Consider the following 56183-nt stretch of genomic DNA (forward strand, 5'->3'; position numbering starts at 1 on the left):
TATCCAGACATTCGCGATGCCTTAGGATCCTCCCTAAACCGGACGCTCGTTCATCTTTATCACAACGCGATCGCAGCCCGGTTATCAAGAACGCCTAGCCGTTGATCTGCTGCCAGCTGGTCCAGCGCGTCTGCATCGTCGCGTCCCCAGGCGCAGAGCAACTCTACGGGCTCCACAAAGTGCTCCCCGAGCGGCGTCAGCCGGTACTCGACCGCCGGTGGGATCGCGCTCTGCACATGGCGAGTGACGAGCCCCACCTCCTCCATCTCGCGCAGCGTTTAAATCAGCATCTTCTTGGATCCGCCGGGCAGGCTACGCTGTAGCGCGCCAGTCCGGCATGCGCTTTGGTGACGCACGTGTAGCGTATGCAGGACCATGCTTGTCCACTTGGTCGCGAACAGCGCCAGCAAGCGCCGCGGTGCGCAGTCCTCGCGCCACTCATCCTCGATCGATCCCGGCTGCATAGGTGGTTACCTCTTGGTGCCTGGCACCCTGTTTGGTGCCGTCTAGAACCCGGCCGCGACGCTGCCTAGCTCTGCATGCTCAAGATCAAGAGAAAGATCAGTATGACGAAGACGGCATTGGTAGTGGGCGCGAGCGGTATCGTCGGCAGCGCAACCGCAGCGCTTCTTGTCGAGCAGGGATGGAGGGTGCACGGACTTGCCCGCCGGCCGACCAAACAGGCGAACGTGCATCAGGTCGCGGCCGATCTGCAGGATGCCGAGGCGACGAAGACGGCGCTTTCCGGCATCGAACCCGACGCGGTGTTCATCACAACCTCGCTGCGTCAGGACAGTGAGGCCGAGAACATCCGTGTTAATGCGGCGATGGTGCGCAACCTCCTCGACGGATTGCCTAAGCCGACGGGTCCGAGACACGTTGCGCTCGTCACCGGGCTCAAGCATTATCTCGGACCGTTCGAAGCCTATGGTAAGGGCACGCTGCCGCAGACGCCGTTCCGGGAGGAACAGGGCCGACTCGACATCGAGAACTTCTATTATGCGCAGGAGGACGAGGTGTTCGCGGCCGCCGAGCGCGACGGCTTCACTTGGAGCGTTCACCGTCCGCATACCGTGATCGGCAAGGCGGTAGGCAACGCGATGAACATGGGGACAACCCTCGCTGTCTATGCCACCCTCTGCCGCGAGACCGGCCGCCCGTTCGCCTTTCCCGGCTCGGCTGCGCAATGGTCGGGGCTCACCGACATGACCGATGCCGGACAGCTCGCCCGGCAGCTTCTATGGGCCGCAGAAACCGAAGCGGCGCACGATCAGGCGTTCAACATCGTCAACGGCGACGTCTTCCGCTGGCAGTGGATGTGGGACCGCATCGCCGAATGGTTTGGGTTGGAGGCAGGGCCATTCGAAGGCACGCCGCAGTCGCTCGAGCAGCAAATGGAGGACGACGCAGAGTTGTGGCGCCGCATCGCCGAGCGGGACGCGCTGGTCGAACCCGACCTCACCCGGCTCGCATCGCCGTGGCACACCGATGCCGATCTCGGCCGGCCGATCGAAGTGGTGACCGACATGTCAAAGAGCCGCCGGCTCGGCTTCACGGGCTACCAACCCACCGACGACGCGTTCTTTGCGCTGTTCGAGCAGTTGCGCGCCGATCGCCTGATCCCCTGACCCGACAGACACGAGACCTGCCATGACCCATGAACATCGCCCCGACGCCAACTACGCAGATCGCGACGCCGCCATCGCGATTAACACTTACACGACCGTCCTGAAGCGCCCCCAGGTTCCACACGAGGTATTCGCGACCTACTGGCGCGACGTCCATGGCCCGCTTTGCTCGCGGGTGCCGGGGCTGGCCTGGTACGTCCAGTATCATCTCGACCGCGAACAGGATGCGCACCTCTGGCCTGCGCAGGAGGGAATCGTGCCGTTCCCCAACTATGTACTTGATGGCGGGGTGGAGATCGGCTTCGCCGACGCTGCCGATCAAGCCGTCTTCAACGAGGCGTCCACCATCCTGTTCTCCGACGAACAGAATATGTTCGCCGCAACGGTCGCCTATGCGCTTCCACAAGGCTCGCGGACGCTGGTGGATCGGATTGCAGACCCGAGCCCCAACGGCAACGACGCGCTCGACAGGATGCACGTGCATTTCGGTCCGGGAGCGAAAAATCCGGAAGCGTTCGCGGCCTTCATGGCGTCCTTCGCCGAGACGCTCGCGACCGACCCGGCGCTACTGCGCGTTCGGCTGCACCTGCCGGAAGCCTATGACAATGCCGCTCCCGCACCGCCCGCGCCGGACGTGGCCCACACCGTCCCGCCAGAACGCGAACGCTTGGCGGTCCTGGACCTGACCTTCGCCACGCCGCTCACCCGGCGGCGCTTCTTCGCCTCCAACGAGTTCGCCCGCACGATCGACGAGCAGAAGCAGCGTATTGGCCATGTCACCGCCTTCGCGGTCAGCGGGATGTACACCTACGTCCGCGACAAGGGGTTGACGCTTGCGGGCCTGAGGGGAAGTCGGCCGGCGCAACTCATCGAGCGACTGGGGGCGGTCAATCAGACAGCGGAGGATGTTCGCCGTCTGATGCTGACAGGCACGCTCGATTAGGAGCCCGAGGGTCGGCAGCAATCCTGGAAGATCGCTGCCGGCACCCCATGCGTAAATGATCCAGTTGCAGTCGTTCAGACCGCTCGGCGGGCCTCCCGAAATCTGCCGTACATTCATGTAAGCCAATGACAGCCTTTCGGGCGGCGCTTCGCCGACCTTCAAGCGAGAATATGGCTATACCCAGGTTCCTGCCGGCTCGATGGTGAGTCGCAAGCTCTGGTAAGTGGCTGCGATTGCGATCTGCTGCTACAAGTCCACTCGCAGCCGTTTGGCGCGCTCCTTGAAGGCTTCCTCACCGCCTTCAAGGATGTTGCACACGCTTTCTCGGATGGTTAAATCTTCCAAACCGCCCGCCAAGTAGCGTATTTCGGGCAGTTGCCCCGGGCGGTGCGGTCCACAGGTCGCCACTATAACCTGATCGGCGTCGGTGTTGACGATCAGGTTGGCGTTATGCGTGACGATGATGATCTGTCGCCGCTGCTTGGCTGATCGGAAGCGCTCCATCCTCTTCCTCTCGTCCATGACGCCAAGTCTTGCATTCAAGCGCCATCGTCGGAACAGCATCGGATTTGCCGTCACGCCAATAAAAAGCATCATCGTCCCGCCGCAAATTTGCTATCGAGGAGAAGACGGGCGCGCGCAGCAGGCTTGCGAGCGGATCACGATCGAATAATCCTGTTGCCATGAGGATTTCGGCCCGGGATCTACGGCGCGGCGGTTCGGGAGGGAACGCTAGCTCCAGCCATCGCGCGCCTTTGTCGCGGCGCTCGCTGTTGCCCTTCGCTAACCCGCTCAGCTTACAACTACCTGAAGCGTTCATCTCAACAAGCACGTCCGCAGCGGGCCGTGAGCCCGTGTTCTGCACGCAGAAAACTGCCTGCGGCCAGTCGCGTCGGCGGTTCCATTCCGCATGGAACCCGGCGATATTTGAACGAACGCCCGACACCCATTTCCGATAGTCATCCTCATACTTATCGATAGCGATCTGGGTCAGAGGCATCATGCTATCATCAGGGTAGGCGATGCTTGAGATGTCGAACCCCTTGCCCGGGCTTTGTGGCTTGGAAGCTTCCTTCAGTTGCGTGGGCGTCAGCTCGGCCATCGGGGCAAGCGCGGTAACCCGCTCCACAAGCCGATCGACTTTATCAGATGGAACCGAAAGATAGCGCTTCATTGTCACGTCGAGACGCTCAATCTTAGTGCCAGCTTGATCAGTAAAGCGAAGCTGAAGCATCGGCTCTGCTGCCTTCAGCCGAGCAATCTCGGCGTCCTTGCGGGCAAGCTCCTTTACGCTGTCATCAGCCTCGGGCTCTTTCAGCCAGTGAGTGGGCAACACCCGCACCGGCAGCCCGAAATGCTCTGCCGTCACTGCCGCGAAATTATCGTCGGTCAGGAGGACGACATCATACCCCTTATCTAGGCTTGCGAGCGCCTGATTCATGATAGCCTGATCGTCATGGGTAAGGTCGATTTCCTCGCGCATCTTGGCTTGGTTCGGCGCGCCGGGCGCGAGACGCAGCATGACCCTGGGCCCGGTTTCGCGTAGCAGCTCCCCCAGGGCTTTGGTCGCCATCAGCTCGCGCACCTTCGTGCTGACCGAGCGCGCAACCTTCCCAACTCTCCCGGGCCGGTTTTTCCAGTCGATCAAGCTCGCGGATCACTGGCCCGCAAAGCACGACGTCAATGTCGTCGCGGCCCAATTCTCCCCAGGGCTGATCCTTGAGCGCGCGTCCCTGGATGAAGACGTTTGTGTCAGGAAAAACGATGAGGGGGGATTGGTCGATGATACGGCCGCTATCCTGTCGGAGCGGCAGCTCACCTTCTAGCGCCGACCATGCTTAGATGTGCAAAGGGCGGAAGATCGCTCTTCCGCCCCCTACTGGTGACGTCGGCGCAACTGCGCCGATGGTGCGAGGCCGGCCGCACCAGCAGACCAGCCAACGATCAGTGCCCAGACGGTCTCAAAACAAACAGAGCAGAGCTTCATCACGTTAGTTACTGGGTTCAGGTTGGTGTTCTTGACCTTGTGCGTCTTGCGAGCGCGAGATTTTGAACGTGTAATCATAGGCAATCCCTCCACAAAAAGGACGCTCGCGAAGCGAAGCGCCAGAGCCAAAAAGAGGACACCGATAATTAGCCAGCCTGCAGGAGTTGCCCCCCCCAGCACCCCGAAGCCACGAAGGCCACTGTTCATGCAGGTTCGGCGGTTTGCGTGTTCAATTCCCGGGCAGGTTTGCCACGTGGCACACCCTCTACCACTAGGGCCGAACGCGCTTCAAACGACGCGAACAGGTAATGCCAGGCGCGGCGATGGAAGGCGTTCAGCCATCGTCTCCGACGATGCTCAGCCGCATCATGGATCATGTAGCAGCGCTGACAGAGCGCCGCCAGATTGCGCCATCCCCTTCAACTCTCACCGGAGGTTATTTGGCTGGTGGTGCTAATGTACGTGCGCTTCCCGCTCAGCTTGCGGAACGTCGAGGATCTGCTGTTCGAGCGCGGCTTCGACGTCTGTCATGAGACCGTGCGAATCGACATTGCCAGTCCCGGCGTCGACCGGCAGGCACGACCCAAAAGAGGACGTTCAGGCAACTAGGAGCACCATCCAGAAACGGCCGTTCGTTCATCGGCCTGTGCGGGGACGTATTACGCTCCGCAATGCCGTTCAATTTCGTCCAGTCGGAGCGTGATTGCTCTGCTAGGCAGATGGATAGTGAGCCTCTGCCGTTCCTGTTCGTTGAAACGAGCGGCCTTGATCAGCAGGTCACGGATGGCTGCGCGACCGACGACACTTTCACTCCCGAGCCATCCACTGGCAAGAGCGATCTCAGGCGCTAGGATGAGGAGGCCATAAGCGTCAGGGGAAAATGCTCGGCTATGACGGTGGTGCCCTTCTCGCCCCGATCTCAGTTCCTTCTAACCTGACGACCTCGACTTGGCGAACGGCGGGCGTTTGGAGCCATTAACAGCCTCTCAGCCCGCCCTTCGACTTCCTCAAACTCCTGCTACTCGTTCATGTCGCTATCTACTTAAGGGCGCCAAGAGGAACAATCGCGGTCTTATTTTGGCAGCCTTTATCGGATTAGCGGTGGTGACTGCCGCGGCTAAGCGCCAGCACGGATCGCCCGCTGGTCCAGGACAATGCGAAGCGCTCCTTTAGGCGCGCTGCCGGTGACGATCGCCTGCCCAACAAAGCCGGTAGTGTCATAGCTTCCTACGCGGACAACACGCATTGGCGTGCCCTTCTTCTGCGGGCAGGTTAGCGTTTGCGTGTAGCGCCCGTTTGCAACGGTCTGGCTTTCGATCCGGCATTGCGCCTTTGGGTCCGGCGCGAGCAGCGCTTCGATGCCCTGACCCGCCGAAATCTGTTTGCGCTCGACCTTGGTTTTCCCACGTGCCATGCGAACAAAGAAGCTGGGCACACCTGGTATCGTAAGGACTATGAGTTTCGACTTTACCTGCCAAGTGCCGGGCTGCACCATTGGCCCAACCGTTACAACGGGCGGCATAGCGAGAGCGAGGGCGATAAGGCTTATCATCGCCTGATCGTGTACCGCCCGCCGGCACATCGCAACCGTGAATGATCATATACTGAAGTCGCGACGTGAAGACGGTCATGAACTTGGCGCGGCTGCCGATCGCTTCAAGTACTATCGGACCGCCTGCCAAGCCGTTATCAAAGGTGATCGGCTCTACCATTCACGGCAGGCGAGACCCAATCCCGGTCGTTCAGGCCGCCATCCCGGTTCCCCGACTTCTGCGATTCATTTAGGTTTTGGATTGGGTTCGAAGGCCCAAGCCGCTCCCAATGCTAAACGGCGAAATTTGGGATCAAGCCGCCATTCCGAACCGGCTTCTAAACGGCGGTATCTGTCAAATGCCGACGTTCAGCGTTTGCTCCTCTGATCTCATTGGCCGACTGAGATAGGGCCGGCTTCGGTCTTTCCGGGTTAAGACTGGGAATTGGGAAAGCCGAGTTCTAGGCACGCCAATGGTTGGGTCAGTGCTCTGCCACCGAAAAACTGGACCGCTTTTATCTTAGATCTGCCGTTGCAGCTGACGGGTTCGGGCTACATGCATCCCCTGATCCAGGGGATGCATGTAGCCGCAGAGAATTCGACTAGATCGGCACGCAATCCTGTCCGGGATCAAAACGAATTTCCGACGCCACGCCGATCAAATTGAACCCCGTCATCGACGAGCCGCATCACTGCGCGATGGTCGCTCAAAGGTGGTGCAGAATTCACATGGAGAGCGACCTACCGCTTCAAGGTATCTGCTCTGCTCAAGCCCAGTGGCAACGACGTTACGGTACAACTGCCGACCTATAAGTTTACCGGCTGATCGACGACGTGCAGCCTGACGCGGGGGAGGTCGCGCAGACGGCCGGGTTGACCTATACCACTACGCTCCACCCCGCCCTTCCGGCTCGGCTTGCCCGATGCGATTATAGCATATGGTTGGCGGGACTACGCCCTGACCGGGTCGAAAAGCAATCTGATCGGTAGATCATCCGCCGCAAAGCCTACCGACAACCCAATGTTTGTCAGGCTCTGCCAACCATCAGCCCAACTGCGGAGAGCGCGGGGCTCCAGCGCGACTTCCACGTTCCCAGTGGCTTCCCCCGCCAAAAATGCCTTGGCGAACCCGACCAATGCGAATTCGGGGCTGTGGCGATAGACCTGCACGACGACATGACCGGCGCGTGCCGAGCGATTGGTCACGCACGCGTGAACGACAAAATCGCCGATCCGTGCTGCATCAAGCGTGAAGCGCGTATAACCGAAGCCGCTGCCGAACCCGTGCAGCGGGGCGATGCCGCGCATCGCGAGTCCGCGATAGCCGATGCGAACACCGTCCTCGTAGACGAGCTTGCCGGACGCATCCGGTGCCAGCGCCAGTGCGGGGTAGTCAGCCTCATCGCGCGCGAGGGTTACCGGCAAGCGCCCGCCCGGCTCGCGGTCGCCAGCGAGAACCTCGGCAAGCGCGCGGCCGAACTCCTGACCGGGATACCATGCCACCAGAAAAGCGGGCGCGGTCTCGGCGAAGGTGGCGTCGAACGCGTGGCCGACGTTGGTGACGATCACCACGCGCGGATTGGCCGCAAGCACCGCGTGGGCGAGCGCGAGCTGCGCTTCCGGCAGTCGGGTGTCGGCACGATCCTTGCTCTCGACGCTGGCGTCGGAGGTTTCGCCGAGGATCAGGAACACGGTGTCCGCCGCTTCCGCCGCCGCCACGGCGCGCACCAGCATCTCCTCGGGCGTTATTGGCACGCGTACGCCGAACCACAGTCCTTGCACGCGGGCGGGCTGATGGCGGAACTCCACCTCGACCAGCACGGATCGGCCGGCTTCGAGCGTGACGGCGACACTGTCGGCCTCGCCACTCTTGAGGCGCCCCATCACATCGGACGCGGCGACGGTCTCGTCATGGCGCAGCACCTCGCCGCCATCGACGCGCATACGCACCGCGCCGGTCGCGCCGAGGTAGAAGATATGCTCGCCATCTCTCTCGGGGCGATACCAGCCAGATGCGCGGATGCCGGCGGGGCGATCCCACGCGCCCTGATCGTGTACGCCGACGAACCAAACCAGCGAATTGGTCGCGCGGGTTTCGCTGTGGCGCGGCGTGCCGGTGAAGCTGTCGTCGTCGAAATAGTCGAGCGTCATGCCGACGGCGCCGTCGCCGAGGTCGCGCGCCGGTGTCACCGGCATGGCGGGCAAGCGCGGCTGCGGATCAACGCCGGGTTCGTAGAGGATCGTCGCACCAGCGAAGCGCGCGTGGATCGCGTCAAGTGGGCGCAGCGCGTCGGGCTTGACCGCGATCTTGGCGAAGGTGCCGCCCTGGTAGCACGGTGCAGCGGCGTTGGGGCCGATCACCGCGATCGTGCCGGCGCGGGCAGGATCGAGCGGCAGAAGATCGTCATCGTTGCGCAGCAGCACGAAGCCGGCCGCTGCGGCCTCGACGAGCAGAGCCTCGGCATCTTCGACATCGGTCGTATCTCCGGCGGAGGCAAACCGCGCCGCGAAGGTGGCTACGCGCGCCGCGGCATCGGCTACGCGCGCCCGCGGCACGTCGCCACTCGCGACCGCGGCATCGGCGTGCGCGCCGAGGAAGCGCGCAGGGCCGGGCATCTCAAGATCGAGGCCGGCGTTGAGCGTCGGCGCGGTGGTGTGCGTGCCGAACCAGTCGCTCATCAGGACGCCGGCAAAGCCCCACTCGCCTTTCACGATGTCGGTGATGACATGGTGCTGCTCGGCGCACCACGATCCGTTGACGCGGTTGTACGCGGTCAGCATCCCGCCAGCGCCCGCCGCCGCGGCATATTCAAACGGCAGCAGATACACTTCGCGCAAGGCCCGCTCGTCCACCACGATGTCAATCGTGTCGCGCTGGGTTTCGCTATCGTTGCAGACGAGATGCTTGGTCACCGAGGCTACGCCGGTGGACTGCAGCCCAGTCGCCCAGGCCGCGCCCGCCACGCCGGTGAGCATCGGGTCTTCCGAGAAATATTCGAAGGCACGGCCGGCGAGCGGACTGCGCGCGAGGTTGACGTTGGGCGCGAGCACTGCCTGCACGCCGCGCGCCACCGCATCGCCGCCGACCAGCGCGCCAACCCGCGCGATCAGGCCGAGATCCCAGCTCGCGCCGAGCGCAATTGGGCATGGCGTCAGCAGCGATACGTCGCGCTCGTCCACGCGGCCGCTGGCGATCCCCATCGGGCCATCCGCCATGGTGATCGATCGCACGCCAAGGGCGGGCACTTCGTGCGTCGACCACATCGATGCGCCAGCGGTGAACAATGCCTGTTCGTCCAGCGGCAGCGTGGTGATGTCGGGTGCGTTCATGCCGCCGTCTCCAGTGCAAAGGCCATCAGGTGCGCGGCCTGAAGTTCGATCTGCGCGGCGACGCCTGCGTCGGCGACCGATCCATTCGCCGCGAACGGCTTCTGCTCGACAGAGTTGATCGCGATCCCCGCTGGCGTCGGCCAGCCGCGCATCGCGTGGACGATGCCGCGCAAAGCGGCGAGCGTTACCCCGCCCGCCTGCCAGCCCGCCGCCGAGACGATCAGCCCGACCGGACGGCCATCGAAATAGGGCCGTGCATCGCCGCGAATATCCTCAAGCAGGTCGATCGCGTTCTTGACCAGCCCCGACACGCCGCCGTGATAGCCGGGCGAGCCGATCACGATCGCATCCGCAGCCCGCACCGCCTCGACCAGCGCGCGTTCGGCATCATTGCGCTCCGGGCTTTCCGCGTTGAAGTGCGGCAGCGCGGCCAGCGCGGGGCCATCGAACATCCGCGTCTCCGCGCCGCGCCGCGCGCAGGCGGCGAGCACGGCGCGCACCAGCAATTCGCTCGACGATCCGCTGCGCAGCGTGCCGCCGATGCCGACCACCCGCTTCGCCATTACGCACCCCCGCGCAGTTCGGGCATCACCCGCGTGGAGAGCAGATCGACCGTCTGGTTGCCGAGCCGCAACCGTTCGTCGGTCAACGGCCCGGTAAGCGTGCCGCACAGGATGTTGCCGATGCCCAGCTCCGCATAGGGCCGCAGATGTTCGACCACCGTCTCGGGCGAACCGTACAGGCACCAGGTGCCGATCCAGTCCTCGGTCAGCGCATCGGGCGTGCGGTCGGTCTTCTTGTTGGCGCCGTCGCTCTCGGCCTGCGCGTTGAACGCGGCCTCGCGCTCGACCGCGTCCTGATAGGCGCGCAGGATCGTCATCATCTCGTCGCGCGCCTGCTCGTCGGTTTCGGCGACGTGAACGAGCTGGTAGGTGTGCGTCGACCACGACAGCGCATCGCGCACCACGTCGGCGGAATGGCCGGCGGCCTCCAGCATGTCGCGGTAGATTTTGAAGTATTTGCTGACATGCTCCATCGGCGCAGTGCCGCCGATCTTGGGCGGCGTGAAGGCGGGGATGAACGCGGGCCAGCCGTTCTCCGCGGCGCGGCGTGCGCTGGTTTCCTTCATCGCCACCGGCATCAACCGCGCGTGGCCGGGCGTGTACGCAGCCGGCGCAATGCGTTGCAGAACGCGGCCCTTGTGCGGGCCGTTGTCGATCTCGACCGCCGGATCCTCCATCTGCTTCGCCCACAGCTGTTCGGCGATTGCGAGGTTGCGCTCGGAAACTGCCGACGCTTCCTTGTACGTGACGCCGAAGCCGATCATCTCCTCGGGCGTGGTGCCTGAGCCGATGCCGACCAGCAGCTTGCCGTCGGTCAACTGGTCGAGAATGTTGATCCGCTCGACAAAGCGCACCGGGTGGTGGAGCGGCACCGACGTCACCGAGAAGCCGAAATGCATGTGTGGCAGCTTGGCGGCGAGGTACGCCGCGAACATGTAGCTGTCGCTGGCGATCGGCATATAGCCGTTAAAATGATGGTCCGGCATGAAGATTGCCTCGAAACCGCGTTCGGCCGCGTACAGCGCGTGTGCTTCGAGATTGCGGATCAGCGCGCGATCCTCGTCGGGCGCCATCGAGCGACCGTTCAAAAAGACTGAAAAACGCATCTTGTCCTCCCCGCACCATTCGTGCTTCAGTGCCGTGCCATAACTAGAACCATAATTCTGCTTTGTGCAATGCCTTTCTGGCGTGGGATTGTAAAACGGCATCGCGGGAGAGGCGACATGCGACGATTGCGGATGGCGATGGTGGGCGGTGGTCCCGGTTCCTTCATCGGGCCGGTGCACCGCATCGCCGCCGAACTCGACCGGGAGATCGAGCTGGTCGCGGGCGCGTTCAGTAGCGACGCGGCGCGGTCGGCGGAGGCCGGGCGGCACTACCGGATCGACCCCGCCCGCGCCTACGCGTCAGTGGATGCGATGCTGGCGGGTGAACGCGGCCGCGAGGACGGTGCCGATTTCGTCGCGATCACCTCGCCCAACCACCATCATCTGCCGGCGGCGCGTGCCGCGCTGGCGGCGGGGCTGCCGGTGTTGAGCGACAAGCCCGCCACCGCTACGCTCGCCGAGGCGCAGGCGCTGGTCGAGGATGTCGCACAGGCCGCCGTGCCTTACGGCCTGACCTACACCTATTCGGGCTACCCGCTGGTGCGAGAGGCACGGACGCGTGTCGCGGCGGGGGCGCTTGGCACGATCCGCAAGGTAATGGTCGAATATCCGCAAGGCTGGCTCGCCGAAGCGGCGACCGGCAAGCAGGCGGAATGGCGGCTCGACCCGACCCGCGCCGGGCTGGGCGGCTGCATCGCCGACATCGGCAGCCACGCCTTTCACCTCGCCGAGTTCGTGACCGGGCAGCGGGTGACGCGGCTGCTGGCCGATCTCGGCACGGTGGTGGCGGGCCGCACGCTCGACGACGATTGCCAGGTGCTGTTACGCTTCGAGGGCGGTGCGCGCGGGTGCCTGCTCGCCTCGCAGATCATGCTGGGCGAACGCAACGGCCTGCGGCTGCGGGTTTACGGCGATGCGGGGGCGCTCGACTGGCGCCAGGAAGACCCGAACCGGCTGACGCTGCATCACCTCGACGGCCGCACGGAGATCGTGCAGGCCGGCGATGCTGCCCTGGGGCCGGCGGCGAAGGCGGCGAGCCGCACGCCGGGCGGTCACCCGGAGGGCTATTTGGAGGCATTCGCCAACCTGTACCGCGATTTCGCGCGGCAGTTGCGCGGTGAGCCCGGTTCGCTGGTGCCAGGCATTATCGACGGCGTGCGCGGCATGGCGTTCATCACCACCGCGGTCACCGCCAGCCGCGACGATGCCGGCTGGGTCGACCTCATCGTTTAGGAGACGCAAACCCATGCGCACCATCAAAGGCCCAGGCATCTTTCTCGCGCAGTTCGCCGGTGACGCTGCACCGTTCGACAGCCTCGACGGGATCGCGGACTGGGCGGCCGGGCTCGGCTACAAGGGCGTGCAGATTCCGAGTTGGGACGCGCGGCTGTTCGATCTCGCGGCAGCGGCCGACAGCAAGGATTACTGCGACGACATCGCCGGTCGCCTGGCGGAACGTGGTCTCGTCATCACCGAATTATCGACGCATCTGCAAGGGCAGCTCGTCGCGGTGCACCCTGCCTATGACGCGCAGTTCGATGCGTTCGCCGCACCGCATGTGCGCGGCGATCCGGCGACGCGGCAACGCTGGGCGGTCGAGCAACTCGGGCTGGCTGCGCGCGCCAGCCGCAACCTTGGCCTCGCCGCGCACGCGACGTTTTCGGGCGCACTGGCCTGGCCGTATTTCTATCCGTGGCCGCAGCGCCCGGCGGGGCTGGTCGAGGATGCGTTCGACGAACTGGCGCGGCGCTGGCGGCCGATCCTCGACAGGTTCGAGGACAACGGCGTCGATCTCGCCTTCGAAATCCATCCCGGCGAGGATCTGCATGACGGCGTGACGTTCGAGATGTTCCTCGACCGAGTCGGCGGCCATGCCCGCGCCAATATGCTGTACGATCCCAGCCATTTCGTGCTGCAACAGCTCGACTATCTGGCATTCCTCGACATCTATAACGCGCGGGTGAAGTGCTTCCACGTCAAGGATGCGGAGTTCACGCCGAGCGGGCGATCGGGCGTATACGGCGGTTACCAGAGCTGGGTCGACCGACCGGGGCGGTTCCGCTCGCTCGGTGACGGGCAGGTCGATTTCAAGGCAATCTTCTCGAAGATGGCGCAATATGATTTCCCCGGCTGGGCGGTGCTCGAATGGGAATGCGCGCTGAAACACCCCGAACAGGGCGCGGCCGAGGGTGCGCCGTTCATCGCCGACCATATCATCTGCGTAACCGAACGCGCGTTCGACGACTTTGCAGCAGGGGGCGCCGACCGTGCGCTCAACGCGCGTTTGATGGGGATTTGACATGACCGCCACGATCCACCGCCGCACCCTGATCGCCGCCGGCGCCGCCGCCATCGCCGCCCCTGCGCTCGCTGCCTCTGCCCTTGCTGCCAAGCCGGGCGATGCGCGGTTCCCAAAAGGCTTCCTGTGGGGCGCCGCCACCGCCGCGCATCAGGTCGAGGGCAACAACGTCAACAGCGATCTGTGGGCGGTCGAGCATGTCACGCCGACCGCGTATAGCGAGCCATCGGGCGATGCCGCCAACAGCTTCGCGCTGTGGCCGACCGATCTCGATCTGGTGCGGAACATGGGCCTCAACAGCTATCGCTTCAGCCTGGAATGGGCGCGGATCGAGCCGGTCGAGGGCCAGTTCTCGATCGCGATGCTCGACCATTACAAGGCGATGATCGCCGGGTGCCGCGCGCGCGGGCTGACGCCGCTGGTGACGTTCAATCATTTCACCACGCCGCGCTGGTTCGCCGCCTCGGGCGGGTGGAGCAATGCGCAGTCACCGTCGCTGTTCGCGCGCTTTTGCGAACGGGCCGCCCGCCACCTCGCCGCTGACATCGGCTATGCCACTACGCTCAACGAACCGAACCTCAGCGGGCTGCTCGGCATCGTGCTGCCGCCGGGCATCGGCGACCGGCTGATGGCGACCGACCGCGCGATGGGCGAGGCGGCGGCGCGCGCGTACGGCGTGGCGCAGTTCAACCCCGGCAACGCGCTGTGGATCGCCGATCCGGCGCGGGTGCAGGCCAACATGCTCGCCGCGCACGCCGCCGGGCGCGCCGCGATCAAAAATGTGCGGCCCGACCTGCCGGTCGGGGTCAGCCTCGCGATCATCGACGATCAGGCGGTGGGGCGCGATTCGATCCGCGATGCGATGCGCGCGAAACTGTATCTGCCGTGGCTGGAGGCGGCGCGGACCTGCGATTTCGTCGGCGTGCAGAACTACACGCGCTCGCTGTGGGATGCGCGCGGGCGGATGCCGGTGCCGGCCGGCGCGCCGGTCAACGATGCCGGTGAGGAGATCTACCCCGCCTCGCTTGCCGGTGCCGTGCGCTATGCCTATTCGGTGGCGAAGGTGCCGGTGATCGTCACCGAACACGGCATCAACACCGCCGACGATGGCCCGCGCCAGCGGCTGATCCCCGCCGCGCTCACCGAACTCGCCCGCGCGATCGACGATGGCGTGCCGGTGCGGGGCTATATGCACTGGTCGCTGATCGACAATTTCGAATGGGTGTTCGGCTACGGCCCGAAGTTCGGCCTGCACAGCCTCGACCGCACCACCTTCGCACGCACGCCCAAGCCGAGCGCCGCGATCCTCGGCGCGATCGCACGGCGCAACGCGGTCTAGCGCGCGTTGAGGCGGAGCCGCGCGTAGAAGTCGTTGAAGGTGAGGCGGGTGTCGAGCTGGTCGAACACCCGCACCATCCGCCCGGGGACGACCTCCCCGTAATGGCCATCGTCACCGATCCGCCGCGCTGGAAGATCGGCATAGTGGCTGCTCTCCGTCGAGATCGCCGACAGCAGCACCAGCGGACTGTTGCCGAGCGGCCAGGTGTCGCCGAGCGTCACGAAGGACGGTGGCGTGGTGAATTGTTCGTACAGCCAGCGCGCGAACGGCGAGATCGGGCGAAGATCGGCGCTCAGCGCGGCGATCGACACCTGCATCTGGCGGTAGGCGGGCTGCGGCACCTGCCAGCGTGGCACGCGGCTTTCCTCGACAACGTAACGCGCGGCCGCCGTGTCGACCGCGAGGTTATATTCTCAGCCACCGCCGGGTACCCGCCGCCGGCGATCCAGATCAGCGTCATCCGCTTGGCGATGTCGGGCGCGAGCCGCAGCGCGGCGGATCAACTCCAAAGCCGTTCCGCGCCCGGCCGCCGCGCTGCGCCCTGCGAGCGCGGCATCGGCAAGCTTGGGATCGACGGCGGAACTCGTCACCAGCGTCACGCGGGTCTTGGGCGTGAGCAATTGATGCGCCAGCGCGGCAAGACCGTCGGGGTCGCCGGCGAAGTCATCGTCGACGATCACGCGCGCGCTCGGTCGCTGCGGGATCATCCGCGCGACCTGCGCCACCGCGCGACTGCGCGACCCGCCGTCGCGATACCCACGCCACCTAGCAACAGCAATGAACGCCTATCGATCATGGCAACGCGCGGTAGCGGAAATCCTGAAACCGCACCATCCCCTTGCCCGCCGCGAACAACGCGGGGCGCAGGCTGGCGAGATCGTCGACCGTGTTGGCGTTGTAGCCGGACACTTCGCTGCGCACGCCGTGGCGGGTCCAGTGGGTGCCGTCCGTGCTGTAGTAGAACGTGACGATCTGGCGGTCGTTGACGATGCGGAGATGCATGGTGCGCACCGCGGGCGCCGGCTCGCGCCAGAAGCTGACCTTGCCGCCGCGGTAACTCGTCATCGCGGTGCCGTCGATGCCCATGCCGAGGAACAGCCGGTCGTCGAAGAACAGCAGCAGGCCACCCTGCGCGCCGCCCTCGACATCGACCAGCACGCTGATCTCATAAGCGCGATCGCCGACGAGTTGGGTCAGCGGTGAACAATCCTGCGGACCCGCCCCCTTGGCGGCAAGAGTGAGCGCGCCGCCGCTGACCCGCGCGCGGCGAAGCTCGTCGGCGGTGCCGGCGTAGAAGCTCCAGCGCGTGCCGAAGCTCGGCTCGGTGAAGGCGTCCGATCCGGCCAGTCCATGCGGCAGCGCGGTGCCCGCCGGCTTGGGCAGCGGGCGCGACAGGTCGCCGCCGGTCGCGCGGAACCAGCCATCGGCGGTCCACTCGATCGGCTCCAGCAGCGTCTGCCGGCCGAGCGAACGGTAGCCGTTCTCATAACCGTGATAGACCATGTACCATTTGCCGCCCGGCCCCTCCACGGCGGTGGCATGGCCGCGCGACCACCACGCCTCGGCAACGTCGCGGGTGCGAACGATCGGGTTGTTCGGGCAATTCTCCCACGGTCCGTCGACCGACCTAGAGCGCGCCGCAATCACCATATGCCCGGTCGCCGGGCCGCTCGTGCCACCCACCGCGCTGATGAGGTAGAACCAGTCGCCACGCCGGAACAGCTTCGGCCCTTCTAGCGAATAGGCTTCGGTGATCCAGTTGTCGGGATAGTGCCAGCCGTCATAGACCTGCTCGATCGGCCCGTCGGTGGAGAGACCGTCGGCGGACAGCCGCACGCGCTTGATGCCCGACAGGAACAGATAACGCCGCCCGTCCTCGCCGACGACATGGCCGGGATCGATCAGCGTGCCGATGCCGAGATCGACCGGCTCGCTCCACGGCCCGTGCATCGAGGGCGCGTGGATGACGTAGATGTTGGCGAAGCTCTTGAGGCCCTTCGACCACGGCGCCGCCATGAACGGGATGTAGATGTAATACCGCCCGTCATGCTTGACGAGATCGACCGCGAACACCGTGCCGAGCGGCCGCGCCAGCGCCGGGCCGACCGGTGTCCAGTTCACCAGATCGCGCGAGTGCCAGATCAGCAGACCGGGCGCGGCATCGAACGACGAATGCGTCATCCAGTAATCGTCGCCGTCTTTCAGGATCGACGGATCGGGATGATCGCCGGCGAGGATCGGGTTGAGATAGCGTCCATCGCCGAGATCCGCACGCCGCTGCCCTTCGACACCCGGTCGCCAGCGCGGCTCCGGAGCCCTTGCTGCGGATGCTGCCAGCGTCGCCGCCGGTAGCATCGTACTGGCGGCACCAAGCGCGAGCAGATCGCGGCGTGAGGTGGTCATGCCGCGACGCTCACCGTCTTCTCGTCGGTGTTGATCGACGGGAACGGCAGGTAGGACACGCGCAGCCGTTCGGCGAGGGTCAGGCGGTGTTCGCCCGGCGCAAGCGCCTCCTGCCCGACCACGCTGATCGTGGCCTTGGCACCGAAGTTCCAGCGCCGATCGTATGCGGTCTCCATGTCCGCCAGCGAGATCGGCCCCGCGCCCTCGTCGAAGCGGATCGCCTCGCGCCGCACCGCTTCGCCGTCGAGCGTAATGGCCAGATCCTCGATCATCGACAGGCCAAGCCCGCGATAATAACCGAGCTTTGCCTCAAATGCGAAACCGTCGGCGGTGGCGCGCACGCTGTCGTCCACGATTAGATATTTGTCGAACATTATGCCTGCTCCCCGATCAACCGTTCGAACATCGCGTGCTGGCGACGGACCTGCTCGCGGCTGTCGACCGGCATCACGTCCTGTATCCAGCGGTTGCCCTCATACTCGCTCGACAGCGTACCTTCCCAGCCGGCCGCCGCCAGCACCGGGATCACCTCGTCATAGGCGATCGACGGATCGGTCGCATCCGCGTTCATCTCGTAAAACTTCGCCTGGATGTGGCGGAAGTACGGGGCATATTCCTTGAGCCGCTTGGGGTTGGCATAGGGCGCGTGGCGCAGCGTCTCGGCCATCGCAACCTCGGCCTTGTTGCCCTGCATCTTCACCGCGACTTCGTAGATCGTGTATTCCGACATGATCTTCTGTTCGTGCTGGTCGACGATGAACTGCGCCACCTCGGGCCGCGCGCCCTGCCGCTCGAAGCGGGCTCGAAACGCCGGCGGATAGTGTTTCATGAAGATGCCCATGTCGGGTAGAATGCCGAGATGTCTCGTGCCGAGCTGGTCGGCAGTGTCGATCGTGCGCAGGATCCAGGCATGTTCGAGATGCCACGGCGCGTGCACCTCGACTCCCATGTGCACGTCGAGTTCCTCGGCATAGGGCACGCATCGCGCGAGGATATCGGGCCGCACGAACACCAGGATGCGCATGTTGCGGATGCCGAGGCGATTGCACAGTTCCAGATCGCGACGGATCGATTCGACCTGCTCGTCGTCGCTCATCAGGCGATCCTTGCGACGCTTGGTATCGAGGAACATGTCGTAGCAGGTCAGCTCGCAACCGTGCTTCGCCACCGTCTCCTGCCACCATGCCACCTCAGCGTCGGTCACGTTGGGGAAGCTCGGCATGTTCTGTTCGGGCAGCAGCTCGATGCCGGTCGCGCCGATCGAGGCGGCGAAGGCGATGCAATCCTCAACGTCCAACTGGCCGAGGAACAGTTCTTCCTGAAAACTGTAGAGGCTGACGCCCCGTTTGATCTTGGACATGGCTTCAAACCTCGGCAGTAAGGGGATGGGAGGCGGCGCGGCGGACCGCACCGACAATGGCGACCAGCGCACCGATGCCGCCGATGATACCGGCGCACAGGAACGCGCCCTGCATCGTCACGGTCGCGGTGCGGATCAGGCTAACGAGCAGCGGGCTGAGGAACTGACCGAAGAAGAAGCACGCGGTCCACACGCCCATGCCGCGCCCACGATGTTCGAACGGCAGCTTGCTCTGCGCCCAGGCGAGCAGCGTCGGGATGGCCATGCCGGCGCCGGTCTGCTGAACGGCGAGGCCGGCGACCATCACCTGCCAATTTGGAGCACGGCCGATCGTGGCGAGCCCGAGCCCGAGCAGCGCGAGCACGATGGCGAGCTGCGCGCCCGAACTCAGCCGTCCGGTCAGCCAGAACACGCCGGCCCCTGCGATGATGAACAGGCTGGGAATCGCGGTGATCCGGCCGAGATCCTCAGACGATTGGATACCGACCTCACGGAAGGCCATTCCGCCGTTCACAATGAAGACGTAGTAGAGGAAGGCGGTGAACAGTGTGACGGCACCGATCTCTACGGTCGTCTTCCACGGGAAACGCGTGGTCGCCGGCGCCGCACCGATCGCGAGGCGCTGGCGCAGCGTCGCGTCGTTGCGTGGCTCGAACATGAACACCAGCATCGCGACAAAGATCGGGAAGGCGACGAGGTAGATGAGGAATACGCCGTTCCAGCGCAGCGCGGTGAGGTAGCCGGCACCGAAGATCATGCCGCTCGCCAGCAACGGTCCGGCGCTACCCTGCAACGCCAGCCAGCGCCGCCGGGGCACATCGTCCCAGTAATCGCCGATCAGCGTGTTGAGCGTGGTGAGGATCGCCGCCTCCGTCACGCCGAGCACCACGCGCGAGGCGTACATCAGGTTAAGATCGTTCAGCAGGAACGGGATCGCGCCGAGGAACGCGTAGAAGAAGGTCGAGATCAGCAGCAGCTTCCGCCGTCCGAAACGATCCACCAAAATGCCGGCGAACGGCGCAAGCAGTGCGATCGCGAGGCCGGGAGCGGACACCATTGCCGGCACCATCCAGCCCGCGTTCGGGTTCGCCGAAAAATGGTCGATGATCGCAGGAACGGCCGGGAACAGCGTGACGATTGCGAGGATCGGCAGGAAGCCTGCCGCGATCACCGTCAATCCCTGCCCGATTCCCGGCTGCCGCTCGTCGCTCGCCGCGTGTGCCAAAACCCTCTCCTGTTATCAGGCCGTCGTGGTAACGGTCAAAATACGAACTCTTGTTCTATTTCTGATTACCGCTATGCTCGGACCCATGTCAAGCTGGGTTACAGGGGAGGAGCCGGTCCTAGGAACCGGCATCGAGGCGCTCACGCCGGAGCGGCGCCGGCTGGCGTTTGCGTGCGTGTTGCTCGCCTTCGTGCTGGATCTGGTCGATACGACGATCGTCAACACCGCCCTCCCTGCGATTCAGGCCAATCTGCACGCCGGCGCGCCGGCGACGCAATGGGTGGTGACCGGCTATTTCCTCACCTTCGCGGTGCTGCTGGTCGCGGGCGGGCGATTGGGGGATCTGTACGGCTACCGCCGCCTATTCCTGATCGGGGTGTTCGGCTTCACGCTATCCTCGGTCGCGTGCGGGTCGTCCGAGACGCCGTTTGCGCTGGTGCTGTGCCGCGCCGTGCAGGGCGCGAGCGCGGCGATGATGGCGCCGCAGGTGATCGCGTTGATCCAGTTGATGTACTCGCCGCTCGAACGGGTTTCGCGCATGGCGGTGTTCGGGCTGGTCGGCGGGCTTGCCGCGATTGCCGGCCCGGTGCTGGGCGGGTTGTTGATCCAGTCCGATGTCGGCGGGCTAGGCTGGAGGCTGATCTTCCTCATCAACGGGCCGATCGGCCTCGCCGCGCTCGTCGCCGGCTGGCGGCTGCTGCCGGAAGGACGATCGCCGCACCCGCTGAAGCTCGATCCGTTGGGTACGCTGCTGCTGGCGGCCGCGTTGCTGGCGCTGCTCGTGCCGCTCATTAGCGGCGAAGCGGCGGGATGGCCGCTCCGGGCGGTTGCGCTGCTCGCCTCGTGCGTGCCGCTGATGGCGCTTTTTTGGCGCCACTCGGTCGCGCGTACCCGGCGATTCGGCTCGGCGTTGATCGCGCCGGAACTGCTCCGCATCCGCAGCTTCGCGCTCGGCCTGTCGATGACGTTGCTGTTCTCCGCCGCGACGACCGGGCTGCTGCTGGCGCTGAGCATGACCTTGCAACGCGGCCTGCACTATTCGCCACTGCAGGTCGCGCTGCTGCACATGCCGTTCGGGTTCGGTGTGATGGCCGGTGTCGCCGCGATCGGACCGCGTGCACTGCCGCGTCTCGGGCGCTTGTTGCCGGCCGGCGGTGCGCTGGTGATGGCAGCGGGCACGGGTGCGCTGGCGGTGGCGATCTTGCAAACCGCTCCTGCCCCGCTGCCGCTGGCTGGCGCATTGTTCGTCGCCGGCATCGGCATGGGTTGCGTGACCGGGCCGCTCGGACCGATCACGCTCGCGCGGGTCGATCGGGGCCATGCCGGCGTGGCGGGCGGCATGCACAACGGCGTGCAGCAGATCGGCGGCGCGCTCGGCAGCGCGTGCGTGGGCAGTCTGTTCTTCGCCTCGCTGCGCGCCGGCAGCGCCACCACCGCCTTTGCGCCGACCGCGCTGTTGATCGCGCTTCTGCTCGGCGGGGTATCCGCCGTCGCGATGCTGCTGCCGCGACAGGTGTTCGCGCCGGAAGACTAGCCGACCTCGCGTCTCGCTACCGCGAGCAACTGCCCGCGCAGCCAGGCGAGACCGGGATCGCCACCGCGCGCGCGGTGGTATTGCAGCACCTCGCGCATCAGCGGGAAATTGAACGGGATCGGGCTGGTCGTGATCGGCAGACTCGCCGCCATCAATCTCGCCAGCCGCGCGTGCATCAGCCCGATCCGCTCCGTTCCCGCCAGCATCCACGGCACCGCAGCGAAACTCGGCACGGTCACGCCGACGCGCCGCGACACGCCGAGCTGCTCCAGTTGCCGATCGGCGAAGGCGGCGGGCACGTCGGTTCCGACCATCACCGCGACATGCTCCAGCGCGCAGAAATCCTCGCGGCTGATCGGCCCGGCCAAGGCAGGATGATCGCGCGCGCCGACCACGACGTGGCTGTCCTCGAAGGCGAGGTCGAGCGGGTGGCGCTGCGAGGCGAACTCCTCCGGGATGACCATGAGGTCGATCTTGCCCTCGTCGAGCCGCAACGCGGCGCGCTCGCTGGGCAGTTCCAGCGATAGCCGCAGCCCCGGCGCCTCCCCGCCGAGTTGCTCCGCCAGCGGCCGGATCAGCACCATCATTACATAGTCGGATGCGGCGATACGGAAGGTACGGCGGGCGCTCGCCGGGTCGAAAGTGGCCGAACTGTCGACGATGCCGTCGATTGAGCGCAACACCGCCACCACCGGCTCCAGCAGCGTCTCGGCCAAAGCGGTCGGGAACATCCGCCGCCCCTCCAGCACCAGCAACTCGTCGCCAAAATAGCTGCGCAGCCGGGCCAGCGCCGCGCTCACCGCCGGCTGGCTGAGATTGAGCCGAGTCGCCGCGCGCGAGACGCTACGTTCCTCCATCAACGCGGCGAAGGTGGCGAGTAGGTTGAGGTCGAGTCCACGAAAGCGCATCGCATACCTATCATTTGAATGGATAGCTTAGCATCCAAACAATCACCTTCATAGAAGCGGATATCGGCCCTAAAGCCGGTAACGGCAGCGACCATTAAGCGCCGCGCAAGAGAGGACACGTCTTGGCACCGGAAACCTCAGCACTGGTCATCGGCGGCGGCATCGGCGGCCTGACCGCAGCGATCGCGCTCCGCGGCAAAGGCTTGGCGGTCAAGGTGATCGAGCGCGATCCGAACTGGTCGGTTTATGGCGTCGGCATCATCCAGCAGGGCAATGTCGTGCGCGCGATGGCGGCACTCGGGCTCATCGAGGATTATCTTCATGCCGGATGGGGTTTCGATCAGGTCGAGATCGCGATCCCGACCGGGCAGATCGTCGCCAAGATCCCGACGCCCCGGCTGGTCGAGGGGCTTCCCGCCAACGTCGGCATCGGCCGCCGCGCGCTTCAGAAGGTGCTGGGCGACCGCACCCGTGCCGCCGGCGCGGAGGTGCGGCTCGGCATCACCGCCGAGACGCTAGAGGATGACGGTAACGGCGTTACGGTACGCTTCAACGATGGCAGCACCGGCCGCTACGATCTCGTCATTGGCGCGGACGGCCTCTATTCGCAGACCCGCGCCACACTGTTTCCAGATACGCCCGCACCCGATTTCACGGGCCAAGCGGTGTGGCGCTACAACTTCCCGCGCTTGCCCGATCTCAAAGGTCTGCGCGTGTTCGAAGGCCCGACCGGCGTCGGCCTCGTGCCGCTGTCTGACGCGCTGATGTACATGTACGTCACCACGCCCGAACCCGGCAACCCGCGCTACCCCCGCGAGGGGATCGCGGCGGTGATGCGCGACAAGCTCGCCGGTGTACCCGCCCCTGCCATTCAGCGCTTGCGCGATCAGATCGTCGAGGATGACGAGGTCGTCTACAAGCCGCTCGAATGGCTGTTCGTGGAAGGCCCGTGGCACAAGGGCCGGGTCGTGCTGCTCGGCGATGCGATCCACGCGACCACGCCGCATCTCGGTCAGGGTGCGGGCATGGCGATCGAAGATTCAATCGTGCTCGCCGAGGAACTCGTCCGGGCCGATAAGCCCGGAGCCGCGTTCGACGCGTTCCGCGCGCGCCGCTTCGAGCGCTGCCGCTACATCGTTGAATCCAGCCGCGCGATCTGCCTCGGCCAGCTCGGCCTCGCGCCGCTGGTCGAAAACGCATCCGCCACCCGCGCGATGTTCACCAAAGTTTCCGAACCGATCTGAGGACTATCCCGATGAGCCGTGTCACCGAAATCCGTTATGTCGGCTATGGCGTCGCCGATCTCGCCGCAGAGCGCGACTTTTATGCCAACGACTGGGGCCTGAAACTCGTCAGCGAGCAGGACGGCATGGCCTACTTCGCCGCCGAGGGTAGCGACGAGATGTATGTCGTGCGGCTGCGTGAGGATGCCGCCAACCGTATCGACGTGATCGCGCTCGCCACCGGCAGCCGCGCCGATGTCGACGCGCTGTTCGCCAAGGTCGAAGCGGCCGGCTGCAAGGTCATCTTCGCGCCGAAGTCGCTCGACAGCCTCGGCGGCGGCTATGGCTTCCGTTTCTTCTCCCCCGATGGCCTGCCGTTCGAAGTGTCGTCGGATGTCGCGCGCGGCACCGGCCGCGCGCTGGTGAAGTGGGAGGCGGTACCGCAGAAGATCAGCCATATCGTGCTGCATTCGCCCGATCACCGCGCGATGGTGGGCTTCTTCACCGATGTGCTCGGCTTCAAGGTGAGCGACTGGCTGGGTGACTTCATGGCGTTCCTGCGCTGCAACGAATGGCATCACCGGCTCGCGATCCTGCCGGGGCCGCCCTGCCTCAACCATGTCGCCTACGACATGCTGTCGGTGGACTGCATGATGCGCGGCATTAACCGGCTTAAGCAGGCCGGCACGGACATCAAATGGGGACCGGGTCGCCACACCGCCGGCAACAACACGTTCAGCTATTTCACTACGCCGAACGGCTTCGCGGTAGAATATACCTCGGAGCTTGAGCAGGTCGATTTCGAAAGCCACGAACATCAGGTCCATCAGCCCGGACCGCACACGATGGACCAGTGGGGCACCGGCGTCGGCGGCCCGCAGACGATGCCGCATCCGAAGCCCGATGCCGGCCTGTTCCAGCCGGTCGCAGTGTGAGGCGCTGATCGGATGGCCCTGCTAGACCTCTTCCCCAATTACATCTGGAACCTGTCGGTCGCGATCGCGCTGGAAAGCGGCGGGCGCGTCGGCGAGATCGTCGATATGTGCCAGCCGATCCGCGATGCGGCGGCAAAGGGCGCGGATGCCGGTACGCCCGCGTTCATGGCGCAGTGGATGGCGATGGCCGACAAGCTGATCGGCCTGGCCGACGAGGACGAGGCACGCGGCCGCAGTTTCTCCGCCGCCGCCAAGCTCGACCGTGCGGCGCTATACCTCATCACCGCCGAACGCATGCAGGGCCACGGCCATCCCGGCCGGCAAGAAACCTATGCCAAGGCGCGCGCCACCTTCGACAAGGCGACCGGCCTCGGCAAGTTCAATCGCGAGCGCGTCGAGATTCCGCTCGACACCGGCACCATGCCTGCCTTGTGGGTGCGTGCACCCGGTGACGGCCCGCAGCCGGCGGTGGTCTACTGCAACGGTCTCGACAGTTCCAAGGAGCTGCTGTTCTGGTCCTGGCTGCCCGATGCCCTCGCCCGGCGCGGTATTTCGACACTGTGCGTCGACCAGCCCGGTAGCGGCGAGGCGTTGCGCCTCCAGAATCTGCCTGTCGATCCGCACAGCGAGCATTGGGCATCGAAGGCGGTCGACTGGCTGGAAAGGCGTACTGAGGTCGACCCGAAACAGATCGGCATGACCGGCATTTCGCTCGGCGGGCATTTCGCGCCCCGCGCGGTCGCATACGAACCGCGCTTCGCCAGCGGTGCGGTGTGGGGCGCCAACCACAATTGGGCTGAGGTCCAGCAGAAGCGGTTGCGGCGCGAGGGCGAAAACCCGGTACCGCATTACTGGGCGCATGTGATGTGGGCGTTCGGCGCGACCGACATGGAGGATTTCCACATCAAGTCCGCCGCGATGACGCTGGACGGCGTGATGGACAAGATCACCGTGCCGTTCCTCGTCACCCACGGCGAGAAGGACCGTCAGATCGCGCTCGATTACGCGCATCAGGCTTATGACCAGCTTACCAACTCGCCACAACGCGAACTCAAGATCTTCACCCCGCGCGAAGGCGGCGTCGAGCATGTCGGCGCGGACAACATGGCATATGGCCGCGATTATATCGCCGACTGGTTCGCCGATACGCTGGGAGGGCACGCCGCATGAGCCGCCGTTTCGTCGATCTGTCGATCACGCTCGATAACGACGTTATCACCGATCCGCCGTTCATGCGGCCGAAGATCACCTACCAGACGCACGCCGAGACGGTGACCGAACTCCAGCACTTCTTCCCTGGCGTGACGGCGGACCAGATCCCCGGCGGCGTCGGCTTCGCGGCGGCGGAACAGGTGACGATGACGACGCACAACGGCACGCACCTCGATGCACCATATCATTATCACCCGACGATGAACGGCGGCGAACGTGCCATCACCATCGACGAGGTACCGCTCGACTGGTGCTTCCGCCCCGGCGTGAAGCTCGACTTCCGCCATTTCGAGGACGGCCATGTCGTCACGGCGGAGGAGGTCGAGGCTGAACTCGCCCGCATCGAATACACGCTGCAACCGCTCGACATCGTACTCATCAACACCCGCGCCGGCGGCGCACTCGGCGACCCCAACTTCGTCAACATCGGCTGCGGCATGGGCTATGCGGCGACGATGTACCTGACCGAGCGCGGCATCCGCGTCACCGGCACCGATGCATGGAGCTGGGACGCACCGTTCAGTTACACCGCGAAGAAGGTGGCGGAAACCGGCGACACCTCGCTGATCTGGGAAGGGCACAAGGCCGGGCGCGACATCGGCTACTGCCACCTCGAAAAGCTGCACAACCTTGAATCGTTGCCGCCGTTCGGTTTCACCGTGTCGTGCTTCCCGCACAAGGTGAAGGCGGGCTCGGCCGGCTGGACGCGCGCCGTCGCGATCTTCGAGGCATGAGGCTCGCGACCCGCCGCAACGGCACGCCCGATGGCGAACTCGTCGTCGTAGCGGCAGACGGCGCGCATGCCGCGCCGGCGAGCGGCATCGCCGCGACGATGCAGGCGGCGCTGGAACGGTGGCGTGACGTCGAACCCGCCCTGCTTGCACTGGCGGACGCGGTCGCGGGCGGCACTGCGCCGGGGCTGACGACGCTCGATCCCGCCACGCTTGTCGCCCCCCTGCCTCGCGCGTGGCAATGGCTGGATGGATCGGCCTATCTCAATCACGGCGATCTCATGCAGAAGGCATTTCGCCTGCCGCCGATCGAGACCGATCGCCCGCTGATGTATCAGGGCCTGTCCGACCGTTTCCTCGGCCCCAACGACGATGTGCGGTTGCCCAGCGAAGACGACGGCATCGATTTCGAGGGCGAAGTCGGCGTGATCGTCGATGCGGTGCCGATGGGAATCAGCGCAGCCGATGCGCTCGGCCACATCCGGCTGATTATCCAGATCAACGACTGGTCGCTGCGCACGATCGCGCCGATCGAGATGAAGACCGGTTTCGGCTGGGTCCAGGCCAAGCCCGCGTGCAGCACCGCACCGTTTGCGAGCACGCCTGATGCGCTGGGCGATCGTTGGCACGACGGCCGCCTCGCCGCGATCCTCGAGACGCAGGTGAACGGTGAACGCTTCGGCGCGGTCGACAGTGGCGCGGAGATGGCGTTCGGCTTTCACGAACTCGTCGCCCATGCCGCCCGCACCCGCGATCTCGTCGCCGGCACGATCATCGGCTCGGGAACTGTATCGGCGACCAACTATGCGGAGGTCGGCTCGTCCTGCCTGTCCGAGCGGCGCGCGATTGATGCGATCGCCGGACGACCGCTCACGCCATTCCTGCGCTTCGGCGACCGCGTACGGATGGAGGCGCGCGTGAACGGTCAGCCAATCTTCGGCGTAATCGACCAGCGGGTGATTGCGGCCCGAACCGGATAGACAGTCGCAGACAACGCGCGCTTGACGTATAATAGAATAGAATTAGAGTTATATTATCGTTTAACGCAGCTGGGACGGCATCGTCCCGCATAGACTGCATAGCATGGGGAGGATTTCGATGCGGCTTCTGACGACCTTGATGGCAACGAGCGCGATGACGTGCGGCGTGGCGCCGGCTTATGCCCAAACCGACCCCGGCCAGCAGGCACCGGTGGTATCGAGCACGCCGCCGACCAGCCCGACTGCCCCCGGCCAGACCGGCGTGGATGCCAGCACCACCAGCGTGATGCACACGGCGACCGGCGATCAGGCACCCGATAACGCCAATGCCTCGACCCAGCAGATCGGCGATATCGTCGTCACCGCCAACCGCGTCGCATCCTCCGCACAGAAGACGCCGACTGCGCTGACCGTGTACAGCGGTGCCGATCTCGCCGCCGCCGGCGTCACCAGCGTCGCCAATCTCGCCCGCGTCGACCCGAGCGTGAACTTCACCGCGCGCAACGGCGGCGGCTATATTGCGGTGCGCGGCATCGCCTCCACCGACGTGACCGAGATCGGCGATCCTTCGGTGCCGATCGCACGCGACGGCTTCTTCACCAACCGCTCGTTCAGCATCCCGACCTCGATGTACGACCTCCAGCGGGTCGAGGTGCTAAAAGGCCCGCAAGGCACGCTGTTCGGCCGCAATTCGACAGGTGGCCTGATAAGCCTCGTCACGCGGCGACCCGGCAAGGAACTCGGCGGCAACTTCGCGCTCGAGGGCGGCAACTACGGCACCGTCAACGCCGAGGCCGGCGTCGACATCCCGGTCGGCGATCGGCTCCAGCTCCGCTTCTCCGGCATCGCGCATCGCCACGACGGCTACCGGGTGCTGACCGGCATCGGCGGGCGCGGCGATGACGACCAGACCACCTCCGGCCGTTTCACCGCTGCGTTCCAGCCGTTCGACGGGTTCGAGGGGGTCGTCCAGTACCAGCACGACAACGTGAACGATGTCGGCGACGTCGCGACGATCAGCCCGGTCGGTCAGGTCCTGCCGACCAGCTTCAACGAAAAGCGCTTTCCGAATTACGCGCCGACCACCAACAAGGTGACCGGCAACCGGATCCATTGGGAATTCACCTACAGCAACCTGCCGCTCGGCGCGTCGCTCACCTATTCGGGTGGCTATGACAGTTCGCACTGGCGCCATGCGCTCGACGCGAGCGGCAACGCCAGCAACCCGGTCAACTTCATCCAGTCGGAGAACCCCGATACCTGGAACCACGAGGTTCGCCTCGCCACGCCGCAGGACAAAATCGTGTCGGCACAGGTCGGTTATTTCCATTTCAGCGAGAACAACACGCTCGACAGCGGTCTGCTCGAACGTCAGGGCACCTATGCCGGAAACTACCTCGTCCACTTTAACTACAACGTGCGCACCCAGTCCGATGCCGGCTTCGGCCAGTTCAGCGTCCGCCCGACCAGCACGATCCGCCTGACCGGCGGCTTCCGCTACACCTGGGACAAAAAGGATCGCGTCGGCACCTCGCAACTGCGCTGCGACATCGCCGGTATCCCGTCGTTCCTGTACCCCGTGCTCGGCTGCGTCGGCACGCCGCCGACCTTGCCGGGCCTCGGCAACGGCAGCATCCGCGTCAGCAAGCCGACCTACCTCGGCGGGATCGACTGGAGCCCTACCGCGCGCAACATGGTCTACGCCAAATACTCGACCGGCTATAAGTCGGGCGGGTTCAACTCGAACGGTTCGGCTCCCTCGGTCGATTACGGCCCGGAATCGGTGCAGGCTTGGGAGATCGGCACCAAGAACAAGTTCCTGGACAATCGCCTCCAGGTGAATCTCGACGGCTTCTACTCGACCTACAAGGGCTATCAGGCGTCGCAGGCGACGGCAGTGGTTTCCTCGGGCACCGGCGTCTTCAACATCGGCAGCGCGACGATCTATGGTGCAGAGGCGCAGGTCATCGCGCTGCTCGGCAGCGCCCGGCTCGATCTCAATGCGACCTACCTGCATTCCCGGTTCGACAAGGACGTCGGCTTGGTCAGCACCACCGATCCGCTGACCGGCAATGTCGTCTCCGCCAGTGTCGCCGGTCACGCTTTGCCGAACGCACCCGATTTCGTGATCTCGGGCGGTCTCGAGGACAAGATCCCGCTCGGCGGCAATGGTGCGTCGCTGACGCCGCGCATCAACGCCAAATATTCGACTTCCTATTATTTCGACGTGTTCAACTATGCCGACACGCGGCAACGCCAGTATGCCACCGCCGACGCCTCGCTGACCTTCGCGCCGGCGAGCGGCCATTTCGAGGTGAGCGTGTTCGTGCGCAACCTGACCGACAAGGCGGTGTTCGCCAACGCACAGCGCAACTTTACCGCGATCCCGGCGATCAATGGCTATCAGTTCCAGGCGCCGCGCACCTACGGCGGACGGTTCAGCTTCAACTTCTGAAGCCTAGCGGCACGCACAAGAAAACACCCGCTCCGAGCCATCGGAGCGGGTGTTTTCGTATCGGCTATCGCTGGACGGTAGCTGCGTTCAGATCGCGCCGCTCTTGAGCATCCCCACTGCCGCATCACACGCACGCGCAGTCAGCGCCATATAGGTAAGCGACGGATTCTGACATGCCGACGAGCTCATCTGCGCGCCATCGGTGACGAACAGGTTGGCGACGTCATGCGACTGGCTCCATTTGTTGAGCACCGACGTTTTCGGGTCGAGCCCCATGCGCGCGCCGCCCATCTCGTGGATCGCCGAACCGCCCGGGCCGGGCTGGTCGAGGCCCATCACCACCATGCCGCCGGCCGCCTCCAGCATGTGCTTGGCCTCGGCCTTGGCATCGGCAAGCGCGGCATGTTCGTTGGCGCCATGTTCGAATGCGATGTTGAGCACCGGCGCACCGTGCGGATCGGTCTTCACCCGGTCCAGCGTCAGCCGGTTGCTGGCGCGCGGAATGCTCTCGGCGAAGGTGACGAGCACCATCTTCCACGGGCCGATCTCGCGCAGCTTCTCCTTGAACGGCGCACCCACGCCCGGCATCCGTTTGCCTTGCGTCCACGTGCTTTGCAGGCCGCCGCCCTGGAAGCTGTAGCCGCGCGTGAAACCCGGCGCGTCCTGCGCATCGAGATTACGGAAGCGCGGGATGACGATGCCGGTCGGGCGGTTGCCGTAGGTGGTGCGGGTCTCGAACCCCGGCATCATCGCCATCGCCGCCAGCGTTGTCGCGTGATCCATGATGTGCGTGCCGAGCACGCCCGACGTGTTGCCAAGCCCATGCGGGAACGCCTCCGAGTGCGAACGCAGCAGAATATGGTTCGAGTTGAACGCACCCGCATTCAGGAACACCAGCCGCGCGGTCGCCTGGCTGCGCGTGCCGGTCGCGATGTCGAGGATGCGCACGCCGGTGGCGCGGCGGGTATGCGGATCGTAATCCACGCCTTCGACCACGGAGTCGGTGACGAGCGTCAGGTTGCCGGTTTTCTGCGCCGCCGGCAGCGTCGAGCTTTGCGTCGAGAAATACGCGCCATACGAACAGCCGCGTGCGCAGATCGAGCGATACTGGCACTTGCTCCGTCCCTCCTTCGCCTCGGTGAGGTTGGCGGTGCGGCCGATCGTCAGGCGGCGATCCGGCCACTGCCGGCCGATCGTGTCGCGGACATGCTGTTCGACCGGGTTGAGCGCCATCGCCGGCTGGAAATGCCCGTCCGGCAGCGCTGCCATGCCCTCGTGCGCGCCCGATACTCCGATGAAATCCTCGACCTTGTCGTACCATGGCGCCACGTCGGCATAGCGGATCGGCCAGTCGGTGCCGTGGCCGTCGGCCTTGTTCGCGCCGAAATCGTAATCGGACCAGCGATAGCATTGCCGCCCCCACGTCAACGACCGCCCGCCGAGCTGGTAAGAGCGGAACCAGGTGAAGCCGCTCGCTTCGGGCGTGGTGTAGGGGTTCTCGACATCGTTGACGAAGTGGTTCTGGGTGAATTCATTGAAGTGCCGGTTCTTGGCCTGCACCGGATAGTCCTGCGCGTACAAGGCGGCATCTCCCTCACCGCGAAACGGCAGGTCCCACGGCGCGAGCGTTTCGGTCTCGTACTTGCCGTGTTCGATGTTGCGGCCACGTTCGACCAGCAACACCTTCAGCCCCGCCTCGGTGAGCTCCTTCGCCGCCCAGCCGCCGGTGATACCGGAGCCGACGACGATCGCATCAAAATGTGTGTTCATCCGAAATCCACCGCGGTCCAGTCGCTCGAATAGGCGTGCATGCCGGGCGTGATCGGCACATCCGGGTCGAAGCGCCCCGGCACGAGTTCGTAATTCAGCTCACGCGAGCCGCCGGTTTCGGACGTGTAATAGCCGGTCAGGATGAGATCCTTGATCTTGTGCCAGGGATGATCCTCCTGCCCCGGCGTGAAGGCGTGTGCGTCGAGCGCGGTCAGCGCGGCGAGTTGCTGCGGCGCTGCCGCCTTGAGGAAGTCACCTTTGGCCAGCACGTCGAGCTCCTCGCCGATCGGGGTGAGCAGCCGGCGGCTCCCCTCCGGTTCGGCATCGGTGTCAAGCGTCGAGGCGCCGACGATCGCCCCACCCGACCCCGGGCTGCGCGTGCCGTCGAGGCCGTGTTGCAGCGCTTGCCACACGAAACTGGGAACGGCGGTGCCGAGCGACCCTTGCGTCTCCGTCGCCGGGATCAGCAGGTCGCTGACCACATCGAGCAACGCACGCCTGTCGGTCCGCGCGCGCCACCAGCGGGCGATCTTCGGCGCCTCGAAGCCGATCACCGGCAGGCAGAACAGCAATGGCAGGGCGGCCAGCCCCAGCATCTCACGCCGCGCGATCACTGGCGCGGAACCGTGTTCCCCGCTCATAGCGGCGTTGCCTTGCCGAGCCTCATCATCTCTCTCCGTCCATGCGCGCGCACAGAATTAGACTTTCTATTCTGTTTACCGGCAAATGACGGTTCCCGCAAGCGGGCGGATCAGTCGGGGCGGCGCGCCAAGAAGGCCGCGCACATTCGGCCAAGGTCTTCTTTCAACTCGGTCCAATCGCCCTCGTCCGACACTTCCTGCGAAGATCCGAAACCGAGATAGCGCGCAATCGTGGCGTAGATCACCCGGTAGGCGGAGCTCACCGCCCGCTCCGGTCGCTCCGCACCGATCGCGTCGCGGTAGCACAGCATCTCGCGTTGGATAAGCAACCCGATCCGGTCCGCCGATGCTTTGCCGACGCCGGACAGCTTTTGATCGTAGCTCGCGCGCAACATCATCGGGCGCAGCACAGCAGCGTATCGGCGCAGCGATTCCGCATAGGCTTCGACGATATTGGAAACGAACGATTCCAGATTGTCGGATTGTTCACGTACCGTTTGAAGCATCTCGCGTTGCTCGCTATCTACACGCGCGAGCACGCTCATATGCACCGCGCGGATCAGATCGTCTTTACTGTTGAAGCGAAGATAGATCGAGCCGATAGAAACTCTGCCCGCCTTAGCCACTTCAGCAAGCGTGAAGTCGTCGTTGCCACACCGTATCATCAACTTTTCGGCCGCGACCAGCATGCGTTCGTAAGACGCGCGGCTACGACCCTGCTGCGGCTCGCGCGACACCGCACCCAGGGCAGCATCAGTGTTCATCTAAGTCCCTAACATGTTGATCAATGAAAATAATTCCGGCAATATGGCCATTCTCGATACTACGCAATCGCCCGCAATTACGCGGTTCGTGCCGGCGGTCGGCAGATGGTCGCGACTCAGATCCGGGAGGAAGCGCTATCGTGTCAACGCTGTTCTTCGGTGTGGACTGACGTCGAAGCGAGACCCGCAGATCTCGTGCAACTTGTTGGAAACGCATAGCTACTGAAAGCATGAGGGGGTTCCCGATCGGCGCCGATCGAGACTCTATCACCATCGTAATTCCCTTAATTTTATCAAAATTTGCATCGCGTGTAGCGGAGACCCGTTTTCGATGCCGATCCAGACCAGCCGGGCATATTGAGCCAACCGATCCCGAATGCCAGCACAAGTTCAGCTATGACGGCAACGGCGCGATTTCGGCATCGGCGCTCGGCGGCGCCCCGGCCGACGTGATGATCGACGTTCTCAGCCTAGACGACGGCAGCCTCGATTATGAGCGCTTCCTGATCGTCGCCGAGCTTGAGGACCGCATTCGCGACGGGACGATCGACCCCGCCAATGTCACGGAGGAAATCGCGTTGTGGAGCGCGATCGACGCCTACGGAAAGCGCAAAGCCTTCGGCCACGTGGCAGTCCGCTATCTTGGGGACGAACCGCTGTAGCGACGCGAAAGCTGCACGAACTTCGAGCCCATGACCGTATTAATGTGCCGGATTAACCTCACGTAACCGTCAGCTTTCCGCTGTTTGAGTCGAAAGCGGACTGTCAGTCTCTGGTGAATGAACGGAAGCAATCGTGTTTCGGTGCTTCAAAACGGCCGTTCCGCTTTCCACCAACTACAACATGCGAAATCGCGCATCGAGTCTTCCGATTAGGACATCACAATTGTTGCTATACGCTCGGCGTTGACGGGGAAAACGTGCATTTCCGGCGGGAAGTAGCAATACCGCACACGCGCCGTTACTGCGACGCGGTGAACGCCGGGGGTCAGGCCACCGGTTTTTAATACCAGCACCGATGCCCATTCGAACATGCCCCAACGCTTGTCGACCGCCTCGCGTAGTTCGGCCAGGCCGTATACTTCGTCGCGGATGCGCAGGCGATTTTGCTCGTACGGGAATTTCTCACCATCGACGGTGACGTCGACGCCATCGAACAATGACAATCTCGTGCCATGGTAATTGGGTATCCGCAGCCGGACTTCGAAGCCATCGCGTGCACCGACCGGCCCGAAATTGCGAAATCCGGTGCTTTGGATCAAGCTGCGTTCAAGCATATGCGTCCTCATTCAAGATTTTAGCTGTGACAACAATGGGACGTCATGCATCCGAGTCGACGGCTTTCCGAAATAGCGCCTGCTGACGACGAACCTGCTCAATCGCGAGCCAGGGCTTGCGGAGCCCTTCATACTCGCTCGACAGATAACCCGAATAGCCAGCTCGCTGTAAAGCGGGGATGACCTTAGCCCACGGGATGTTCTGGTCTTCGAGATTATCGTCAATCTCGTGAAACTTCGCCTGCACGAAAACAATATATTTCGCGATTGGAAGCAGATCGTCCGGATCAACCCGAATACCATTCAGGAAATCGAGACGCTCCCGCATTTCCGGCGTAATCTCATGCTGCCCCCAATGTTTCAGTGGCCGATCCTGAAAAATGCCGGTGTCGATCAACAAGCCGAAATTTTTGGTCCCGGTTCGTTCGATAAACTCGATATAGCCATCCACAACCGGATGTCGGATCGGGGTCGGCGCGTGAATCTCCGGGCATATGACGATGTCATACTTATGCGCCAGATCGAGCACCCGTTCGACCGCGCTCGACCAATTTGGATCTGGATCGAGTTCTTCGGAAGTCACGCCGAACTTTGGTCGTAGAAATTTGAAGCCCAATCGATGCGCAAGGTCCAAATCGCGTCGAAGTTCGATTGCGCTTTCTTCCGCCGTCAGGTTGCGCGATAAGGTAATCCGGTTGTCGACCCAGGTGCACATATTCGTGGGTTCGAGGGCATGTTTATCGAGCAACCGGAACCAGTTGTCCAACCAGGCGGAGCTTGGATTGGGATACGCCTCCACATGCGCCTCGCCGAGAATTTCCACACCCGTCGCACCAGTGTCTGCGACGTGATCGAACATATCGTCCAGCCCCATCACAGTGCCATAGTCATCCGTGTAGCTATAGAGCGACACGCCATATTTAAATGTCTTTGGCACAGGCTATATTCCTATGATCAGCGCCACCGCCACGACCAGGGGGCGGTGGCGTAACACTTTATCTAATCGGTGATTAGCAGGTTTGCAAGGCCTGGCATTGAACGGATCTAAGGTTCCTGTGCACGTCTTTATCCAGCGTCGCGAAGGGCACGGCCTTTGCGAGAGACACTTGCACAAATCATTGATCGGTGATTAGATCTGCTTTCGCTGCTGTAACCGTCCATGAGGTGGCATGTGCAAACAAGCCCGAACACTGATCGGCACGTCGGCACTGATCCCGCATCGTCTTCATCTGAAGCGCGCATTCCGATCAGCACAGAGCCCCCAAAAGCCATTGGCGGCGGTCGGCTCGCCGGCAAGACTTGCTTCGTCACGGGGGGTGCGCAAGGTATAGGTCGCGCCATTGTCGAACGCTTCGGCGCAAAGGGCGCGGAAGTGATCGCCGCAGATCACAAGTTCGACCATGCCCCGCCCTTCGATGCCGGGGTCCATCGTCTTGTTTTAGACGTGACTACGAGAGCGCGGTCGCGCGCGCGGCGTCGCTCTGGTCGCAGACCACTGTGCTGGTGAATTGCGTAGGCATAGTCTCAAATGGCACGATACTGGACTCCGCGCCCGCCGAGTTTGACAGAAGCTATACCGTCAACACACGGTCGATGGTCCTGACGATCCGTGCATTCCTGCCGGCCATGCTGGCTCGCAAAGAAGGTTCGATTATTAGTATCGCATCGGTGGTATAATCCGTGATGGCCGCACAAAACCGCTGCGCTTATGCCACGAGTAAAGCGGCGGTGATCGGACGGACCATGGCGGTCGCCAAAGACTTCATCGCCGACGGCATCCGCTGCAACGCGATCAGCCCTGGCACGGTCGAAAGTCCCTCGCTTGGCGATCGCTTCGCCGCGACCGGCGATGCGGACGCCGCTCGCGCGGCGTTTATGGCACGGCAACCGACCGGCCGACTGGGGCAACCGGCTGAGATTGCGGCGGCCGCACTGTTGCTTGCGTCGGCCGAGGCGGCTTTCATGACCGGTACAAAGGTTATTCTCGACGGCGGCATGCCTGTAACCCTTCCAATTGCCCGATCCGGGTAGAAAACAGGCGCCAATCTGAATGGTCATTGATCGCTCGCACCGAATTCGCTTTTAGCGCGCTGACGTGCCGCTAGTCTGGTGGGCCACCGGGAAAAGATACATGGCGAATTCAAAACCCTATCACCGCGAGGATCTGCGCGAGGAGCTTCTGGAGGCCGGCCGCGCTTATATCGCGCTGCACGGACACAACGGTTTGTCGATCCGAACGCTGGCCCAGCAGGTCGGTGTGTCCCCCGGGGCACCCTATCATCATTTTCCCGATCGTCGGCAATTTCTGCTCGCGCTGGCGATCGAGGGGTTCAAGGATCTCATTGCTGCGAGTGCGGACGTGCTGGCCGCGCAGCTGCCCAGCGACAAGAAACTGTTGGCCATGGGCATGCAGTTCATCGACTTCGCCGACAGCAATCCGCGATTGCTCGATCTCATGTACGAAAGCGAGCTGACCGCTCCGACACTCGACCCTGAGCTTTTGCGCTATCAGATCGTCGGCCACGATGCGCTCAACATTCCGATCGCGAGTAGTCGGCCAGATCTCGCCGAAGACGAGATCGAGCTTCGCAACCTGGTTTTCTGGTCGACGATCTACGGCTTCGCCTCGATGCGCCGCAAAGGCATCATCCACGCACGCGAGGATGAGGTGACAGATCAGAACTTCGCGGTCGCGGCGGTTTTGCGCAAAGCGGTCGAATCGGCTTTGGCCCCTTGATCGGCTGGGCCGGCGTTACCGATCAAAGCGGCCTGATACGGACATTGCGGAACAGGATTTCAGAACATTCGATCTGCAACAGGATACGGCCGCGCGTCAGCGGAACATATTTCCCGTTCGAACGCGCTTCCATGTCGAACAGCGTGTTGACGATGCGGCCGTTGACGATGTGAGCCGCCTTTTGTCCCGTTGCGATCAATTCCACGGTGTTCCAGTCGGTCAGCGATGCGAAATCGCCATCCGCTTTCAAATTCTGCCGCAGCGAACCGCCTGCGTCGAACTGCGGCCCGTAGACGTGATAACCCGGCGGATTGTCCGGCCACGATGGCAGACCGCCGAGCGAAATCCCGCCGACAGCCCGATGATTGATCGGCAGGGCATCGCCGGTGTTCCGTTCCATGATCTGATATTCAATACAGTCCGGCCACAACAGATCCGCGATGGCAGACCGCCGAGCGAAATCCCGCCGACAGCCCGATGATTGATCGGCAGGGCATCGCCGGTGTTCCGTTCCATGATCTGATATTCAATACAGTCCGGCCACAACAGATCCGCTCCGGTCGGCGTGTGGTAGAGGATGCCGCTCTCGCGCTTCCAGTTGGGACGCGGTTTATAACGCCGCGTGCCCCATTTATACTCGAGCGAGAGGTGGTAGTCGCCATATTCCTGTGCGGTCGCGAGATACCCCATGCCGGCGGCGGGCGGACCCCGATAACTCGGGCCAAGAATGTGCAGCATGCCGTCGTGGATATCGATGACATGATCGCGATCGACCGCGCCATTGCCATCCTGAAAAAACGTTCAGCCCGACAGATCACGACCGTTGAATAGCGGCCGCCAACCCTGCGCATCCGGGGTTTCAGCGATGCGGCCAACCGCCTGAGCCGCCATCCCAAGCGGTGCCATCATCGCACCGCTCGCGGCAATGAGACCAAGCGCCTCGCGTCTCGTCGATTCCATAACCGATCCCTCCTAGCGCCGTTCGCCTTCCGCATGTCATCGCCACGACGCGCTCCTCTCTGCGGATTACCGTGAATCTCATTCTCAACATTCCTATTGGGTTTGCCGAGCTTTCAATCTAAGTGGTGATTAGTTTGGCAGTCTCGTGCTGTCAAATTGTGAAACGCAGCGACTTGCGAGCCGCATTTAGATAAGCAGCGCGCTACGTGTCGCGCCGGAGAGGACCGATGATCGCAACCGCCCGATACCGCGCTATGCTGACCCGAGCCGCATTGCTTGCCACCGCACTGACGTTGCTGCCTGCTGCCGAGCGCGCGCCTGGAGGCGATACGGCTAACGCACCGGCGGCCACGAAGCGCCTGACGCTGGAGGAGCAATTTCAAGATCCGCCGGCATCGGCACGGCCCCGCGTATGGTGGCACTGGATGAACGGCAACATCACGCAGGATGGCATCGCCAAAGATCTTGCGTGGATGAAACGCGTCGGTATCGGCGGCGCGCAGAGCTTTGATATCAATCTCGCCACGCCCCAGATCGTCGATCATCGGCTCGTCTATATGAGCCCCGCTTGGAAAGCGGCGTTCCGCTTCGCCGCTAGCGATGCCTCCCGACTCGGCCTGGAACTTGCGGTCGCATCATCGCCGGGCTGGTCGGAAACCGGCGGCCCATGGGTCGCCCCGGCGGACGGCATGAAAAAGCTCGTCTGGAGCGAGACGATGATACCCGGAGCGAAACCGTTCACAGGCTCGCTCAAGCACCCACCGGCAGTGGCAGGGCCCTTCCAAGGCATCCCACGCCAGCCGGACCTCTCGGACCTTCTCGCCGGGACGACACCAAAGCATATCGACGATTTCTATCGCGACGTCGCGGTGTTCGCGGTGCCTGAGACAGTCGTCGACAAGACCGTAACGGCGCGCGTGCGCGACGGGCTTGGTGCCTCGATCGACATCGCATCGCTTACGGACGCCGACCAGCAAACCGGCTACACGGTCGCCGCCCCCAAGCCGGACGAACCCCGCATTCTGCAGTTCGATTATCCCGCTGGGCAGACGCTGCGCTCGGCGCGGATTTTTCTGCCCGGTGCCGCGATTCCGCTGATCGGCGGGCTGTTCACCGCCCGGCTCGAGGCTAGCGCGGACGGTACGGCATGGCGCAAGGTGACGGACATGCCGCTGGATGAGGTTCCAACGACGGTAAGCTTCCCGGCGGTGACCGCGCCGCACTTCCGTGTGGTGATCGGCACCGCACCAATGCCCGCGCCGGCCGCCACCGGGCTCGACATCGGGCTGGCAACCGGCAGCGTATTCGGCAAGATGCTTGGCGGCCAGTTCGCAAAGCCGGTTACAGTGGGGGATATCCGCCTGTCACCCGAACCGCGCATCGACCGGTTCGAGACGAAAGCCGGATTCTCGATCGCGCGCGATTACTATGCGCTTGGCGCGCCCGGCGATGACGCGACCGGTGCCCCGCCTGAAGCGACGATCGATCTTACCGGCCGGATGCGCCCCGATGGCACGCTTGACTGGACGCCGCCACCGGGCCGCTGGCGGATCATCCGGCTCGGCTATTCGCTGCTGGGAACGACCAACCACCCCGCGACCGACGAGGCGACCGGGCTGGAGGTCGACAAGTTCGATCGCACCGCCGTCCGCGCGTATCTCGATCATTACCTCGGTATGTACCGCGCGGTTACCGGGCCGGATCTGCTGGGGCCGGCCGGCGTGCGCACGATGGTGACGGACTCGATCGAGGTCGGCGCAAGCAACTGGACGCCCAAGCTCATCGAGCAGTTCAAGAAGCTGCGCGGCTATGATCCGACGCCGTGGCTGCCGACGCTCACCGGTGTGCTGATCGGCACGCGCGAACAATCGGACCGCTTCCTGTACGACTATCGTCGCACGCTGGCCGACCTGATCTCGAGTGAGCATTACGGCACGGTGGCCGACGTCGCACATCAGTCCGGCCTTAGCCTTTACGGCGAAGCGCTGGAGAGCAACCGACCGACGCTTGGCGATGATATGGCAATGCGCCGCCATGCCGATGTGCCCATGGGGGCAATGTGGGCGTTCGGGCGCCGCCAAGCCCCCTCCCCAAATTACGTCGCCGATATCAAGGGCGCGGCATCGGTCGCGCATCTGTACGGACAAAATATCGTCGGCGCGGAATCGATGACGGCGGCGGACGCGCCTTGGGCGTTCGGCCCAGCCGATCTGAAACGCGTGATCGACCTCGAATTCGCGCTCGGCGTCAACCGCCCCGTCATCCACACATCGGTCCACGCGCCGGTTGACGACAAGCTTCCAGGATTGTCGCTTGGCGGGATCGGCCAGTTCTTCAACCGGCAGGAGAGCTGGGCTGAGCTTGCACGTCCCTGGGTCGACTATATCGCACGCAACGCATTCCTGTTGCAGCAAGGTCGGAACGTCGCCGATGTCGGCTTCATTTATGGCGAGGAAGGCCCGCTGACCGCGCTGTACGGCGAGACCGGTATACGCGGCGCTCCGACCGCGAACGGCTATGATTTCATCGATTCCGCCACGCTGTTGAACGCGCTACGCAACGACGGCGACGCCGTCGTATCGCCCGGCGGCGCGCGGTATCGCCTGCTGTATCTCGCCGGATCATCCGATCGAATGACACTTGCCACGCTTCGCAAGCTTGCCGCTCTGGTCGAAGGCGGCGCAACGGTCGCCGGCTTAAAGCCAAGCGGTAGCCCATCCTTGGGTGAGGCGACGAAAGAATATACCGCACTCTCGTCGAAACTGTGGCCCGGTGGGGCCGAAGCGCGGATCGGCAAGGGCCGGATGCTCGCGACCCGCGATATCGATACCGCGCTGCGTGAGGCTGATATCCGCCCTGACTTCACGTTTACGGGCGCAAGCCGGGCGGCGTTGATCCCCTTCGTGCACCGCCAGCTCGCCGATGGCGACAGCTATTATCTGGTCAACCGGCGCGACCAGCCCGAGACGATCGAGGCCCATTTCCGCGTCGTCGGCAAGGCCCCGCAGATCTGGCATGCCGAGACCGGCCGGTCTGAACCGGTCAGCTACCGGATCGAGCATGGTGAGACGATCGTCCCGCTCACGATGGCGGGCGAGGACTCGTTCCATGTCGTGTTTCGCACGCCAGCGATAGCGGCGGTTCACGACGAGCGTGTAACCCAGCCGCTTCGCGTCGCCGCCCTCGATCGCGACTGGACGGTCGCGTTCCAGCCGGGACGAGGTGCGCCTGCGCGCGCGCGCTTCCAGACGCTCGCGCCTCTCGATAGCAATACCGATCCAGGCATTCGCTATTTCTCTGGCGTCGCGACCTACACCCATCGGTTCACCACCCCGCGTCGCTGGAAGCCCGGACAGAAACTGCTGCTCGACCTCGGCGAGGCGAAGGAGATTGCCGAGGTACGGGTCAACGGCAAGCTCGCCGGTTATGCATGGCACGCGCCATACCAGATGGACATTGCCACGGTAACGAGACCGGGTGTGAATCAGCTCGAAGTCCGCGTCGCCAATCTGTGGGTGAATCGCTTGATCGGCGATCAGCAGCCGGGCGCGACTAAGGTCACATGGACCGGGAGCGCGACGTACCGCGCGGATGCACCGCTACGGCGGTCCGGGTTGATCGGCCCGGTCACATTGCGGCGATGATGGCGGGTCATGCTTCGAGATACGCCTCATTCCTTTCGGCGCGGCGCCTCCGTAGGGCATGAGGTGTATGCGATGCGTAGGACGCGATGAATACCCTCAGGCGAAAGGCAACGGGACGCCGTGTAGCGACCGGGGGTGAGACCGAAGGTGATCGGACTCGCCCCCTCGTGCTGGTTCAGAAGTGGAAGCCGGTGCGAATGCTGTAGGGCCGCGGGGCCTGCCATTGATAAGCGTTGATGAGAATACATTACGTTTTACGCCCAGAAACGCTTTCTTGATGTCCCGCTAATGCCTGGATTAAACGCGTTGGTGGAATCGAGTTGGCGATAATGTGCCGGCAAGGCGGGTTTTGCAGAATAGATGCGTCAAACGTTATGCTCCTGCGGGATATTCCGCCCCGCGTATGTCGAGCAACGCGAGCATGTCTCGCTTCACTGTGGCAGCATCGCTACCCAATTTTAAAACGTAGTCCTGATGCAGGACGTGGCAGAAGAAATGGCCATAGTAGAGGGGCAGATGTTTCCGCAAGACATGAAGGTTCAGTGGTCGCGCAAGCTGCGGGACGCTCATCCGGTCGGCACTCGCTTTCGCATCCGCGTTTTCGAGGAAACGGGTGAACCACCTCGATATCGCTGTGGATCGGTAGCCAAGGTGGCCGAACGGAAGTTCGGGGAACAGGTTGGTCTCACCACACAGGCGTTGCGAGGCCGCGAACGCCAGAAAGCCGCAGCGGATCAGTTCATCGTGGACGGGCACGACCCGTTCGCTCGCGTTCGTCTTCACGCGCTTCTCGTCCCCGGTAAGACTGACGCCCGAGGTCACATTAAAGCAGGCAACCCCGTCCATCTCTCGAATGTCGGATACCTCAAGCTGGCAAATCTCGTTGAGTAGTAGGCCGCTGAACAGCGCGATCAGCGGCACCCAGAATCGAGCGCGGCGCGGTCGCTGATCGCCGGGGATTGCGTAGCCATTCGCGTCGTCGCGACATCCGGTGTAGATCGGCGCATCGAAGATGCGGCGAAGCTGCTCGGTTGAGAACGGATTGCGCTTATCGCGCTTCTTCACCGGGTCGGGGAGCTTGAGCCACTTGAGCGGATTGCGATCGAGATACCCCTCGTTGATCGCCCAGTTCATTACCCCGCCGAACCGATTGACGTAGGCGTTGAGGTTCGCGGTGCTGATGAGGCGGGCCTCGCCACTCGCCTTGGCGGCAGCGACCACCTCCTTGATCGTCATGTCAGGGAAGCGTTGATGCGCGCTCTTCGGCATCTCGCGGAGCAACGCCACAGAGTCGCAGCATCCCTCGCGCGTGATATCGGTGAGCGCTGTCTGCTCACCGAACACCTCGATCACCCATTTTCGGGTTGTCGCGTGGGCGATCTGGGTCCGTTTGCTCCATTGGTGCTTCGGGTCGGCGAATGAAACGATCGTAGACATCGCCAATCGTGCGCCTGTTCGATGGCGGGGGCGGCGCTGGCGGTTGCGGAGCAGCCGGAACCCATGGCAACAAAATAGGCGGGCCGTTCAGCGTGGTGACGATCAAGGCCGGATCGGCCAGCCTGCCGATCGAGGCCCGCGCCTTCTCGAACTCGCTCTCCACATCTGCCGCGATCCTATGGATGCGCCGAAGCGCCATCGCATAGCTGTCAGTATCGAGTGAGCGCCATACCTCGCGCCCTTCCCAGACCGTCAGGAGATCGGTCGGCACCCGTCGTCTGTAATGGAAGATGCCGCGCTTCGAACACAGGCCAATCGGTCGATTGTGCAGACGCCTTGTGTAGACGCCCTGACGACGATTTTCCGAGCATTTACGAGGGCTTGGAGCACCACGAGCGGCATCATTGTGTAGACGCTTGGTGGAGACGATCTTGGTGCTGAACCGTAATTTCGACGGTTTTGTGAGGACTTCCAATGGCTTGGAAGTCGCTGGAGCGGGCGAAGGGATTCGAACCCTCGACCCCAACCTTGGCAAGGTTGTGCTCTACCCCTGAGCTACGCCCGCTCTGGCGATCTGCCTTCCGAACGCTGCCGGAAGGCGGGGTGAGGCGCGGCTATTAGCTGCGCTGTTCGGGGCTGGCAACCCCCATATTCACGTTCTCGTCGATCTTTGTGAAAAGCCTTGGCTTGTTCGCCCAAGCGCCCACATAAGGCACCACACAATCGAGCATTGGAGCGCGACTTGGCTACCCTGGGATTGAACGCCGCCGAACGCGAGGCCGTCGAGAGCTTCCGCCGCGACGTGGTCGAACCGTCGATGACGAGCCTCGTCATCATCGATTTCTGGGCGGAATGGTGCGGACCGTGCAAGGCGCTGACGCCGCTGCTGGAAAAGGTCGCGGCGGCCTATGCCGACAAGGGCGTGGTGCTCGCCAAGGTCGATACCGACAAGAACCAGTTCATCGCAGCGCAATTCCAGATCAAGTCGATCCCGACCGTCTATGCGATGTTCCAGGGGCAGCTTGTCGCCGATCTGACCCAGGCGCGCACGGAATCGCAACTGCGCACGATGCTCGACCAGATCCTCAAGCAGTTACCGATCGAAAGCGAAGGTGCCGCGCTGGAGGCCGAGATCGAGCCGATGATCGCGATGGGCGAGCAGGTGCTGGCCGACGGCGATGCCGAGCAGGCGGTCGACATCTTTCGCCAGATCGCGGAGCTGGCGCCGGACAATGCCGCCGTTCATGCCGGGTTCGTGCGTGCGCTGGTCGCCAGCGGCGATCTCGATGCAGCCGACGCGCATCTGGCGCTGATCCCGGCGGAGATCGCCAAGCTCCCCGAGATCGAGCGCGCCCGGGCGGCGCTCGCGCTCGCGCGGGATGCCAAGCCGGTCGATGATCTCGCGGGCCTCGCCGCCGAGGTCGCCGCCAATCCGCACGACATGGACAAGCGCTTTGCGCTCGCCGGCGGGCAGATGGCGTCGGGCGACCGCGAGGCCGCCGCCGCCACGCTGCTGGCGATGATCGCCGAAGACAAGGCGTGGAACGAGGCCGCCGCGCGTACGCAGTTGCTAAAGCTGTTCGAGGTGGTCGGGCTCGAAGATCCGTGGGTGTCGGCACAGCGTCGCAAGCTTTCCGCGATCCTGTTCGGATGAGCGAAGCCGCGAAGACCACGCGCCTGTCGATCTTCCCGCTGCCGGGGGCGTTGCTGTTCCCGCGCATGCATCTGCCGCTGCACATCTTCGAGCCGCGCTACCGGGCGATGGTGTCCGATGCGATGGCGCGCGACCGGCGCATCGGCATGATCCAGCCGCGCACGGGCAAGATCACCCGCAAGGACAGCCCGCCGCTGTTCGAGATCGGCTGCGTCGGCAAGATCGGCGAGTTCGAGGCAGGTGAGGATGGCCGCTACAATCTGGTGCTGGAAGGCGTTGCGCTGTTCCGCATCGTCCGCGAACTCGACGTGACCACGCCGTTCCGGCAGGTTGAGGCTGAACTGCTGCCGCTGGCGGAGGAGCCCGAGATGCTGTCGCTGTCGCGTCGCTCGCTGTTGGAGACCGAATCGCGCGCGTTCGCGGATGCGCAGGGTTATGCGGTGGATTGGGACGCGGTGACGCGGCTGGACGACGAGGCGCTGGTCAACGGCATCGCCCAGATCGCGCCGTTCGACGTTGCCGCGAAACAGGCGTTGCTCGAATCGCCCGATATCGAGGATCGCGCCGAACTCATCATCCAGTTGATGCAGTTCTTCGGTCGCCATGACGGCGAAGATTCGGTGACGCTGCAATAACGTTCCGGATGCGGGGCGGTGGCGAACCACGCGCCCCGTGACCAGTTAGGCCTTCTTGCGGCCGCGCTTGGGGGCGGCGGCAGCCTCGGCGTCATGTTCCTCATCCGGCTGGTCTTCGCCGGCTTCGGTCAGCGCCTCGCCAAGCGCCTTCAGCTTCTCCTGATTGGTCTCGGCCTTGTCGGCGATCTTGGTCGTGGCGGCACCAAGCCGGTGGAGCAGCGCATGCACGCGGTCTGCGTCCGGTGCGTCCTTCTCCAACTGCTTGCGCAGCGATCCCAGATCCCGAAGGATGCCCTTCGCGCCGGTCGTGTCGATATCCGCCAGCGCGGCTTCCCAATCCTCGATCATGTCGGCGCCCTTGGCGGCCTTGGTCGTTTCCAAACCGCGATTGATCGCGTTCATCGTCCCGGCGAATTTCACGGCCATGCTGTATCCTTTCAGGCAACCGGCAAACACCGGCGGCCGTCAAACGGGACATGACGTGGAAAGCCGCACCGTCGACGCGGCTTAAGCGGCAGAACGTGCCGTATGCGGCACGTTGCGCTGCCGATTGATCCAGATCAGCGGTGCATCACACCCGCATCGGCATCAGCACGTACAGCGCGGCGGCCTTGTCGTTCTCGCGGATCAACGTCGGCGCGGCGGCGTCGGCGAGATGCACCTCGACCGTATCGCCATCCAACTGGCCGAGGATATCGAGCAGGTAGCGGCTGTTGAAGCCGATCTCGAACGGCAGCGATACATATTCGCCGGGCACTTCCTCGGCGGCAGTGCCGTTGTCGGGGCTGGTGACCGACAGGATGATCTTGTCGCGGTCTAGCGCCATTTTCACCGCGCGCGTCTTCTCGGTGGCGATCGTCGACACGCGGTCGACGCCTTCCTCGAAGCTGCGCGGATCGATCTTGAGGATCTTGTCGTTGCCGGTCGGAATCACGCGGCTGTAATCGGGAAAGGTGCCATCAATCAGCTTCGACGTCAGCAGCGCATGGCCGAGATCGAAACGGATCTTGGTCGAGGACAGCGACACGCCGACCTGCGCATCGACTTCATCGAGCAGTTTGCGCAACTCGGCGATACATTTGCGCGGCACGATCACGTCGGGCATCGCCTCGGCGCCTTCCGGGCGTGGCATCGTCACGCGGGCAAGGCGGTGCCCGTCGGTGGCGGCAGCCTTGAGCACCGGCTGCGGATCGGCCGAGACGTGCAGGAAAATGCCGTTGAGGTAATAGCGCGTCTCTTCGGTCGAGATCGCGAAGCGCGTCTTGTCGATGATCTGCTTGAGCGTTTCCGCCGGCAGCTCGAACGTGACCGGCAGTTCGCCCTCCGCGATCACCGGGAAATCGTCGCGCGGCAAGGTGCCGAGCTGGAAGCGGGCGCGCCCTGCCACGATGGTCAGCTTGCCATCGGCGGCGGCCAGGCTGACCTGCGCGCCCTCGGGCAATTTGCGGGCGATATCGAACAAGGTGTGCGCCGAGACGGTAGTCGCGCCCGGCTGATCGACCGCTGCCGCAATCGTCTCGTTGATCTGGAGGTCGAGATCGGTCGCCATCAGCTTGAGGCCGCCCTCAGCCGTCGCCTCGATCAGCACATTGGAAAGGATCGGGATGGTGTTGCGCCGCTCCACCACCGATTGCACATGGCTGAGGCCCTTCAGGAGGGTCGCGCGTTCGATCGTCGCCTTCATCTCAATCCCCCGGGCCATCAGCCCACTTATCGTCCCGCCCGGCGTTAAAAGCCGTGGGTTAATGCGCCGTTTCCATCCTTAACGCGAAAAGGGGCCGGAGCAAGCGCTCCGACCCCTCCCCTCGCCCGATTCGGACGCTTAGAAGCGGTAGCCGACGCCCACCGCGATCTGGTGGCGATCGGTGTCGACGTCGAAGTTGTTGGTATTGGCGCCGTTGCGATACTCCAGGCGCGCATCGCCGTAGTTCGAATAGCGATACTCGATCTTGGCATAGGTGTTGGGGCTGATCGCCTCCTCGATGCCAGCGCCGACGCGGTAGCCGTCGAGGTTGTAATGCGCGCCGGTTTCGGTCACGCCGTCGCTGGCGGTCAGGTCGAGCCGCCCGTTGGTGTAGCCGCCCTTGGCATAGACGAGCGTGGTCGGCGACACCTTGTAGCCGATGCGCGCGCCGGCATAGAGATCGCGGCCCTGCTTGACGCGGCCATAGCCGAGCGCGGCGGCGCTGTACGGTGCGTTGGTGACCTTGCCGGTCGAGCCGGTGATCTCGCCCTCAACGCCGATCACGATGTTGCCGAGATCCTTGTCGTAGCCGATATCGCCACCGTAGAGCAGGCCATCCGCCTTGCGGTCGCTGTCGATATCCGAGTCCGGGCCGCGACCGGGCTGGAGCTTGTCGTAGCCGAGCAGCACGCCGACGCGCGGTCCATTGAACGCGGTGCCGGAAACGGGGGCGGGCGGCGGGCCGTCCTGCGCCATCACGGGTGCGGCGACGCCCAGGCCGAGCACGGCGGTGGCGGCGGTGACAAGAAACTTCTGCATGATACTCACTCCATTACACATTTCCGCAACTGCCGGGCAGCATCCGGGGCGGGAATGCTCAAATAGGTGAGCGGATCACGCGTTGCATGAACCTCAGATAAACGCGGAAATCCGTTGCTTTTGCGCCACACGGGGTTGAAAGCGCACCCATGGCTTCCAAGGCAGCGCGGTTCATGATTTTGGCAGGCGCGGGCCTTTGGCTGTGCGCCGCGCCGGCTGACGCGCATGACGCGATTGGCGTGTACAAAAATTGGGGCGCGTTCAGCGATCCTTCGCCATTGCACTGCTTCGCGATCGCGCAACCGGTGCAAAGCGGCGGCAGTTCGCGCTGGCGCCCGTTCGCCAGCGTTGCGAGCTGGCCGAGCCAGAGCGTGCGCAACCAGCTTCACATCCGGCTCAGCCGTACCCGCGACCCCCGCGCCCGCGTCACGCTGTCGGTCGGCGAGCGTCGCTTCGAACTCGTCGCAGGGCGTACCGACGCCTGGGCGCCGGATGCGCGCACCGATGCCGCAATCGTCGCGGCGATGCGCTCGGGCCGCAGCATGAGCGTCGAGACACTGGCGAACAGCGGCGGCCCGTTTGCAGACGTCTATGCGCTTGGCGGCGCGGCGACCGCGATCGATGCCGCGGCGCTGGCGTGCGTGCGGGCCCACAGCTGAGCCGCGAGTAGAAAATCCTGCGAAAAGCTGCTATATCGTGTCTATGCAGACAGCTTCCGCCGCACTGATGCCCATCCCCGGGCACATCGATCCCGTGCCCGTGCCCCGCGCCGCCGTGCCTCGCCCGGACGGCCGGATCGACCTGCTCGGCCTGTCCAAGCTCGACTTGCGCAGGGCGCTGGAGACGGCGCAGCTCGAACCCAAGCAGGCGAAGCTGCGCGCCAAACAGCTTTGGCACTGGATCTACAATCGCGGCGTGACCGACTTCGCGCTGATGACCGATATCTCCAAGACGATGCAGCCGTGGCTCGCCAATCGCTTCGCGATCAGCCGGCCGGAAGTGGTCGAGGCGCAGGTGTCGACCGACGGCACGCGCAAATGGCTGCTGCGTGCGCCCGATGGCGAGGATTACGAAGCGGTGTTCATCCCCGACGCGGATCGGGGCACGCTGTGCGTGTCGAGCCAGGTCGGCTGCACGCTCAACTGCCGGTTCTGCCATACCGGCACGATGCGGCTGGTGCGCAACCTCACCGCCGCCGAGATCGTCGGGCAGGTGATGCTGGCGCGCGACGCGCTCGGCGAATGGCCGTCGACGCCGGAGGGGCGGATGCTCACCAACATCGTGATGATGGGCATGGGCGAGCCGCTCTACAATTTCGATGCGGTCAAGGATGCGCTCGGCATCGTCATGGACGGCGACGGGCTTGCGCTGTCGAAGCGGCGGATCACGCTGTCGACCTCGGGCGTGGTGCCGATGATGGCGCGCGCCGGTGCCGAGATCGGCGTCAACCTCGCGGTGTCGCTGCACGGCGTCACCAAGGAGATCCGCGACGAGATCGTGCCGCTTAACCGCAAATACGGCATCGAGGAACTGTTGCAGGCGTGCGCGGACTATCCTGGCGCGAACAATGCGCGGCGCATCACCTTCGAATATGTGATGCTGAAGGACAAGAACGACAGCGATGCCGATGCGCATGAGCTGGTTCGGTTGCTCAAGCATTATCAGTTGCCCGCCAAGGTCAATCTGATCCCGTTCAATCCATGGCCGGGCGCGGCGTACGAGACCTCCACGCCGGAGCGGGTCAAGCGGTTCTCGGAAATCGTGTTCCACGCGGGCATCTCCGCGCCGGTGCGCACCCCGCGCGGGCGCGATATCGACGCGGCGTGCGGTCAATTGAAAACGGCGAGCGAGAAAAAGAGCCGCGCCGAACTCGACCGGCTGGCCGAGGAGAAGCAGGCGGCGCTGGGGTAAGGCGCGCCGGCAAGCGTCAGCAAAGCTGACGCGAGCAGAAGGCGCGCCCGGCCGGCGGCGCTACAGCGCCGTCATAACGCTTAAGGCGCACGACTACGCGTGACGGGCGAAACCGCTCGCGATAAAAGCACCCTAACGTCGGACCTTAGCCTCACCGGCGAAGGGCCTTACTCTACCCTTGCGGAGCCTCGCCTTGAACGTCGGTAGCATAGCCCTTGCCGCCGTTGCAGGCGTGTTCGGCGGCGCGATGAACGCGCTTGCCGGCGGTGGTACATTCGCCACCCTGCCCGCGCTGATCGCGCTCGGTCTGCCTGCCAACGCGGCCAACGCCACCTCCAACGTTTCCCTGCTGCCCGGCGCGGCGGTGAGCGCGTGGGGGTTTCGTGACGAACTCGGTCCGCTCGGCGGGGTCGATGTGCGGGTGCTGGCGGCGATCACTTTCGTCGGCGGGCTGGCGGGCAGCCTGCTGCTCGTGTCCACGCCGACGCATCTGTTCGATCTGCTCATTCCCTGGCTGCTGCTCACTGCCGCACTGGTGATCGCGTTCGGGCCGCGTGCTGCCGCCGCGCTGCACAGCGTCGTCACGATCGGGCCACGCGCGCTGGTGGTCGGGCAGGCGCTGCTCGGCATCTATGGCGGGTATTTCGGCGGCGGCGTCGGCATGATGCTGACCGCGACCTACGGCTTGCTCGCCAACATCACCCCACGCGCCTTGTTCGCGCCGCGTACGTTGATGCTCACCGTCGCCAACGGGGCGGCGGCGATCGTGTTCGTCTCGACCGGGCTGGTGCGCTGGGACGCGGGCGTGCCGATGCTGATCGGTGCGATCCTCGGCGGGTGGATGGGCGCCAAACTCGGCAAGCGGCTGTCGGCGGCGGTGGTGCGCGGTGGCACGCTGGCGGTGACCTGCGTGGTGACGATCGTGTTCTTCGTGCGCGCTTACGGCTGATCGGGACGGCGCATTCGGAACAGGCTTTCGTCGCCCACCTCGAAATAATCCGCCGGGCCACCGCCGCGCAGGATCGGACGGGCGCGACCGGTCTGGTACACGCCGTCCTCCAGCATATCGGGCGCGATATGCACGCCGATCACCTCGCCGAACACGACCCAGGTGTCGACGGCCTGACCTTCCTTGGTCTCCAGCCGCAGCGTCTGCGTCGCGCGGCATTCGAGTTGAACCGGGCTTGCCGCGACCCGGTCGGGCTTCACCAGCCGCGAGGGCAGCGCTTCGATGCCGGCGAGGTCGAACTCGTCGACCTCCGGGCCGACCATCGCCGCGCTGGTGTTCATCACCTCGGCAAGCGCGCGGGTGGCGAGGTTCCAGACGAACTCGCCCGTCTCGGCGATGTTGGCGACATTGTCCTTCCACCCGACCGACGCGAAGCCGATGATCGGCGGTTTGTAATTGAATAGGTTGAAGAAGCTGTACGGCGCGAGGTTGCGCACCCCGGCCGCGCTGCGCGTGCTGATCCACCCGATCGGGCGCGGGCCGACGATCGCGTTGATCGGATCGTGGGCGAGACGATGGCCGGTGGCCGGCTCGTAAAAATGATGATCGGTGGTCAAGACATGGTTTCCCTTGCAGCGCGCGTGGCTCTACAGGATTTGCGACGGTCGCGTAACCATCCGCGCCGGTTTGGCGTATACGGACCATGACCATGACAGACACCGATCCCCCGCCCGCCAGCACGCCGCGCACGATCTATCGGCACCGGATCGCCACGCGGGCCTGGCATTGGGTGAACGCGGTGACGCTGTTCATCATGCTCGGCAGCGGGCTCACCATCCTCAACGCGCACCCGCATCTGTATTGGGGTGCGTACGGCGCGAACTTCGACCATCCGTGGCTGAACACGATTCACTGGCCCAGCTACGTGACCATCCCGGCGCACTATAACCTCGCGATCGCGCGGCGCTGGCACCTGCTGTTCGCGTATGTGCTGTCGTTCGGGCTGCTCGGCTATATGGTGGTCAGCCTCCTCAACCGGCATTTCCTGCGCAAGCTGCGGGTGCGGGTGCGCGATCTGTCGGCGGCGAACCTGTGGCATGACGTGCGCGAACATCTCGCCATGCGCTTCCACGATCCGGCCGATCCGCAGGCCTATAACATCTTCCAGAAACTGTCGTATGTCGGCGTGATCTTCGTGCTGATCCCGACGATGATCCTGACCGGTCTCGCCATGTCGCCGTTCATGGACGCGGCATGGCCGTGGTTGCTCGATCTGTTCGGCGGGCGGCAGTCGGCGCGTTCGATCCACTTTATCGCCGCCGCCGCGCTGACCGGCTTCATCGTCATCCATCTGACGCTGGTGATTTTGGCAGGGCCGATCAATGAGGTACGGTCCATGATTACCGGGCGCTGGCGCGTGCCGGAGGAGGAGGCATGACGCTGCTGACCCGCCGCACGCTGATTGCCGGCAGCGCCGCCGGTGCCGGGTTGCTGCTGTCCGGCTGCGACAAGGTGGCGCAGGTGCCGGCGTTTCGGAAGATTCTGTTCTCGGGCGAGATCATGAATCGCGGCCTGCAACGCGCGCTGTCGAACCGAGCCGCGCTCGCGCCCGAGTTCACGACGGCGGAGATGTCGCCCCGTTTTCGCGTCAACGGCACGCACAATCCCGGCACGCCCGACTACACCGCGATGGTGGCGGAGAACTTCGCGCACTGGCGGCTGAAGGTCGGCGGTTTGGTGGCGCGGCCGCTCAACCTGTCGCTGGCGCAGGTACGAAGCCTGCCTACGCGCACGCAGATCACCCGCCACGATTGCGTCGAGGGATGGAGCGCGATCGGCAAATGGCACGGGCCGCAGCTCGGCACCTTGCTGAAGGCGGCGGGTCTCCGCGACACCGCGCGCTACGTCGTGTTCACCTGCGCGGACCTCTACAACGGTCAGCCCTATTACGAATCGATCGATCTGCTCGACGCGTTTCACCCGCAGACCATCCTCGCCTGGGCGCTCAACGACCGGGTGCTCGATGTCGGCCACGGCGCGCCGCTGCGGCTTCGCGTGGAACGGCAGCTTGGCTACAAACATGCCAAGTATCTGATGCAGATCAACGCGGTAGCATCACTGGACGGAATCGGACGTGGCAAGGGCGGCTATTGGGAGGACAATGTCGATTACGATTGGTATGCGGGCATCTAATTGTTAACGGCTCGCGCATGGCTCTGATCGACATGTTCCTCGCCGCGCGGGTCCAGCGCGGGCAGCTCACCGTCCACCACGCCGACGGCACGACCAAGACGTTCGGCACGCCGACGCCCGGCTTCCCGCAGGTGACGATCCGCTTCACCGACAAAGGCGCGGCGGCCGCGATCGTGCGCGATCCCGCACTCGGCGCGGGCGAGGCGTACATGCACGGCCGCCTGGTCGTCGAACACGGCGATGTACGCGAGTTGATCAATCTGCTCAGCTCGAACGACCCATGGGAGACGGGCGCAAACCGGCTCGCCGCCGTGCCGATGCGCCGCGCGGTGGAGGCGGTGACGCACCGTATCGGCCGCATCAACATGGCGAAGCGGTCGAAGCGCAACGTCGCGCACCATTACGATCTGTCCGACCGGCTGTACGATCTCTTCCTCGATGCCGACCGACAATATAGCTGCGCGTACTTCACCGATCCCGCCAACGGGCTGGAGCAGGCGCAGGACGACAAGAAGGCGCATATCGCCGCCAAGCTGGCGCTCAAACCCGGCATGACCGTGCTTGATATCGGCTGCGGCTGGGGCGGCATGGCGCTGTACCTGCATGCCAAGACCGGCGCACAGGTGCTTGGCGTAACGCTGTCGGAAGAGCAGCTAAAGGTTGCACGCCGTCGCGCCGAGGAAGCAGGCGTCGCCGACAAGGTTCGCTTCGAACTGATCGACTATCGCCATGTGACGGGTACATTCGACCGGATCGTGTCGGTCGGCATGTTCGAGCATGTCGGACCGGCGCATTACCGCACCTTCTTTCGCAAGTGTCGCGACCTGCTCACCGACGACGGCGTCATGCTGCTCCACACCATCGGCCGCGCCGGTAAGCCGGGCGTAACCGACAAGTGGACGACCAAATACATCTTTCCGGGCGGCTATAACCCGGCGCTGTCCGAAATCGCAGCGTCCTACGAAGGGCTGCGGATGATGATGACCGACGTGGAGGTGTTGCGGCTGCATTACGCCTACACGCTCGACGCCTGGTACGAACGCACGGTGGCGGCGCGCGAGGCGATCGTCAGCCTGTATGACGAGCCGTTCTACCGTATGTGGCAATTCTATCTAGCGGCCGCGGCATCGGCTTTCCGCTTCGGCGGCTTGGTCAACTACCAGCTTCAGTTCTCGCGCAACCGCCACGCACTGCCGATGACGCGCGATTATATGGTTGAAGGTGAGCGGGCGCTGCGGGGATGATCCGCGCCGCGTGAAACACCTTTGGGCGTACCATAGCCCGGCTCTGGTACGCCCGTTGGATCAGGCTGGGATCTGCTGGCTGATGCAGTGGAAGCTGCCGCCGCCGGTCAGGATCGCGTCGGCGCGCAGGCCGGTCACCGCGCGGGTCGGGAACAGCGCCTGGATCGCCGCGACGGCCGCATCGTCGTTGGGTGCGCCGTAAAGCGGCACCACCACGGCGGCATTGCCGATGTAGAAGTTCATGTAGCTCGCCGGAATAACCTCGTCGTCGCGCAGCACGCGGCCCGGCGAAGGGATGCGCGTCACGTCGAGGCCTGCCGCCGCCGCCGCGTCCGCCGCTTGTGAGTATACCAGCCAGTTGGGGTCGTTCTCGGTCGCCTGTGGGATCGCCACCACGCCGGGCGCGACGAAACGGGCGAGATTGTCGACATGGCCATCGGTATGGTCGTTGAGCAGCCCGTCGCCGAGCCAGACGATCTCTCCGAAGCCGAGATCCGCCTTCAGACGCGCCGCGATCTCGTCCTGCGAAAGATCGGGGTTGCGGTTGTGGTTGAGCAGGCACTGCCGGGTGGTGACGACACGACCGGTGCCGTCGCCGTCGATCGCGCCGCCTTCCAGCACCCAGTCGCAGCGCTCCACCGCCACATCGATCGTGTCGGCAAGGCGCAGGCCGATATCGTCGTCGCCGGGCAGATCGTATTTGCCGCCCCAGCCGTTGAAGCGGAATGCGCGCGCCGTGCCGTCGCCGGTCAGGATCGGGCCGGTATCACGTAGCCAGATGTCACCGAACGGCTGCACCACCACCTCGGCCACGTCCCCCGCCACGCGCACCGCAGCGCGCGCCGCCTCGTCATCGGCGGCGACCAGGATGACCTGCTCGCCCTCGCCCTCGGCATGAACCGCGCGTGCGAACGCGGCGACTTCCTCCCGTGCCGGTTCGAGATCGTCTTCCCACAGTTCGGGGTGGCTTGGGAAACCGATCCAGACGGCCTTGTGCGGCGCCCATTCAGGTGGAGGGACGATGTTCGGCATAGCTCAAGTCCTAGTGTGCGGCGGCGCGGCTCTTATCGCGAATCGCGCGGAATTCGGCGGTCTTGTACCAATTCGGCCATTGATCGCCATCGGCGAGTTCGCGGCCCAGTCGGTAATAAAGCGTGAGATCCTCGACCGCCCCCGACCAATCCCACTTGGGGTCATATTCGTCCTGCGGCTTGTGATAGCGGTTGGCGATATAGTCGAGCGTCGCGGCATGGCCTGCCGCCTCGCCACCGACCAGCAGATCCTCGCCGGCACCGCCATCGAACATCGGCACGCCCAGTTTGGCGAAGCTGAAATGATCCGAGCGGAAGTAGCTGCCGCGCTCCGGGTTGGGTTCGGGTTTCACCACCCTGCCCTCCGCCTCGACCAGCGTCTTCATCAGGTCCTCAAGCTCGGACTTGCCCGCGCCGGTGATCTCGAAATCATGGGTGCGGCCCTTTACGTTGAGCACGTCCATGTTGACCCCGCCGACCGTTTCGCTGAGCGGATAGACCGGATGCTCGGCATAATAGCGCGAGCCGAGCAGCCCGGCTTCTTCCGCCGTCACCGACAGGAACACGATCGAGCGGCGCGCCGGACCCGCCTTCACCTGCGCCTGGGCAAGCGCGACGAGGCCGGCCACCCCGCTGGCATTGTCGAGCGCGCCGTTGCAGATGCCGTCACCCTTGACCGGGTCGCAATGGCCAAGGTGATCCCAATGTGCGGAGTACAGCACGTATTCGCTCGGCGCGGTCTTGCCGGGCAGAATGCCGATGACGTTCTTCGAGGCCTGCCGGCGGATCGTATTGTCGAACGACACCGACGCCTTCACCCCGAGCGGCACCGCGCGAAAGCCCTTGTGCTTGGCCGTTTCACTCAGCGCGGCGAAATCCTTGCCAGCACTCGCGAACAGCGCCTTGGCCTTGTCGAGCTGCATCCAGCCGACCGCCGCGCTCTCGGTCATGTGGTCGCCCGCCTCGTCAAGTTCGAGCTGCGGGCCGGTGTTGCTCGACTGGACGACGCCCCAGCCATACGCCGCCGGCTCGGTGTCGTGGACGATGATCGCGGCAGCGGCGCCCTGTCGCGCGGCCTCCTCGTACTTGTAGGTCCAGCGGCCGTAATAGGTCATCGCCTTGCCCTCGAACAGGCCGGTGCG

55 protein-coding genes, 1 tRNA gene and 4 pseudogenes (1 of these 60 running past the window's edge) are annotated in these 56183 nt (G+C 64.3%); 27 read left to right on the plus strand and 33 right to left on the minus strand.

From position 1 onward, the window contains the following. Positions 1-59: 59 nt before the first annotated feature. On the minus strand, positions 60-266 hold the full coding sequence (locus tag OXR00_RS11670) for a winged helix-turn-helix transcriptional regulator (RefSeq protein WP_267388395.1): 207 nt from the start codon (positions 264-266) through the stop codon (positions 60-62). 300 nt (positions 267-566) lie between these two features. Between OXR00_RS11670 and OXR00_RS11675 the strand changes: the two genes are divergently transcribed. Further along, complete coding sequence (locus OXR00_RS11675; protein ID WP_267388396.1) at positions 567-1628, plus strand: SDR family oxidoreductase; 1062 nt, start codon at positions 567-569, stop codon at positions 1626-1628. A gap of 22 nt (positions 1629-1650) precedes the next feature. Then, the gene (locus OXR00_RS11680) at positions 1651-2571 is read left to right on the plus strand and encodes a hypothetical protein (RefSeq protein WP_267388397.1); all 921 of its coding nucleotides are present in this window, start codon (positions 1651-1653) and stop codon (positions 2569-2571) included. Between the two features lie 246 nt (positions 2572-2817). Here OXR00_RS11680 and OXR00_RS11685 read toward each other — a convergent pair. Together OXR00_RS11685 and OXR00_RS11690 are read right to left on the minus strand one after the other, a co-directional pair. Beyond that, positions 2818-3066 (minus strand): annotated as a pseudogene (locus OXR00_RS11685) (hypothetical protein); the annotation flags it as partial. Continuing rightward, on the minus strand, positions 3020-4093 hold the full coding sequence (locus OXR00_RS11690) for a hypothetical protein (protein WP_267388399.1): 1074 nt from the start codon (positions 4091-4093) through the stop codon (positions 3020-3022). The gene OXR00_RS11690 and the pseudogene OXR00_RS11685, both read right to left, overlap by 47 nt. Here OXR00_RS11690 and OXR00_RS11695 point away from each other — a divergent pair. Then, entirely contained in the window at positions 4092-4397 is a 306-nt protein-coding gene (locus OXR00_RS11695; protein ID WP_242154137.1) for a hypothetical protein, read from the plus strand. The genes OXR00_RS11690 and OXR00_RS11695 overlap by 2 nt on opposite strands. 50 nt (positions 4398-4447) lie before the next feature. On the opposite strand, the gene OXR00_RS11700 is transcribed toward OXR00_RS11695, so the two are convergent. Further along, positions 4448-4765 carry a hypothetical protein gene (locus OXR00_RS11700; protein WP_267388400.1) on the minus strand — a complete coding sequence of 106 codons (318 nt, stop codon included), beginning with the start codon at positions 4763-4765 and terminating at the stop codon, positions 4448-4450. Between the two features lie 252 nt (positions 4766-5017). Here OXR00_RS11700 and OXR00_RS11705 point away from each other — a divergent pair. Further along, positions 5018-5113 (plus strand): annotated as a pseudogene (locus OXR00_RS11705) (IS6 family transposase); the annotation flags it as partial. Between the two features lie 562 nt (positions 5114-5675). Here the strand turns inward: OXR00_RS11705 and OXR00_RS11710 are convergent. From OXR00_RS11710 to OXR00_RS11725, 4 genes are all read right to left on the minus strand, one after another. Then, positions 5676-6053, minus strand: coding sequence for a DUF3617 family protein (locus OXR00_RS11710; protein WP_267388401.1), 378 nt, complete (start codon positions 6051-6053; stop codon positions 5676-5678). Positions 6054-7040: 987 nt separating this feature from the next. Then, entirely contained in the window at positions 7041-9419 is a 2379-nt protein-coding gene (locus OXR00_RS11715; protein ID WP_267388402.1) for a glycoside hydrolase family 3 C-terminal domain-containing protein, read from the minus strand. Then, positions 9416-9982: an NAD(P)H-dependent oxidoreductase gene (locus OXR00_RS11720; RefSeq protein ID WP_267388403.1), complete on the minus strand. Its 567-nt coding sequence runs from the start codon at positions 9980-9982 to the stop codon at positions 9416-9418. Before OXR00_RS11720 ends, OXR00_RS11715 begins: the two co-directional genes overlap by 4 nt. Beyond that, positions 9982-11088 carry an LLM class flavin-dependent oxidoreductase gene (locus tag OXR00_RS11725; protein WP_267388404.1) on the minus strand — a complete coding sequence of 369 codons (1107 nt, stop codon included), beginning with the start codon at positions 11086-11088 and terminating at the stop codon, positions 9982-9984. The genes OXR00_RS11720 and OXR00_RS11725 overlap by 1 nt, the downstream gene beginning before the upstream one ends. Before the next feature lie 117 nt (positions 11089-11205). Here OXR00_RS11725 and OXR00_RS11730 point away from each other — a divergent pair, with 117 nt between their 5' ends. From OXR00_RS11730 to OXR00_RS11740, 3 genes are read left to right on the plus strand one after another with little or no spacing between them, the layout of a single operon-like run. Beyond that, positions 11206-12321: a Gfo/Idh/MocA family oxidoreductase gene (locus tag OXR00_RS11730; protein WP_267388405.1), complete on the plus strand. Its 1116-nt coding sequence runs from the start codon at positions 11206-11208 to the stop codon at positions 12319-12321. Between the two features lie 13 nt (positions 12322-12334). Continuing rightward, entirely contained in the window at positions 12335-13387 is a 1053-nt protein-coding gene (locus tag OXR00_RS11735; protein ID WP_267388406.1) for a sugar phosphate isomerase/epimerase, read from the plus strand. A gap of 1 nt (position 13388) precedes the next feature. After that, a complete protein-coding gene (locus OXR00_RS11740) occupies positions 13389-14726 on the plus strand; it encodes a family 1 glycosylhydrolase (protein WP_267388407.1) in 1338 nt (445 codons plus the stop codon). Here OXR00_RS11740 and OXR00_RS11745 read toward each other — a convergent pair. From OXR00_RS11745 to OXR00_RS11770, 6 genes are all read right to left on the minus strand, one after another. Further along, the gene (locus tag OXR00_RS11745) at positions 14723-15082 is read right to left on the minus strand and encodes a hypothetical protein (RefSeq protein ID WP_267388408.1); all 360 of its coding nucleotides are present in this window, start codon (positions 15080-15082) and stop codon (positions 14723-14725) included. The genes OXR00_RS11740 and OXR00_RS11745 overlap by 4 nt on opposite strands. A 57-nt stretch (positions 15083-15139) precedes the next feature. Continuing rightward, entirely contained in the window at positions 15140-15406 is a 267-nt protein-coding gene (locus tag OXR00_RS11750; protein ID WP_267388409.1) for a hypothetical protein, read from the minus strand. Between the two features lie 112 nt (positions 15407-15518). Further along, complete coding sequence (locus tag OXR00_RS11755; protein ID WP_267388410.1) at positions 15519-17129, minus strand: family 43 glycosylhydrolase; 1611 nt, start codon at positions 17127-17129, stop codon at positions 15519-15521. Then, a complete protein-coding gene (locus tag OXR00_RS11760) occupies positions 17126-17503 on the minus strand; it encodes a DUF6379 domain-containing protein (RefSeq protein WP_267388411.1) in 378 nt (125 codons plus the stop codon). Before OXR00_RS11760 ends, OXR00_RS11755 begins: the two co-directional genes overlap by 4 nt. Then, entirely contained in the window at positions 17503-18489 is a 987-nt protein-coding gene (locus tag OXR00_RS11765) for a TIM barrel protein (RefSeq protein ID WP_267388412.1), read from the minus strand. The genes OXR00_RS11760 and OXR00_RS11765 overlap by 1 nt, the downstream gene beginning before the upstream one ends. Positions 18490-18493: 4 nt before the next feature. Beyond that, positions 18494-19714 carry an MFS transporter gene (locus OXR00_RS11770; RefSeq protein ID WP_267388413.1) on the minus strand — a complete coding sequence of 407 codons (1221 nt, stop codon included), beginning with the start codon at positions 19712-19714 and terminating at the stop codon, positions 18494-18496. An 85-nt stretch (positions 19715-19799) separates the two neighbouring features. Here OXR00_RS11770 and OXR00_RS11775 point away from each other — a divergent pair, with 85 nt between their 5' ends. Continuing rightward, positions 19800-21248, plus strand: coding sequence for an MFS transporter (locus tag OXR00_RS11775; protein WP_267388414.1), 1449 nt, complete (start codon positions 19800-19802; stop codon positions 21246-21248). On the opposite strand, the gene OXR00_RS11780 is transcribed toward OXR00_RS11775, so the two are convergent. Next, positions 21245-22156, minus strand: a complete 912-nt coding sequence (locus tag OXR00_RS11780; RefSeq protein WP_267388415.1) for a LysR family transcriptional regulator — start codon at positions 22154-22156, stop codon at positions 21245-21247. The two genes, OXR00_RS11775 and OXR00_RS11780, sit on opposite strands and share 4 nt — an antisense overlap. 122 nt (positions 22157-22278) lie before the next feature. Here OXR00_RS11780 and OXR00_RS11785 point away from each other — a divergent pair, with 122 nt between their 5' ends. The 6 genes from OXR00_RS11785 to OXR00_RS11810 all read left to right on the plus strand — a co-directional run bounded on the left by OXR00_RS11785 (position 22279) and on the right by OXR00_RS11810 (position 29692). After that, positions 22279-23400, plus strand: a complete 1122-nt coding sequence (locus OXR00_RS11785) for an FAD-dependent oxidoreductase (RefSeq protein WP_267388416.1) — start codon at positions 22279-22281, stop codon at positions 23398-23400. Positions 23401-23411: 11 nt separating this feature from the next. Then, positions 23412-24314 (plus strand): VOC family protein, encoded by a 903-nt coding sequence (locus OXR00_RS11790; protein ID WP_267388417.1) that lies wholly within the window; start codon positions 23412-23414, stop codon positions 24312-24314. A gap of 12 nt (positions 24315-24326) precedes the next feature. Beyond that, the gene (locus OXR00_RS11795) at positions 24327-25484 is read left to right on the plus strand and encodes an alpha/beta fold hydrolase (protein WP_267388418.1); all 1158 of its coding nucleotides are present in this window, start codon (positions 24327-24329) and stop codon (positions 25482-25484) included. Continuing rightward, on the plus strand, positions 25481-26260 hold the full coding sequence (locus OXR00_RS11800; protein ID WP_267388419.1) for a cyclase family protein: 780 nt from the start codon (positions 25481-25483) through the stop codon (positions 26258-26260). Before OXR00_RS11795 ends, OXR00_RS11800 begins: the two co-directional genes overlap by 4 nt. Next, positions 26257-27237 (plus strand): fumarylacetoacetate hydrolase family protein, encoded by a 981-nt coding sequence (locus tag OXR00_RS11805; protein ID WP_267388420.1) that lies wholly within the window; start codon positions 26257-26259, stop codon positions 27235-27237. Before OXR00_RS11800 ends, OXR00_RS11805 begins: the two co-directional genes overlap by 4 nt. A gap of 118 nt (positions 27238-27355) precedes the next feature. Beyond that, positions 27356-29692, plus strand: a complete 2337-nt coding sequence (locus tag OXR00_RS11810) for a TonB-dependent receptor (protein ID WP_267388421.1) — start codon at positions 27356-27358, stop codon at positions 29690-29692. 87 nt (positions 29693-29779) lie between these two features. Here the strand turns inward: OXR00_RS11810 and OXR00_RS11815 are convergent, their stop codons facing one another. The 3 genes from OXR00_RS11815 to OXR00_RS11825 all read right to left on the minus strand — a co-directional run bounded on the left by OXR00_RS11815 (position 29780) and on the right by OXR00_RS11825 (position 32792). Next, positions 29780-31462 (minus strand): GMC family oxidoreductase, encoded by a 1683-nt coding sequence (locus OXR00_RS11815; RefSeq protein WP_267388422.1) that lies wholly within the window; start codon positions 31460-31462, stop codon positions 29780-29782. Beyond that, positions 31459-32103, minus strand: a complete 645-nt coding sequence (locus OXR00_RS11820) for a gluconate 2-dehydrogenase subunit 3 family protein (protein ID WP_242151852.1) — start codon at positions 32101-32103, stop codon at positions 31459-31461. The genes OXR00_RS11815 and OXR00_RS11820 overlap by 4 nt, the downstream gene beginning before the upstream one ends. 110 nt (positions 32104-32213) lie before the next feature. After that, positions 32214-32792, minus strand: coding sequence for a TetR/AcrR family transcriptional regulator (locus OXR00_RS11825; RefSeq protein WP_242151854.1), 579 nt, complete (start codon positions 32790-32792; stop codon positions 32214-32216). Between the two features lie 527 nt (positions 32793-33319). Here OXR00_RS11825 and OXR00_RS11830 point away from each other — a divergent pair. Then, positions 33320-33529 carry a hypothetical protein gene (locus OXR00_RS11830; protein WP_267388423.1) on the plus strand — a complete coding sequence of 70 codons (210 nt, stop codon included), beginning with the start codon at positions 33320-33322 and terminating at the stop codon, positions 33527-33529. A gap of 209 nt (positions 33530-33738) precedes the next feature. Here OXR00_RS11830 and OXR00_RS11835 read toward each other — a convergent pair whose 3' ends face one another. The 3 genes from OXR00_RS11835 to OXR00_RS19800 all read right to left on the minus strand — a co-directional run bounded on the left by OXR00_RS11835 (position 33739) and on the right by OXR00_RS19800 (position 35545). Then, positions 33739-34143, minus strand: a complete 405-nt coding sequence (locus OXR00_RS11835) for a DUF6379 domain-containing protein (protein ID WP_267388424.1) — start codon at positions 34141-34143, stop codon at positions 33739-33741. A gap of 43 nt (positions 34144-34186) precedes the next feature. Then, positions 34187-35080, minus strand: coding sequence for a TIM barrel protein (locus tag OXR00_RS11840; RefSeq protein WP_267388425.1), 894 nt, complete (start codon positions 35078-35080; stop codon positions 34187-34189). Between the two features lie 288 nt (positions 35081-35368). Further along, positions 35369-35545: a hypothetical protein gene (locus OXR00_RS19800; RefSeq protein ID WP_267388581.1), complete on the minus strand. Its 177-nt coding sequence runs from the start codon at positions 35543-35545 to the stop codon at positions 35369-35371. Between OXR00_RS19800 and OXR00_RS19805 the strand changes: the two genes are divergently transcribed. The 3 genes and pseudogenes from OXR00_RS19805 to OXR00_RS11860 all read left to right on the plus strand — a co-directional run bounded on the left by OXR00_RS19805 (position 35483) and on the right by OXR00_RS11860 (position 36880). After that, positions 35483-35650, plus strand: a complete 168-nt coding sequence (locus tag OXR00_RS19805; RefSeq protein WP_267388564.1) for a hypothetical protein — start codon at positions 35483-35485, stop codon at positions 35648-35650. The two genes, OXR00_RS19800 and OXR00_RS19805, sit on opposite strands and share 63 nt — an antisense overlap. Further along, positions 35647-36174: pseudogene (locus OXR00_RS11855) on the plus strand (SDR family oxidoreductase). Before OXR00_RS19805 ends, OXR00_RS11855 begins: the two are co-directional and overlap by 4 nt. Before the next feature lie 100 nt (positions 36175-36274). Continuing rightward, positions 36275-36880 carry a TetR/AcrR family transcriptional regulator gene (locus tag OXR00_RS11860; RefSeq protein ID WP_267388426.1) on the plus strand — a complete coding sequence of 202 codons (606 nt, stop codon included), beginning with the start codon at positions 36275-36277 and terminating at the stop codon, positions 36878-36880. A gap of 22 nt (positions 36881-36902) precedes the next feature. On the opposite strand, the gene OXR00_RS11865 is transcribed toward OXR00_RS11860, so the two are convergent. Together OXR00_RS11865 and OXR00_RS11870 are read right to left on the minus strand one after the other, a co-directional pair. Further along, entirely contained in the window at positions 36903-37310 is a 408-nt protein-coding gene (locus tag OXR00_RS11865) for a DUF1080 domain-containing protein (protein WP_267388427.1), read from the minus strand. Between the two features lie 371 nt (positions 37311-37681). Beyond that, positions 37682-37840: a hypothetical protein gene (locus OXR00_RS11870; protein ID WP_267388428.1), complete on the minus strand. Its 159-nt coding sequence runs from the start codon at positions 37838-37840 to the stop codon at positions 37682-37684. A gap of 227 nt (positions 37841-38067) precedes the next feature. Between OXR00_RS11870 and OXR00_RS11875 the strand changes: the two genes are divergently transcribed. After that, complete coding sequence (locus tag OXR00_RS11875; protein ID WP_267388429.1) at positions 38068-41484, plus strand: glycosyl hydrolase; 3417 nt, start codon at positions 38068-38070, stop codon at positions 41482-41484. Between the two features lie 254 nt (positions 41485-41738). Here the strand turns inward: OXR00_RS11875 and OXR00_RS11880 are convergent, their stop codons facing one another. The 4 genes from OXR00_RS11880 to OXR00_RS11895 all read right to left on the minus strand — a co-directional run bounded on the left by OXR00_RS11880 (position 41739) and on the right by OXR00_RS11895 (position 43486). Then, positions 41739-41825, minus strand: a complete 87-nt coding sequence (locus OXR00_RS11880) for a hypothetical protein (RefSeq protein ID WP_267388565.1) — start codon at positions 41823-41825, stop codon at positions 41739-41741. Between the two features lie 31 nt (positions 41826-41856). After that, positions 41857-42705 (minus strand): hypothetical protein, encoded by an 849-nt coding sequence (locus OXR00_RS19810; protein ID WP_267388430.1) that lies wholly within the window; start codon positions 42703-42705, stop codon positions 41857-41859. Between the two features lie 112 nt (positions 42706-42817). Beyond that, complete coding sequence (locus tag OXR00_RS19815) at positions 42818-43456, minus strand: DUF6538 domain-containing protein (RefSeq protein ID WP_346732004.1); 639 nt, start codon at positions 43454-43456, stop codon at positions 42818-42820. Beyond that, a tRNA-Gly gene (locus tag OXR00_RS11895) sits at positions 43412-43486 on the minus strand. Before OXR00_RS11895 ends, OXR00_RS19815 begins: the two co-directional genes overlap by 45 nt. Positions 43487-43663: 177 nt before the next feature. Here OXR00_RS11895 and OXR00_RS11900 point away from each other — a divergent pair. Continuing rightward, a complete protein-coding gene (locus OXR00_RS11900) occupies positions 43664-44575 on the plus strand; it encodes a tetratricopeptide repeat protein (protein ID WP_267388432.1) in 912 nt (303 codons plus the stop codon). Beyond that, positions 44572-45210 (plus strand): LON peptidase substrate-binding domain-containing protein, encoded by a 639-nt coding sequence (locus tag OXR00_RS11905; RefSeq protein ID WP_267388433.1) that lies wholly within the window; start codon positions 44572-44574, stop codon positions 45208-45210. Before OXR00_RS11900 ends, OXR00_RS11905 begins: the two co-directional genes overlap by 4 nt. Before the next feature lie 45 nt (positions 45211-45255). On the opposite strand, the gene OXR00_RS11910 is transcribed toward OXR00_RS11905, so the two are convergent. The 3 genes from OXR00_RS11910 to OXR00_RS11920 all read right to left on the minus strand — a co-directional run bounded on the left by OXR00_RS11910 (position 45256) and on the right by OXR00_RS11920 (position 47713). After that, complete coding sequence (locus OXR00_RS11910) at positions 45256-45636, minus strand: hypothetical protein (RefSeq protein WP_242151882.1); 381 nt, start codon at positions 45634-45636, stop codon at positions 45256-45258. A gap of 145 nt (positions 45637-45781) precedes the next feature. Further along, positions 45782-46894, minus strand: a complete 1113-nt coding sequence (gene dnaN, locus OXR00_RS11915) for a DNA polymerase III subunit beta (protein ID WP_242152322.1) — start codon at positions 46892-46894, stop codon at positions 45782-45784. Between the two features lie 138 nt (positions 46895-47032). Further along, positions 47033-47713, minus strand: a complete 681-nt coding sequence (locus OXR00_RS11920; protein ID WP_267388434.1) for an outer membrane beta-barrel protein — start codon at positions 47711-47713, stop codon at positions 47033-47035. A 149-nt stretch (positions 47714-47862) separates the two neighbouring features. Between OXR00_RS11920 and OXR00_RS11925 the strand changes: the two genes are divergently transcribed. The 3 genes from OXR00_RS11925 to OXR00_RS11935 all read left to right on the plus strand — a co-directional run bounded on the left by OXR00_RS11925 (position 47863) and on the right by OXR00_RS11935 (position 50573). After that, the gene (locus OXR00_RS11925; RefSeq protein ID WP_267388435.1) at positions 47863-48372 is read left to right on the plus strand and encodes a hypothetical protein; all 510 of its coding nucleotides are present in this window, start codon (positions 47863-47865) and stop codon (positions 48370-48372) included. A 67-nt stretch (positions 48373-48439) separates the two neighbouring features. Next, positions 48440-49624: a 23S rRNA (adenine(2503)-C(2))-methyltransferase RlmN gene (rlmN, locus tag OXR00_RS11930; protein WP_267388568.1), complete on the plus strand. Its 1185-nt coding sequence runs from the start codon at positions 48440-48442 to the stop codon at positions 49622-49624. Between the two features lie 193 nt (positions 49625-49817). After that, the gene (locus OXR00_RS11935) at positions 49818-50573 is read left to right on the plus strand and encodes a sulfite exporter TauE/SafE family protein (RefSeq protein ID WP_267388436.1); all 756 of its coding nucleotides are present in this window, start codon (positions 49818-49820) and stop codon (positions 50571-50573) included. Here the strand turns inward: OXR00_RS11935 and OXR00_RS11940 are convergent. Next, a pseudogene (locus tag OXR00_RS11940) lies at positions 50564-51278 on the minus strand (flavin reductase family protein). The gene OXR00_RS11935 and the pseudogene OXR00_RS11940 sit on opposite strands and share 10 nt — an antisense overlap. Before the next feature lie 4 nt (positions 51279-51282). On the opposite strand from OXR00_RS11940, the gene OXR00_RS11945 reads away from it, so the two are divergent. From OXR00_RS11945 to OXR00_RS11955, 3 genes are read left to right on the plus strand one after another with little or no spacing between them, the layout of a single operon-like run. Further along, a complete protein-coding gene (locus tag OXR00_RS11945) occupies positions 51283-52011 on the plus strand; it encodes a cytochrome b/b6 domain-containing protein (protein ID WP_267388437.1) in 729 nt (242 codons plus the stop codon). Continuing rightward, positions 52008-52766 carry a molybdopterin-dependent oxidoreductase gene (locus tag OXR00_RS11950; protein WP_267388438.1) on the plus strand — a complete coding sequence of 253 codons (759 nt, stop codon included), beginning with the start codon at positions 52008-52010 and terminating at the stop codon, positions 52764-52766. The genes OXR00_RS11945 and OXR00_RS11950 overlap by 4 nt, the downstream gene beginning before the upstream one ends. A gap of 17 nt (positions 52767-52783) precedes the next feature. After that, positions 52784-54010, plus strand: coding sequence for a cyclopropane-fatty-acyl-phospholipid synthase family protein (locus OXR00_RS11955; protein ID WP_267388439.1), 1227 nt, complete (start codon positions 52784-52786; stop codon positions 54008-54010). 60 nt (positions 54011-54070) lie between these two features. On the opposite strand, the gene OXR00_RS11960 is transcribed toward OXR00_RS11955, so the two are convergent. Continuing rightward, complete coding sequence (locus tag OXR00_RS11960) at positions 54071-55042, minus strand: agmatine deiminase family protein (RefSeq protein ID WP_267388440.1); 972 nt, start codon at positions 55040-55042, stop codon at positions 54071-54073. A 10-nt stretch (positions 55043-55052) separates the two neighbouring features. Beyond that, positions 55053-56183 carry the 3' portion of a M28 family metallopeptidase gene (locus OXR00_RS11965; RefSeq protein ID WP_267388441.1) on the minus strand. The gene runs 495 nt beyond the window's last position, so only the last 1131 of its 1626 coding nucleotides appear in the window; its start codon lies off the right edge, out of view; its stop codon occupies positions 55053-55055.

The sequence above is a fragment of the Sphingomonas sp. GC_Shp_3 genome (assembly GCF_026540945.1).
Classification (GTDB): domain Bacteria; phylum Pseudomonadota; class Alphaproteobacteria; order Sphingomonadales; family Sphingomonadaceae; genus Sphingomonas.

What these genes read in the sequence shown, in the direction of transcription:
- OXR00_RS11670 (WP_267388395.1), bottom strand. Translation starts at nt 266, where the DNA reads ATGGAGGAGGTGGGGCTCGTCACTCGCCATGTGCAGAGCGCGATCCCA.
- OXR00_RS11920 (WP_267388434.1), bottom strand. Translation starts at nt 47,713, where the DNA reads ATGCAGAAGTTTCTTGTCACCGCCGCCACCGCCGTGCTCGGCCTGGGC.
- OXR00_RS11805 (WP_267388420.1), top strand. Translation starts at nt 26,257, where the DNA reads ATGAGGCTCGCGACCCGCCGCAACGGCACGCCCGATGGCGAACTCGTC.
- OXR00_RS11925 (WP_267388435.1), top strand. Translation starts at nt 47,863, where the DNA reads ATGGCTTCCAAGGCAGCGCGGTTCATGATTTTGGCAGGCGCGGGCCTT.
- OXR00_RS11755 (WP_267388410.1), bottom strand. Translation starts at nt 17,129, where the DNA reads ATGACCACCTCACGCCGCGATCTGCTCGCGCTTGGTGCCGCCAGTACG.
- OXR00_RS11860 (WP_267388426.1), top strand. Translation starts at nt 36,275, where the DNA reads ATGGCGAATTCAAAACCCTATCACCGCGAGGATCTGCGCGAGGAGCTT.
- OXR00_RS11735 (WP_267388406.1), top strand. Translation starts at nt 12,335, where the DNA reads ATGCGCACCATCAAAGGCCCAGGCATCTTTCTCGCGCAGTTCGCCGGT.
- dnaN (WP_242152322.1), bottom strand. Translation starts at nt 46,894, where the DNA reads ATGAAGGCGACGATCGAACGCGCGACCCTCCTGAAGGGCCTCAGCCAT.
- OXR00_RS11910 (WP_242151882.1), bottom strand. Translation starts at nt 45,636, where the DNA reads ATGGCCGTGAAATTCGCCGGGACGATGAACGCGATCAATCGCGGTTTG.
- OXR00_RS11725 (WP_267388404.1), bottom strand. Translation starts at nt 11,088, where the DNA reads ATGCGTTTTTCAGTCTTTTTGAACGGTCGCTCGATGGCGCCCGACGAG.
- OXR00_RS11730 (WP_267388405.1), top strand. Translation starts at nt 11,206, where the DNA reads ATGCGACGATTGCGGATGGCGATGGTGGGCGGTGGTCCCGGTTCCTTC.
- OXR00_RS11960 (WP_267388440.1), bottom strand. Translation starts at nt 55,042, where the DNA reads ATGCCGAACATCGTCCCTCCACCTGAATGGGCGCCGCACAAGGCCGTC.
- OXR00_RS11815 (WP_267388422.1), bottom strand. Translation starts at nt 31,462, where the DNA reads ATGAACACACATTTTGATGCGATCGTCGTCGGCTCCGGTATCACCGGC.
- OXR00_RS11675 (WP_267388396.1), top strand. Translation starts at nt 567, where the DNA reads ATGACGAAGACGGCATTGGTAGTGGGCGCGAGCGGTATCGTCGGCAGC.
- OXR00_RS11680 (WP_267388397.1), top strand. Translation starts at nt 1,651, where the DNA reads ATGACCCATGAACATCGCCCCGACGCCAACTACGCAGATCGCGACGCC.
- OXR00_RS11795 (WP_267388418.1), top strand. Translation starts at nt 24,327, where the DNA reads ATGGCCCTGCTAGACCTCTTCCCCAATTACATCTGGAACCTGTCGGTC.
- OXR00_RS11810 (WP_267388421.1), top strand. Translation starts at nt 27,356, where the DNA reads ATGCGGCTTCTGACGACCTTGATGGCAACGAGCGCGATGACGTGCGGC.
- OXR00_RS11790 (WP_267388417.1), top strand. Translation starts at nt 23,412, where the DNA reads ATGAGCCGTGTCACCGAAATCCGTTATGTCGGCTATGGCGTCGCCGAT.
- OXR00_RS11780 (WP_267388415.1), bottom strand. Translation starts at nt 22,156, where the DNA reads ATGCGCTTTCGTGGACTCGACCTCAACCTACTCGCCACCTTCGCCGCG.
- OXR00_RS11820 (WP_242151852.1), bottom strand. Translation starts at nt 32,103, where the DNA reads ATGAGCGGGGAACACGGTTCCGCGCCAGTGATCGCGCGGCGTGAGATG.
- OXR00_RS11760 (WP_267388411.1), bottom strand. Translation starts at nt 17,503, where the DNA reads ATGTTCGACAAATATCTAATCGTGGACGACAGCGTGCGCGCCACCGCC.
- OXR00_RS11945 (WP_267388437.1), top strand. Translation starts at nt 51,283, where the DNA reads ATGACAGACACCGATCCCCCGCCCGCCAGCACGCCGCGCACGATCTAT.
- OXR00_RS11800 (WP_267388419.1), top strand. Translation starts at nt 25,481, where the DNA reads ATGAGCCGCCGTTTCGTCGATCTGTCGATCACGCTCGATAACGACGTT.
- OXR00_RS19800 (WP_267388581.1), bottom strand. Translation starts at nt 35,545, where the DNA reads ATGGTCGAACTTGTGATCTGCGGCGATCACTTCCGCGCCCTTTGCGCC.
- OXR00_RS11740 (WP_267388407.1), top strand. Translation starts at nt 13,389, where the DNA reads ATGACCGCCACGATCCACCGCCGCACCCTGATCGCCGCCGGCGCCGCC.
- OXR00_RS11825 (WP_242151854.1), bottom strand. Translation starts at nt 32,792, where the DNA reads ATGCTGGTCGCGGCCGAAAAGTTGATGATACGGTGTGGCAACGACGAC.
- OXR00_RS11955 (WP_267388439.1), top strand. Translation starts at nt 52,784, where the DNA reads ATGGCTCTGATCGACATGTTCCTCGCCGCGCGGGTCCAGCGCGGGCAG.
- OXR00_RS11870 (WP_267388428.1), bottom strand. Translation starts at nt 37,840, where the DNA reads ATGGAATCGACGAGACGCGAGGCGCTTGGTCTCATTGCCGCGAGCGGT.
- OXR00_RS11775 (WP_267388414.1), top strand. Translation starts at nt 19,800, where the DNA reads ATGTCAAGCTGGGTTACAGGGGAGGAGCCGGTCCTAGGAACCGGCATC.
- OXR00_RS11830 (WP_267388423.1), top strand. Translation starts at nt 33,320, where the DNA reads ATGATCGACGTTCTCAGCCTAGACGACGGCAGCCTCGATTATGAGCGC.
- OXR00_RS11765 (WP_267388412.1), bottom strand. Translation starts at nt 18,489, where the DNA reads ATGTCCAAGATCAAACGGGGCGTCAGCCTCTACAGTTTTCAGGAAGAA.
- OXR00_RS11835 (WP_267388424.1), bottom strand. Translation starts at nt 34,143, where the DNA reads ATGCTTGAACGCAGCTTGATCCAAAGCACCGGATTTCGCAATTTCGGG.
- OXR00_RS11715 (WP_267388402.1), bottom strand. Translation starts at nt 9,419, where the DNA reads ATGAACGCACCCGACATCACCACGCTGCCGCTGGACGAACAGGCATTG.
- rlmN (WP_267388568.1), top strand. Translation starts at nt 48,440, where the DNA reads ATGCCCATCCCCGGGCACATCGATCCCGTGCCCGTGCCCCGCGCCGCC.
- OXR00_RS11720 (WP_267388403.1), bottom strand. Translation starts at nt 9,982, where the DNA reads ATGGCGAAGCGGGTGGTCGGCATCGGCGGCACGCTGCGCAGCGGATCG.
- OXR00_RS11905 (WP_267388433.1), top strand. Translation starts at nt 44,572, where the DNA reads ATGAGCGAAGCCGCGAAGACCACGCGCCTGTCGATCTTCCCGCTGCCG.
- OXR00_RS11950 (WP_267388438.1), top strand. Translation starts at nt 52,008, where the DNA reads ATGACGCTGCTGACCCGCCGCACGCTGATTGCCGGCAGCGCCGCCGGT.
- OXR00_RS11700 (WP_267388400.1), bottom strand. Translation starts at nt 4,765, where the DNA reads ATGAACAGTGGCCTTCGTGGCTTCGGGGTGCTGGGGGGGGCAACTCCT.
- OXR00_RS11690 (WP_267388399.1), bottom strand. Translation starts at nt 4,093, where the DNA reads ATGCTGCGTCTCGCGCCCGGCGCGCCGAACCAAGCCAAGATGCGCGAG.
- OXR00_RS11710 (WP_267388401.1), bottom strand. Translation starts at nt 6,053, where the DNA reads ATGGTGCAGCCCGGCACTTGGCAGGTAAAGTCGAAACTCATAGTCCTT.
- OXR00_RS11695 (WP_242154137.1), top strand. Translation starts at nt 4,092, where the DNA reads ATGACCCTGGGCCCGGTTTCGCGTAGCAGCTCCCCCAGGGCTTTGGTC.
- OXR00_RS11875 (WP_267388429.1), top strand. Translation starts at nt 38,068, where the DNA reads ATGATCGCAACCGCCCGATACCGCGCTATGCTGACCCGAGCCGCATTG.